The sequence below is a fragment of the Glycomyces albidus genome (assembly GCF_009451885.1).
Lineage (GTDB): Bacteria > Actinomycetota > Actinomycetes > Mycobacteriales > Micromonosporaceae > Glycomyces > Glycomyces albidus.
On the sequence record NZ_WIAO01000034.1, the window covers coordinates 1 to 51226 of the forward strand.

At 72.0% G+C, this 51226-nt stretch carries 45 protein-coding genes and 1 tRNA gene; 27 read left to right on the top strand and 19 right to left on the bottom strand.

Annotated features, from left to right (window positions below; translation table 11 throughout):
• The first annotated feature begins 3 nt into the window (after nt 1-3).
• From GFD30_RS21105 to GFD30_RS26400, 3 genes are all read left to right on the top strand, one after another.
• Nucleotides 4-90, top strand: a complete 87-nt coding sequence (locus GFD30_RS21105) for an IS3 family transposase (RefSeq protein WP_322633022.1) — start codon at nt 4-6, stop codon at nt 88-90.
• A 253-nt stretch (nt 91-343) separates the two neighbouring features.
• Entirely contained in the window at nt 344-2074 is a 1731-nt protein-coding gene (locus tag GFD30_RS21110; RefSeq protein WP_153027153.1) for a DUF6055 domain-containing protein, read from the top strand.
• Nucleotides 2075-2160: 86 nt separating this feature from the next.
• Nucleotides 2161-3381 (top strand): exonuclease domain-containing protein, encoded by a 1221-nt coding sequence (locus tag GFD30_RS26400; protein WP_194202051.1) that lies wholly within the window; start codon nt 2161-2163, stop codon nt 3379-3381.
• An 87-nt stretch (nt 3382-3468) separates the two neighbouring features.
• On the opposite strand, the gene GFD30_RS21120 is transcribed toward GFD30_RS26400, so the two are convergent.
• The 3 genes from GFD30_RS21120 to GFD30_RS21130 form a co-directional block, all read right to left on the bottom strand.
• A complete protein-coding gene (locus GFD30_RS21120) occupies nt 3469-4050 on the bottom strand; it encodes a TIGR03086 family metal-binding protein (RefSeq protein WP_153027154.1) in 582 nt (193 codons plus the stop codon).
• Between the two features lie 68 nt (nt 4051-4118).
• Nucleotides 4119-4877: a MerR family transcriptional regulator gene (locus GFD30_RS21125; protein ID WP_153027155.1), complete on the bottom strand. Its 759-nt coding sequence runs from the start codon at nt 4875-4877 to the stop codon at nt 4119-4121.
• Between the two features lie 62 nt (nt 4878-4939).
• On the bottom strand, nt 4940-5698 hold the full coding sequence (locus GFD30_RS21130) for an AraC family transcriptional regulator (protein WP_153027156.1): 759 nt from the start codon (nt 5696-5698) through the stop codon (nt 4940-4942).
• A gap of 191 nt (nt 5699-5889) precedes the next feature.
• Between GFD30_RS21130 and GFD30_RS21135 the strand changes: the two genes are divergently transcribed.
• Entirely contained in the window at nt 5890-7083 is a 1194-nt protein-coding gene (locus GFD30_RS21135; protein ID WP_153027157.1) for an MFS transporter, read from the top strand.
• Between the two features lie 77 nt (nt 7084-7160).
• A complete protein-coding gene (locus tag GFD30_RS21140) occupies nt 7161-7496 on the top strand; it encodes a hypothetical protein (protein ID WP_153027158.1) in 336 nt (111 codons plus the stop codon).
• Between the two features lie 102 nt (nt 7497-7598).
• Here the strand turns inward: GFD30_RS21140 and GFD30_RS21145 are convergent, their stop codons facing one another.
• Together GFD30_RS21145 and GFD30_RS21150 are read right to left on the bottom strand one after the other, a co-directional pair.
• Nucleotides 7599-8018 carry an SRPBCC family protein gene (locus GFD30_RS21145; RefSeq protein WP_194202052.1) on the bottom strand — a complete coding sequence of 140 codons (420 nt, stop codon included), beginning with the start codon at nt 8016-8018 and terminating at the stop codon, nt 7599-7601.
• 75 nt (nt 8019-8093) lie between these two features.
• The gene (locus GFD30_RS21150) at nt 8094-8945 is read right to left on the bottom strand and encodes an NAD(P)H-binding protein (protein ID WP_153027160.1); all 852 of its coding nucleotides are present in this window, start codon (nt 8943-8945) and stop codon (nt 8094-8096) included.
• Between the two features lie 183 nt (nt 8946-9128).
• Between GFD30_RS21150 and GFD30_RS21155 the strand changes: the two genes are divergently transcribed.
• Entirely contained in the window at nt 9129-9545 is a 417-nt protein-coding gene (locus GFD30_RS21155) for a MarR family transcriptional regulator (protein WP_153027187.1), read from the top strand.
• Here the strand turns inward: GFD30_RS21155 and GFD30_RS21160 are convergent.
• The 3 genes from GFD30_RS21160 to GFD30_RS21170 all read right to left on the bottom strand — a co-directional run bounded on the left by GFD30_RS21160 (nt 9535) and on the right by GFD30_RS21170 (nt 13689).
• Complete coding sequence (locus GFD30_RS21160; RefSeq protein ID WP_153027161.1) at nt 9535-12198, bottom strand: tetratricopeptide repeat protein; 2664 nt, start codon at nt 12196-12198, stop codon at nt 9535-9537. The genes GFD30_RS21155 and GFD30_RS21160 overlap by 11 nt on opposite strands.
• Nucleotides 12171-12512, bottom strand: a complete 342-nt coding sequence (locus GFD30_RS21165) for a CU044_2847 family protein (RefSeq protein WP_153027162.1) — start codon at nt 12510-12512, stop codon at nt 12171-12173. The genes GFD30_RS21160 and GFD30_RS21165 overlap by 28 nt, the downstream gene beginning before the upstream one ends.
• Nucleotides 12513-12633: 121 nt before the next feature.
• Nucleotides 12634-13689 (bottom strand): LacI family DNA-binding transcriptional regulator, encoded by a 1056-nt coding sequence (locus tag GFD30_RS21170; RefSeq protein ID WP_227996781.1) that lies wholly within the window; start codon nt 13687-13689, stop codon nt 12634-12636.
• A gap of 325 nt (nt 13690-14014) precedes the next feature.
• On the opposite strand from GFD30_RS21170, the gene GFD30_RS21175 reads away from it, so the two are divergent.
• From GFD30_RS21175 to GFD30_RS21190, 4 genes are all read left to right on the top strand, one after another.
• Nucleotides 14015-14833: an SGNH/GDSL hydrolase family protein gene (locus tag GFD30_RS21175; RefSeq protein WP_194202053.1), complete on the top strand. Its 819-nt coding sequence runs from the start codon at nt 14015-14017 to the stop codon at nt 14831-14833.
• A 182-nt stretch (nt 14834-15015) separates the two neighbouring features.
• Complete coding sequence (locus tag GFD30_RS21180; RefSeq protein WP_194202054.1) at nt 15016-15834, top strand: SGNH/GDSL hydrolase family protein; 819 nt, start codon at nt 15016-15018, stop codon at nt 15832-15834.
• Nucleotides 15835-15909: 75 nt separating this feature from the next.
• A complete protein-coding gene (locus GFD30_RS21185; protein ID WP_153027165.1) occupies nt 15910-16323 on the top strand; it encodes a YchJ family protein in 414 nt (137 codons plus the stop codon).
• A 446-nt stretch (nt 16324-16769) separates the two neighbouring features.
• Nucleotides 16770-17336: a TetR/AcrR family transcriptional regulator gene (locus GFD30_RS21190; protein ID WP_322633473.1), complete on the top strand. Its 567-nt coding sequence runs from the start codon at nt 16770-16772 to the stop codon at nt 17334-17336.
• A 211-nt stretch (nt 17337-17547) separates the two neighbouring features.
• On the opposite strand, the gene GFD30_RS21195 is transcribed toward GFD30_RS21190, so the two are convergent.
• On the bottom strand, nt 17548-20499 hold the full coding sequence (locus tag GFD30_RS21195; protein ID WP_153027166.1) for a DUF4132 domain-containing protein: 2952 nt from the start codon (nt 20497-20499) through the stop codon (nt 17548-17550).
• A 445-nt stretch (nt 20500-20944) separates the two neighbouring features.
• The gene (locus tag GFD30_RS21200) at nt 20945-21415 is read right to left on the bottom strand and encodes an Lrp/AsnC family transcriptional regulator (protein ID WP_153027167.1); all 471 of its coding nucleotides are present in this window, start codon (nt 21413-21415) and stop codon (nt 20945-20947) included.
• Between the two features lie 80 nt (nt 21416-21495).
• Between GFD30_RS21200 and GFD30_RS21205 the strand changes: the two genes are divergently transcribed.
• A complete protein-coding gene (locus GFD30_RS21205; RefSeq protein WP_153027168.1) occupies nt 21496-22806 on the top strand; it encodes an APC family permease in 1311 nt (436 codons plus the stop codon).
• A 254-nt stretch (nt 22807-23060) separates the two neighbouring features.
• On the opposite strand, the gene GFD30_RS27235 is transcribed toward GFD30_RS21205, so the two are convergent.
• On the bottom strand, nt 23061-24356 hold the full coding sequence (locus GFD30_RS27235) for an NADAR family protein (RefSeq protein ID WP_227996785.1): 1296 nt from the start codon (nt 24354-24356) through the stop codon (nt 23061-23063).
• 107 nt (nt 24357-24463) lie between these two features.
• Here GFD30_RS27235 and GFD30_RS21215 point away from each other — a divergent pair, with 107 nt between their 5' ends.
• Nucleotides 24464-24994 (top strand): hypothetical protein, encoded by a 531-nt coding sequence (locus tag GFD30_RS21215; RefSeq protein ID WP_194202055.1) that lies wholly within the window; start codon nt 24464-24466, stop codon nt 24992-24994.
• Between the two features lie 392 nt (nt 24995-25386).
• Nucleotides 25387-26391: a TerC/Alx family metal homeostasis membrane protein gene (locus tag GFD30_RS21220; RefSeq protein ID WP_322633474.1), complete on the top strand. Its 1005-nt coding sequence runs from the start codon at nt 25387-25389 to the stop codon at nt 26389-26391.
• A gap of 36 nt (nt 26392-26427) precedes the next feature.
• On the opposite strand, the gene GFD30_RS21225 is transcribed toward GFD30_RS21220, so the two are convergent.
• Both GFD30_RS21225 and GFD30_RS21230 read right to left on the bottom strand, forming a co-directional pair.
• On the bottom strand, nt 26428-27540 hold the full coding sequence (locus GFD30_RS21225; protein WP_153027169.1) for an MFS transporter: 1113 nt from the start codon (nt 27538-27540) through the stop codon (nt 26428-26430).
• Nucleotides 27530-28180, bottom strand: a complete 651-nt coding sequence (locus tag GFD30_RS21230; RefSeq protein WP_227996787.1) for an HAD-IA family hydrolase — start codon at nt 28178-28180, stop codon at nt 27530-27532. The genes GFD30_RS21225 and GFD30_RS21230 overlap by 11 nt, the downstream gene beginning before the upstream one ends.
• A gap of 56 nt (nt 28181-28236) precedes the next feature.
• On the opposite strand from GFD30_RS21230, the gene GFD30_RS21235 reads away from it, so the two are divergent.
• Nucleotides 28237-29427, top strand: coding sequence for an ROK family protein (locus GFD30_RS21235; RefSeq protein WP_153027170.1), 1191 nt, complete (start codon nt 28237-28239; stop codon nt 29425-29427).
• A 4-nt stretch (nt 29428-29431) separates the two neighbouring features.
• Here the strand turns inward: GFD30_RS21235 and GFD30_RS21240 are convergent, their stop codons facing one another.
• From GFD30_RS21240 to GFD30_RS21250, 3 genes are all read right to left on the bottom strand, one after another.
• Nucleotides 29432-29935, bottom strand: coding sequence for a hypothetical protein (locus GFD30_RS21240; RefSeq protein WP_153027171.1), 504 nt, complete (start codon nt 29933-29935; stop codon nt 29432-29434).
• 34 nt (nt 29936-29969) lie between these two features.
• The gene (locus tag GFD30_RS21245) at nt 29970-31220 is read right to left on the bottom strand and encodes an MFS transporter (RefSeq protein ID WP_322633475.1); all 1251 of its coding nucleotides are present in this window, start codon (nt 31218-31220) and stop codon (nt 29970-29972) included.
• Between the two features lie 172 nt (nt 31221-31392).
• Nucleotides 31393-33069, bottom strand: coding sequence for a glucuronyl esterase domain-containing protein (locus GFD30_RS21250; protein ID WP_153027172.1), 1677 nt, complete (start codon nt 33067-33069; stop codon nt 31393-31395).
• Between the two features lie 229 nt (nt 33070-33298).
• Between GFD30_RS21250 and GFD30_RS21255 the strand changes: the two genes are divergently transcribed.
• The 4 genes from GFD30_RS21255 to GFD30_RS21270 all read left to right on the top strand — a co-directional run bounded on the left by GFD30_RS21255 (nt 33299) and on the right by GFD30_RS21270 (nt 37863).
• Nucleotides 33299-34756 carry a class II fumarate hydratase gene (locus tag GFD30_RS21255; protein WP_153027173.1) on the top strand — a complete coding sequence of 486 codons (1458 nt, stop codon included), beginning with the start codon at nt 33299-33301 and terminating at the stop codon, nt 34754-34756.
• Nucleotides 34757-34813: 57 nt separating this feature from the next.
• Complete coding sequence (locus GFD30_RS21260) at nt 34814-35605, top strand: SDR family NAD(P)-dependent oxidoreductase (RefSeq protein ID WP_407649129.1); 792 nt, start codon at nt 34814-34816, stop codon at nt 35603-35605.
• A gap of 92 nt (nt 35606-35697) precedes the next feature.
• On the top strand, nt 35698-36171 hold the full coding sequence (locus tag GFD30_RS21265) for a hypothetical protein (protein ID WP_153027175.1): 474 nt from the start codon (nt 35698-35700) through the stop codon (nt 36169-36171).
• A 411-nt stretch (nt 36172-36582) separates the two neighbouring features.
• A complete protein-coding gene (locus GFD30_RS21270; protein ID WP_153027176.1) occupies nt 36583-37863 on the top strand; it encodes a cellulase-like family protein in 1281 nt (426 codons plus the stop codon).
• Between the two features lie 197 nt (nt 37864-38060).
• Here the strand turns inward: GFD30_RS21270 and GFD30_RS21275 are convergent.
• Nucleotides 38061-38134, bottom strand: a tRNA-Gly gene (locus tag GFD30_RS21275).
• A gap of 121 nt (nt 38135-38255) precedes the next feature.
• Nucleotides 38256-38924 (bottom strand): ThuA domain-containing protein, encoded by a 669-nt coding sequence (locus GFD30_RS21280; protein WP_322633476.1) that lies wholly within the window; start codon nt 38922-38924, stop codon nt 38256-38258.
• Between the two features lie 330 nt (nt 38925-39254).
• Between GFD30_RS21280 and tig the strand changes: the two genes are divergently transcribed.
• The 8 genes from tig (at nt 39255) to GFD30_RS21320 (ending at nt 47923) form a co-directional block, all read left to right on the top strand.
• Complete coding sequence (gene tig / locus GFD30_RS21285) at nt 39255-40661, top strand: trigger factor (protein ID WP_153027177.1); 1407 nt, start codon at nt 39255-39257, stop codon at nt 40659-40661.
• 190 nt (nt 40662-40851) lie between these two features.
• Complete coding sequence (locus GFD30_RS21290; RefSeq protein WP_153027178.1) at nt 40852-42126, top strand: hypothetical protein; 1275 nt, start codon at nt 40852-40854, stop codon at nt 42124-42126.
• Nucleotides 42123-43481: an ABC transporter substrate-binding protein gene (locus GFD30_RS21295; RefSeq protein ID WP_153027179.1), complete on the top strand. Its 1359-nt coding sequence runs from the start codon at nt 42123-42125 to the stop codon at nt 43479-43481. Before GFD30_RS21290 ends, GFD30_RS21295 begins: the two co-directional genes overlap by 4 nt.
• Before the next feature lie 2 nt (nt 43482-43483).
• A complete protein-coding gene (locus tag GFD30_RS21300) occupies nt 43484-44353 on the top strand; it encodes a branched-chain amino acid ABC transporter permease (RefSeq protein WP_153027180.1) in 870 nt (289 codons plus the stop codon).
• Complete coding sequence (locus GFD30_RS21305; RefSeq protein WP_153027181.1) at nt 44353-45384, top strand: branched-chain amino acid ABC transporter permease; 1032 nt, start codon at nt 44353-44355, stop codon at nt 45382-45384. Before GFD30_RS21300 ends, GFD30_RS21305 begins: the two co-directional genes overlap by 1 nt.
• On the top strand, nt 45381-46271 hold the full coding sequence (locus GFD30_RS21310) for an ABC transporter ATP-binding protein (RefSeq protein ID WP_153027182.1): 891 nt from the start codon (nt 45381-45383) through the stop codon (nt 46269-46271). Before GFD30_RS21305 ends, GFD30_RS21310 begins: the two co-directional genes overlap by 4 nt.
• Nucleotides 46258-46965 (top strand): ABC transporter ATP-binding protein, encoded by a 708-nt coding sequence (locus GFD30_RS21315; protein WP_153027183.1) that lies wholly within the window; start codon nt 46258-46260, stop codon nt 46963-46965. Before GFD30_RS21310 ends, GFD30_RS21315 begins: the two co-directional genes overlap by 14 nt.
• Before the next feature lie 145 nt (nt 46966-47110).
• Nucleotides 47111-47923, top strand: coding sequence for a CPBP family glutamic-type intramembrane protease (locus tag GFD30_RS21320; protein ID WP_153027184.1), 813 nt, complete (start codon nt 47111-47113; stop codon nt 47921-47923).
• A 54-nt stretch (nt 47924-47977) separates the two neighbouring features.
• Here GFD30_RS21320 and GFD30_RS21325 read toward each other — a convergent pair whose 3' ends face one another.
• On the bottom strand, nt 47978-48391 hold the full coding sequence (locus GFD30_RS21325) for a hypothetical protein (RefSeq protein WP_227996789.1): 414 nt from the start codon (nt 48389-48391) through the stop codon (nt 47978-47980).
• Between the two features lie 536 nt (nt 48392-48927).
• Here GFD30_RS21325 and GFD30_RS21330 point away from each other — a divergent pair.
• The gene (locus GFD30_RS21330; protein WP_153027185.1) at nt 48928-50649 is read left to right on the top strand and encodes an HNH endonuclease signature motif containing protein; all 1722 of its coding nucleotides are present in this window, start codon (nt 48928-48930) and stop codon (nt 50647-50649) included.
• The last annotated feature ends 577 nt before the right edge of the window (nt 50650-51226 follow it).

The following is a 51226-nucleotide window of genomic DNA, read 5'->3' on the forward strand; positions in this document are numbered from 1 at the left end:
TACATCCGCTGGTACAACACCGAACGCATCCACACACGGCTTGAGGGCCTGACCCCGGCTGCATACCGGGCCCAGACCCTCATGGCCTAGCCTTCAAACACCAGTCCAACAATCGGGGACCAGTTCAGATCGGACTGCGCCCCTTGCCGTGCCGGCGGTCGCGGTTCGGCTCATCGCCGGTTTGGGTTGCCTTGCGTGGATGTTTGCCATAACATCGACCTACTTAAATGTTTGGGCAGTCGTCCGTACGAGCCGCCGCGGCATGAGGTGGGAAGCGCCGCAGCGGCACGGGTCCTCGACAACCGGGGACGGCTGAGCCCCCTATCCCTTAGGAGCTCAACCCATGGAAGACAAACCCACCGTCGGTCGCGCGCGCGTGCGGCTGAGAAGAAGGGCTGCTGCGGTGTTCGCGGCGTGTGCGGCGCTGCTGGCCGCCTCGCTCGCGTTCGTGGCGGCCAACCCGGCATCGGCCGCCGCCTGCGACGCCGTGCAGTACGCCATCACCTCGCAGTGGGGGACCGGGCACAACGCAGCGGTCTCGATCAAGGCCGGATCGGACGGGATCAACGGCTGGACCGTCGAGTTCGACCTGCCGGCCGGGTCCAGCGTGCAGAACGCGTGGAACGTGGACTACACGCAGTCCGGCTCGCACTTCACCGGCGAGGACGTCGGCTGGAACGCCCAGGTCCCGCCGGGCCAGACCCGCGAGATGTTCGGGATGACCGTCACCGGGACCGGCACGATCCCCGCGAACTTCAAGGTCAACGGAGTCGCCTGCGGCGGCTCGTCCGACCCCACGGCGACGCCGACCGACGACGAGCCGACGGAGACGCCGACAGGGAACCCGCAGCAGCAGAAGCAGACCCGCACTCCCGCGTTCCTCATCGAGGCCGGCGCGGAGACCGACAACTACGTCGAGTCGGCCAACTTCACCGTCCGCTGGGGCGACGCGATCGACGCCGTCGCCTGGGGCCGGTCCCGCGGCTACGAGAACTACCCGCAATGGGTCGCGGACCACATGGAGGAGATCTACGACTTCTACGTGAACCAGGTCGGCTTCGTCAATCCGGCGAACCACGGGGTCGGGTCGAGGTACCGGATCAACCTCTACCTGTGCGGCACCTGGTCGAACGGCTTCCTGCCGCCCGCGAACTGGGCCGGCCCCGACGACATCGGGGTCGGCCACATGTGCCTGCCGTACGACAAGGTCTGGGACGACTGGGTCGAGTCGCACGAGCTCAATCACATCTTCCAGTCCTACGCCAGCGACATCAACGACGCCAACGGGAACGGCGGCGGCTGGGGCCACGGCAACCCCGTCGCCGGACCGGTGTGGGAGGCGCACGCCAACTACATGGCCCGCATGCAGCGGCCGGAGGTCGTCCTCGGATCCGGCTACTACCTCGAACGCCAGCACTTCCGCTGGCTCGCACAGGAGACCTACTACGGCGACTGGCTCATGTTCGACACCATCGCCGAACTCTACGGCGCCGAAGCCGTCGACCGCCTCTGGTTCGAGGCCAGGCAGGGCGAGCATCCGATCGACACCATCAAACGCGTCCTCCAGCTCGACCACCAGGAATTCGCCGCGCTCATCGGCGAGATGACGTCGAGGCAGGTCGTCTACGACTTCGACCAGGGCCCGGCCATGCGCTCCGACCTGTGGCGCGGCGGCGGCAGCTACCGGCCGCTCCACACCGACCCGCTCACGAGCCTCGGCTCGAACCGCTACCGGATCGGCAACGCAGACGCACCGCACCAGTACGGCCACAACATGATCCGGCTCAACCCGACCTCGTCCAGCGTCAGCGTCCAGCTCACCGGGGCCTCCGGCCTCTCGGGCGCGGACTGGCGCTTCCGCCTCGCGGCCGTCAAGGCCGACTTCTCGGTCCGCTACAGCCCGCTCATGGCACCCGGGCAGACCGCGAACTTCTCGCTCCAGAGCGGGGAGATCCACATGATGCTCGTCGTCGCCGCCACCCCGTCGGTCCACCGCAACTACACGATGTGGCAGACCGGCGTCGGCGACCCGTTCCCCTACGAACTCACGATCAACGGCGCCACACCGTCCTGATAGCACCACCTGTTCGGAGGACGCGCCGGCCGCCTCCGTCTCGCTACGGTGAACACCTCACTGCGACGAGACGGAGGCGGTGCGTCATGTACGCGGTCCTGGATGTGGAGACGACCGGCCTGTTCAACAAGGACCGGATCGTCGAGATCGCCATCGCCCACGTCGACGAGGACGGCCGCGTCCGCGAACGCTGGGAGACCCTCGTCAATCCCAAGAGAGACCTCGGACCGCAAGAGCTGCACGGGATCCGCTCCGCCGATGTCCGCAAGGCCCCGTCGTTCGAGCAGATCGCCGGCGACGTCCTCGCACTGCTCGCGGGCAAGATCCCGGTGGCTCACAACCTCGCGTTCGACGGTCGCTTCCTCGCCAACGAGTTCGCGCGTCTCGGCCACGAGCTGCCCCACCTCGCCGACTACGGAGTCTGCACCATGCAATGGGCCGGGCACTTCCTGCCCGGATCGGGCCGCAGTCTCCGCGACTGCTGCCTCGCCGCTGGCATCGCGAACGACCGGCCCCACGCGGCGATGGCGGACGTCATCGCCACCGCCGAACTGCTCGCGCTCTACCTCAACAGCATGGGTCCCGTCCCGCTCTGGTACGACCGAGGCGACCTCATCCGGAACCTGCGGTGGCCCGCGCTGCCGACCGGCCTCGCCGCACCGGTTCGCCGGGGCGCGGGGGCAGCGGCAGGCGGCGACTTCCTCGCCCGACTCGTCGACCGCGTCCCCCGCATCCCCGACCCTCCACAGGCGGACACCTATCTTGCACTCCTCGACCGGGCGCTGTTCGACCGGCACATATCGGCCACCGAAGCCGACGCGCTCGTCGAACTGGCCGCGCAGCTCGGATTCGACCGCGCGACCGCCATGGAACTCCATCGCGGCTACCTCCACGCGCTGGCGGCCGCCGCGCTCGAAGACGGCGTCGTCTCCGACGAGGAACGGCGGGACCTGGAGTGCGTCGCCGCCTTGCTGTCCCTGCCGCCGGAGGAGGTCGACGCCGCCCTGCGGCCAGGGCCCGCCCGTGCGGCCCCGGCCACCGTCCATTTCCGAATGAAGACCGGGGACCTCGTCGTTCTCACAGGTTCGTTCGCCGAATCGAAGCAGTATTGGGCGCAACGGCTCGAAACCGCTGGACTGCAGGTCGCACCGAATGTCACCAAGAAAACCGCACTGGTCGTCGCCGCCGACCCTGACTCGATGTCCGGCAAGGCGACCAAAGCGCACGAGTACGGCATCCCGGTGATCGGCGCCGAGTCCCTGGACCTGGTGCTCGCCAGGATCGCCCTCGCCGAGAGCGCCCGCTGACGGCTCGGCGTTCGGAGCCGTGCCGCGGCGGCCGACCCCGTGACGTCCACAGTGGCGTCGCTCTACCGGCGCTTCGCCGAACGTGCGCTACGGCCGCCAGGCCGGGTTGCGGCCCGTGAGGGCGATCAGGCGGTCTTGCGGGGTGGCGTCCTCGGCGGGTTCGACGGGCGGGGCGTAGATGCCTTCGCGGGCCGCCTGGTCGTCGGCGTCCTGGCCGACGAAGGCGGTCAGGACCTCGATCGTCGCGGGGGCGAGTGCGTAGGGCTGGGCGGTCGACGCGGCGAGGTCCCAGCCGTGGACGGCGACCTCGTTGAGGGCGACGAGGCCCATGATCGAGGCCGGGAAGGTCACGCCGCCCGCGGTCGCGTCGCCTTCCCACGCGGACGGTTCGGCCCAGGCGTCGGCGAGGGTCTGGAGCCGCTCGGCGAGGAGCGGGCGCCAGTCCTCCGGGGGCGTCGCGGCCGGGACCCCGGGCGGGGCGTCGTTGTGCGGACCGCGTTCGCCCCGGGCGGCGGCCGTGAACGCGAGGCACAGGCCGAGGAAGTGGTTCACGATCTGCCCGACCGTGTACCGCTCGCACGGGGTCGGGTCGGCAAGCTGCTCGTCCTTCACGCCGTCGATCAGGCCGATCACCCGGTCGGTCACGATCTTGAAGTCGACATCGGTCATGTGCACTCGCTCCTTAGGTCGGTCTCCCCGTTGAGACGACGCGGTCCGCCCGGATTCATCGCGCCGGCTCAGAGATTCGCGTCCGCGTACGCGTCCATGCCTTCCCTGAGGTACGCGGCGAGGCCCGTGGCCACGGCGTCGTACGTCGCCGTGAACGCCGGGTCGTCGGTGTAGAGGGCGCCGAGGCCCCGGTACGCCTGGGCGGTCGGAGTGGTGCCCCAGAGGCGTTCGATGAACTCGTAGTGGTCGGCCACGACCGCTTGGGCGGCAGCGGAATCGGCGGGTTCGCCGGCTTCGCGGACTTCGGCGAGGCGGCGGTGGAGCTCATCGAACTTGGTCGGGATGGCACGGCGCTCCTCCGGGGACATCGCGCGCACGGCGGCGTCACTGGCGTCGACCGCGGCGTCGCCCCAGCGGCGGCGGGCCTCGGCCTCCCATTCGGCGTGCTTGGCGGCGTCGAGCCCGTCGAACCAGGTCTCGGGTGTCATGGTCTGGTCTCCTTCGAGTTGGCGGATCGTCGCTTCAACGGTGGCGGTGAGCCGGGCGAGGCGGTCGCGCTCCTCCCGCAGCTCGGCGAGGTGCCGCTTGAGGGCCTCGGCCTCGGCGAGGCCGCCCTCCAGGATCTCGGCGATGGTGCCGAGCGGCAGGTCCAGGCGCTTGAGCAGGAGGATCCGCTGCAGGCGCAGCAGCTCGGCCTCGCGGTAGTGGCGCATCCCGCCATGACCGGTCGCGGCCGGCTGCAGCAGGCCGATCGCGTCGTAGTGGCGCAGCGTCCGCGAGGTGACCCCGGTCAGCTTCACCACTTCTGGCGTCGACCACGTGCGCATCGGTTCCCCATTCCGTCGGTAGCGTCTCGAAGGTAGTGGTTGACGCCGCGTCAACCGCAAGTTCAGGTCCGCAGCGCCGGTTCCCGGCGCAGGTACTCGCCCGGCGTGACCCCGAACGAGTCGCGGAACGCGCCGATGAACGCGCTCGGGCTCGCATAGCCGCACGCCCCCGCGATCCGCGTGACCTGATGCCCCTCCGCGAGCAGCACGAGCGCATGGTGCAGCCGGAACTGGCCGCGCCACTGCGCGAACGTCATGCCCGCCTGCTCGCGGAACAGCCGGCTCAGCGTCCGCTCCGACGCGCCCACGGCCGCACCGAGCTGCACGAGCGTGCGGCGGTCGGCCGGGTCGTCCTCCAGCAGCGCCACCACCTCGCGCAGCCGCGCATCCGGCAGCGCGGGCAGGAACCGCTGCGGAGCCTCCACTCCGCACAGCAGATCGAGCACGACCTGCTCGAGGTGGCTCCGGGTCCGCGGCTCCAGGCCCGCGTCGTCCGTCAGGCAGGTGACGGCCTCGCGCAGCAGCGGCGTGAACGCCAGGACCGAGGGACGGTCGAGGAACGGCCCGGCACCGTCGGTCGCGAACAGGACCGCCCGCATCTCGGTCGCCCCGCACGCCCGGTGCGCGTGCTCCGTCCCGGCCGGGATCCACACCCCCTGCGACGGCGGCACCACCCACACCCCCGAGGCGATGAACACCCGCAGCACGCCGCGGCGCGGGTAGATGAGCTGGTGGCCGTCGTGCCGGTGCCGTCCGATCCGCTCGAGGTGGGAGAGCGTCCGGATCGGCGAGCTCGGAATGACTTGGCCGTCGATCGACATAAGTCGGCAGAATACCGTTAGCCGGGGCCGGGGGCCATTCGGAATTCTTGGACGCCGAGGACAAGGAGACCCGCATGACCCGGACCACGCCTTCAGGTCCCATTCAGGTACCGGCGGATACCGTGGCCGGACCGCCGCCAGACCCTGGCCGGCCCGACCGACCGAACCCCGAGGAGCCGCCTTACGCACCGATGCGAGCAGAGCACTCACCCGAACCGCGGCACGGCGAACCGCCGCGATCCGGCGACACGCCCGCCTCGCCGCTGCGCCGCATGTGGCTGTGGGGCACCGCCCACGCCGTCGACGACATGTACCAGGGGCTCGTCCCCGCCTGCGTGCCCTACTTCGTCCTCGACCGCGGCTACGGCTACGTCGCCGCCACCGGGCTCACCCTCGCCGCCGCGCTCGGCGCCTCGATCCCGCAGCCGTTCTTCGGTGTCGCCGTCGACCGCCGCCGCCTCGACTGGTTCGCGCCCGCCGGGGTCGCCCTCGCGGGCGTCGGCCTCGGCCTCGCGGGGCTCGCCGGGCCGTACCCCCTGGTCCTGACCCTCATCTTCCTGTCGGGCCTCGGCGTCGCCATGTTCCACCCCGCCGCGGGCAAGGGCGCCCGGGAAGCCGCCGGCGACAGCGCCGCCGCGATGAGCTGGTTCGCCGCGGGCGGCAGCGTCGGGTTCTTCCTCGCCCCGGTCCTGGCCACACCCGCCCTCATTGCGTTCGGCGTCGGCGCCACCGCCCTGTTCATCCCGCCCGCCGTGCTCATCGCCTTCGTCATGCTGCGCAAGCACACCCGCACCTCGGCCGGCCCGCCGCAACCGAGGGAGGGCGCCGACCGCTGGGGCCCCTTCGCGGTCCTCACCGCGATCGAGGTCGTGCGATCGCTCCTGTGGGTCGGGATCATCACCTTCATCGAGCTGTACTGGATCCGCCACCTCGGCGCCGGGCACGCGGTCGCCGGGATCGCCCTGGCCGGGTTCATGCTCGGCAGCGTCATCGGCACCCTCCTGGGCGGTCGCCTCGCCGACCGCTTCGGGGCCGTCCGCACCACCCGCATCGGCGGGGTCCTCATCATTCCGCTGCTCATCCTGCTGCGGGTGGTGCCGGGGGAGTACGCGCCGCTCGTCCTGGCGCTGGCCGTCGGGATCGCGATCAACATCCCGTTCGCGGTCCTGGTGAAGCTCGCCCAGGACTACCTGCCGAGCCGTCCCGGCACCGCCGCGGGGGTCACGCTCGGCCTGGCGATGAGCGCGGGCGGCCTGTTCGCCCCGGCGTTCGGGATGATCGCCGAACGGCACGGCCCCGAAGGCGTCTTCACCGTGCTCTGCGCGGTGCCGCTGGCGGCGGTGGTGCTGGGCGTGTTCCTGAAGGCGCCCGGCCCCCGAACATGAGGAAATCACGGAAATGCTGACAGCTGCGACCTGCCGTTGTGTGATGAAATCGCCGAGCGATGCAACGATCACGAAACGTGATCGGTCGCATCGGCGTCTGGGGGTACGCCACGATGCGAGTCTGCATGAAGATCCAGATCCCGGTCGAAGCCGGGAACGATGCCATCATCAACGGGAAGATCCAGCCGGCGCTCAAGGGAATGCTCGACCGACTGCAGCCCGAGGCCGTCTACTTCTTCCCGATGGACGGGATGCGGGGCATGATGATGTTCTTCGACATGAAGGAGACATCGCAGATGCCGACGATCTCGGAGCCGCTGTTCGAGCAGCTCAATGCGAAGATCGACCTGACGCCCGCCATGAATCTGGACGACCTCATGGCAGGTCTGAAGCAGATCGACGAGAGCCGGTGACCTGACCGGGCCGATACGGCGGGGGCGGCAGGAGCCGCCCCGGGCGCCGCTCCTCGGGCGGATCGGTCGCACTCGGCTGCTTCCCGAAGCGCCCCTAGGCGTTCACTCGCGTTCGGCGAGGCCGGCGAACGTCTCGGCCTCCAGTTCGACGTAGCGGCGGGCCTTGCGGGTGAACAGCGCCTTCGCCAGCCAGGCACCGGGTCCGGTCCACTCGATCGCGAGCGAGAGCCGGGTCCCGGCGGCGGTCGCGCTCAGCTCATGCGACGCCTCGGTGCGGACGCCGGCGGCGTTCGCGACCCACGTGAAGCCGCTGCCGGGCCGCCAGTCGGTCACCTCGTACTCGGCCGCCGCGAGGCCGGGCTGGCGCACCAGGAACCGGCTGCCGACCGCCACAGGCCCCGGTGCTCCCACGCGCTCAACGGAATCCACTGTAGGCAGCATCTCGGCCCAGCGTTCGAGCTCGCCCAGGTGCGACCACACCGCGGCCGGGGTCGCGCGGACGTCGCGTTCGACGGTGATCATGCGGCACATCGTACCGATCGACGACCATCGAAGCCTCGGGTGCCGCGGACCGGTCCCGTCAGCGGCGGATCGGGCTCAGGCGAGCGCGGACCTGTTGTCCCGCAGCCACTCCGCGAAGGTGCGGGCGGGTCGGCCGAGGACCCGCTCGACGTTGTTGTTCACGGTCGCCGGGGTGTTCCCGAGGTTCGCGGCGACACCGAGGAGCGAGTCCAGGACGGCTTCGGGGAACCAGTCGGGCCGGGCGTCCAGGGCCTGTTCCCGCGTGAGCTCCTCGAGCTCGACGGGCCTGCCGAGCACTTCGGACACCTGCCGGACCGCTTCGCGCTGCGTGAGCGATTCGGGTCCGGTGATGACCAGGCTCCGGCCCCGGAACCGCTCGCGCACCAGCAGGTCGGCGGCGACTTCGGCGACGTCTCCGAGGTGGATCGGGTTGATCTGCCACTCGGGGTAGGCGAGCGATACGCGCCCGGTGCGGATCTGCTCGGCCCAGTCGCGGAACACGTTGCTGCCCAGCCAGGACGGGTAGAGCACCGTGTGCGGGAGGCCCGATTCGCGCACGGCGGCCTCGATCGCCCGGTGGTGGACGCCGATCGGGCCGGCGTGCTCGACCGGGTCGTACGAGCCGGGGGAGGAGAGCAGCACCGCGTACTCGACTCCGGCCTGCACCGCGACGTCGAGCACGCCGCTGACGTCGCCGAAGGTCGGGTAGAGGAACATCGCGCGGACGCCGTCGAGCGCGGCCTCCGCGCCGGACGGGTCGGTGAGGTCGAGCGGGACCGCTTCGACCCCTGCGGGAACCGAGAGCCCGCTGATATCGCGGCCGGAGGCGCGGACGGTGTGACCGGCTTCAGCGAGCGCGTGCACGACGCGCGAGCCGATGTTGCCGCGGGCGCCGGTCACGAGAATGGTGCCGTCGAGAATGGTCATGTCGGGTGTCGCTCCTGGTTTCGGGGCATACGGCCGCGAGGCGCGGGAGGCGTCCTCGGGTAGCATGGCGATGGAACCTATTTGCTTTGAAAGCAAAGAGTATTTGACTACAAAGGTAATCTGGAAGGCGTGCCCGTGTCAACCCAAGGCGTCGACGAATCGATCCGGGAACTGCTCCTGCTCATGCCCCGCATGGTCGGCCGCGCCAAGCGCCTGCCGGTTCCCGAGGTCGTCCGCTCGCTCGAACTGAGCCCGCGCCACCTCTCGCTCCTCGCGCTCCTGCTCTTCGACGGCCCCGCCACCGTGAACGACCTGGCCGCCCGCCTCGAGGTCGCACCCACCACCGTGAGCCTCATGGTCGGCGAACTCAGCCGCAAGGACGTCCTCGAGCGCCGCGAGGACGAGACCGACCGCCGCCGCCGCATCGTCTCCATCACCGACGCGATGCGCCCCGAGATCGAAGCCTGGCTGGCGGGCAGCGCCGCCGCCTGGCGGACCGCCCTCGCGCCCCTGACCGCGGCCGAACGCCGCACCTTCGTCGACACCCTCCTCGCCTACGAACGGGCCCTTGAAGCGAACGGCGGATCCGCTACGGATTGAGCTCCGCGGCCTCGAGCCTGGCGAAGTCGTCTTTCAGGTCCGCGAGGTTCCGGGCCACGTCATGCTCGCGGTACACGCGCTCGACCTCCTCGAACCGCTCGCGCGCGAGGGCCGTGTGCCCCAGGGCGAGCGCAACCTTTCCGAGCCCCTGCACCGCTGAAGCCGCACCGACCGCGTCGCCACCGGTCGTGAACCTCGCCTGCGCGTCCGTGAACCGCGCCTCGGCCTCGTCCAAGTCGCCCGCGGCGAGTGCGGTGTCGCCCAGTCCGAGCAGCGCAAAAGCGATGCCGTATGCGTCTCCCTCGGACTCCGACGCCTCCAGCGCCGCAGCGAACCGAGCGGCCGCGAGCGTGAACTCGCCCCGCAGGATCGCGACTCGCCCGAGCCCCCGCTCCAGGTAGACCAGACCGTGCGAGAACCCCGCCTCGCGGTACGCCGCGATGGCGGCCGTGTAGTGGCGCTCGGCCAGTTCGGCGTCCCCGCGCAGTTGCGCCACCTCGCCCAGCCCGCGCCGCGCGTTGCCGATGCCGCCGGGGTCTCCTGCGGTCTCCGAGCGCTCGAGCGCGGCCGCGTACCGCGCGGCCGCGTCGTCGAGTTGACCGCGCAGCCGCGCGACCTCGCCGAGTCCCCAGCGTGAGTGACCGGTCCGCCGGTCGTCTCCGCGTGCGATGTCGAGCCGCTCCGCATGCCGGAATCCGGCCTCCGCGTCGTCATACGCGCAGTACCGCAGACCGCGGTAGCCGAGGAAACGGCCGAGGTGCGCGTGCATCGCATCCTCGCCGCCGGTCGCCAGGAGGCGAATGGTGTCGGCCTCGGCCGTGAACCAGTCAGGGTCTTCGCCGAAGTCGCGGCCGAGCCGGTCGAGGTAGTGGTGGACGAGCGCGATCCGCGATGCGACGAGGTCGTCCTGCGCTTCCGCCAGATAGCAGCCGAAGACCCGCAGGAGGTCGTGCGACCGGTACTGGCGCAGCGCGAGCTCGGTGCTGAGCCGCTTGAGGTTCCGGTCCGCGAGGCCGGCGCGGACGAGGGCGCGCATGCGCCGTTCGGCTTCGCGGAGGCCGCAGTCCATGGCGGCCGCGAGGCTGCCGAGTGTGGCACTGGCGCCCGGGTGGGCGCCGAAGGCCCGGAACGCCTGCTGCTCTTCGGGTTCGAGGCGGTTGTACGAACCGGAGAGGCGCTCGAAGAGGTCTTGGAGGTGTCGCGGGTCGGCCTGCTGCCGGGCCTCGGACGGGTCGGGCAGATCGGCGATGACCTCTTCGATGGCGACTTCCTCACCTGCGATCTCGCGGGCGTGGGTGGCGATGAGCACGGGCATGTAGAGGTCGCGCCGGATGAGCTCGGCGACGAGTCCGGGTGGGTGGTGCGCGCCCGCCAGCCGGTGGAACATGGCGATCGCGTCGGCCTCGTCCAGGACGTCGAGGCGCAGGGTCGGTTCGTCGTCGATGCGGAGGCGGTCGCGCGTGGTCACGATCGTGAAGCAGCCGTCGCCTCTGAGGAGGAGGTCGTCGAGCTGCGCCGCGCTGTCCACGTTGTCCCAGACCATCAGGATCCGCCGGTCGGCCACGGCGGCGTGCCACCGGTCGGCGCGGGCGCGGTGGTCGAGGAGCTCAACCTCGTTGGGTGTGGCCGCACCTACGCCGACGAGGACCGTACCGAGGGCGTCGGTGCTGGTGTCGGGAACCGGGCCCCGGTAGGACGCGAAGTCGTGGAAGACGCGCCCGTCGAAGCGGTCGCGGAGGCGGTCGGCGAACGCGACTGCGAGCGCGGTCTTGCCGACGCCGCCGAACCCGCCGATCGACTGCACGACCGCGAGTCCGCCGGACTCGTCGAGGCGCGAGCGGAGTTTGTCGAGCTCGTTCCTGCGGCCGACGAAGTTCCGTCCGCTGAGCCCGGGGTTCCAGTGGTCGCGCCAGGGGCTGTCGGGGCGGCGGTCGAAGGCGGCGTCCCATTCGGTGGCGCCGTTGAAGCCGGTGACGGCGTCGACGGGGACGCCGAGCGCGGCGAGTTCGGAGAGCGGGGTGGCGAGGGCGCCGGTGGGGGCGCCGAGGCCGCGGCTGTTGTTGACGACGGCGCAGACGGCGCGGCGATCGGGGTCGATGAGCATGCCGCCTGACATGCCTTGCAGCGCATGGCCTCCCGTGAGCCACCAGAAGCCCTGGTCGTCCAGGCTCTCCCAGGTGAAGTCGACGCCGCGCAGGCGCGGCACGGACCGGTCGTTGCCGGGGTTGGGGCGGGCGGCGACGATCGCGCGCCGCCGGGCCGGGCCCGGCGGCGGGGCGGCGGCCAGGTCGAGCCGGGGGCACGGGTGGCCGTCGATGCGCCGGCCGCGGTCGTCGCGCAGTTCGATGAGCGCGAGATCGGGGCCGTCCCAGAGCCCGTCGGGGCCGGGCCGGTCGGCGGTGCGCGCGACGACCACCGCGGTGGCGGCGTTGACCTGCGGCAGTTCGGAGACGATGCGCAGGGGCCGGCCGTCATCGACGTCCTTGACGACGTGGGCGCAGGTGAGGATGAGGCCGGGCGCGGCGATGAAGCCGGAGCCGAGGAACCCGCTGCCGTCGCCGGCGCCCTGCTCGACGCGCACCGCGAAGCGGAACAGCCTCCGGTCGTCGATCCCTACGGCGGCCATCATTCGCCGCCCGGGGACGAGCTCCATTTGAGCGTGACCTTCAGGGTCGCCGCGGCGCCGCCGCTGACGAGGAGCCCGGTGAGCCTGCCGGACTTGACGTCGGCTGCCACCCCGAACTCCACTGTGGCCTCCTGCGGCTGCACCTTCGCCCACACGTCGGCGAGTTCGCCGCTGACGGCCTCGATCATGCCGCGGATGCGTTCGAAGGACTCGGGGCCGGCCTCGCCGATGGGCGTGAGCCCGCCGTCCCCGACGCCGGCTCGATCGGGGTCGTCGACGGTGTCGATGGTCTCGACGAGGAACTCGGCCTCGCCGACCTTGACCGGAACCACTTGGCGCATAAGGATCTCCGGGGGTGTGTCGGGACCTTCTACCGTAGCAATCGGACGCCACCGGCGGGGGTTCCGAGCGCCCCGGACCGTCCGGCCGGGGCGACCGCCGCCGGCTCGGGCCCGGGGCCGGTCACCGCCGCGGGGGAGCGGTCGAGTCGCGGACGACGAGCGTCGTCGCGAGCTGCACGTGGTGCGAGTCGGGGACCTTGCCCGCGGCGAGCTCGATGACCGTCCGGGCGGCGACCCGGCCCATCTGGCGCAGCGGCTGCTTGACGGTGGTGAGCGGCGGCTCCATCCACATCGCGTTGTAGGTGTCGTCGAAGCCGACGACGCTGAGGTCCCGCGGGATCTCCAGGCCGCGCCGGCGCGCGCTGCGGATGACGCCCACCGCGATGTTGTCGTTTGCGGCGAAGATCGCCGTCGGCGGGTCCGCGAGGTCGAGCATCCGGTCGGTGAGCACCGCGCCGGTCTCGGCCTCGAACTTGCCCGAACCCATGAGCGCCGGGTCGAGTTCGAGCCCGGCCGATTCGAGGGCCTCCCGGTACCCGTGCAGGCGCTCGCGCGCCGGCACCGACTGCACCGGCCCGCCCGCGAACCCGATCCTGGTGTGCCCCAAGTCGAGCAGGTGCCGCGTCGCCTGGACGCCGCCGGCCCAGTTGGTCGCGCCGAGGCTCGTCACCCGCTCGTCGAGCGGGTTGGCCGGGTCGATGACGACCAGCGGCAGGTCGGCCTGCTCGCACACGGCCATCTCCTCGGCCGTGAGCTCGGCGGTGACCACGACCAGGCCCGACGCCCCCTGCGCGGCGATCTCCTTGATCCGGTCGGCCCCGAGCGGCACCACTTGGCCGGGCCCGCCGGCCTCGAGCGAACTGGTGACCACTTCGACGTTGAGGTCCCTTGCGCCGCTGATGATCCCGTCGAGCACGTACACCGCGTACATGTTCAGGATCGTGTCGAACACGACGTGGATCGACTGGGGTCCGGGCACGTCGCGCGGCCCGGTGGTCGGGACGTAGCCGAGTTCGGCGATCGCCTCCCGGACCAGCCGCCGGGTCTCCTCGGCCACGCCGGGGCGGCCGTTGAGCACTTTGGAGGCGGTGGCCTTCGAGACGCCGGCGCGCCTGGCCACCTCGGAAAGCGTCGCGCGCGGCCGGGCCGGATCGCTCATGTGCTGCACCTCGTCCATGTCGTGTACCGGTATTCTAGCCTCGGTCCGGAAACAGTTTCCGGTGTTCCCTCCCCATCCCATTACACGTTCGCCAGATGACGTGGAGATACGATCTGATCGCTCGATCGAGGCGGTCGCGCCGCGAAAATGCCGCGGAACCGGGTCGAAACCGTTTCCGGTGCACGCACGGTACCTCGCGCGACCGGAACCGGCCGCGACACCCGGCACGTCACACACGGTTCCTATTGCGACACAAGGGACTTCACTGCTTATAATGACGCGGTCCTCCGGCGGGGCCGCCCGAACGGCGCTTCGCCGGCCCTGTCGACAGCAAGGAGACCCTGTGTCCTTCAAGGAAGGCAAGTCCGGCCGCGTGCTCGCGCGCGTGGCCGCGGTCGCGGCCGCCGCCGGCATCGGCGTCGCCGGCCTCGCCGGCCCGGCCTCGGCCGACATCACGATCCAGCAGTTCGTGGCCCTCGGCGACTCGTACGCCTCGGGCGTCGGCGCCGGCGACTACCTCGCCGACGACGGCTGCTACCGCTCCGCCAACGCGTACGGCCCCCAGGCCGCGGCCGCCCTCGGCGAGCGCCTCTGGTTCGAGGCGTGCTCGGGCGCCCGGATCGAAGACGTGGTCGCGAACCAGCTCGACCACCTCTACCGGGTCAACACCGAGCACGTCACGATCGGCGTGGGCGGCAACGACGCCGGGTTCTCGTCCGTCCTCGGCGCCTGCGCCGGGACCGACACCGCGGTGTGCGAAGCCGCGATCGCCAACGCGCGCGACATCATCACGAACTCCCTCCCGGACGAGCTCGACGACCTCTACACCATGGTCGAGAACCGGGCCTTCTCCGCCGAGATCGTCGTCGTGGGCAACCCGCGCCTGTTCAACGAGACCGCCTGCGCCGGCGCGCTGGCGATCACCCCGGCCGAGCAGGTGCTCCTGAACGACGCCGCCGACCTCCTCGCCGAGACCACCGCCGCCGTCGCGGCCGACCACGGCTTCGACTTCGCCGACCCGCGCGCGGCCTTCGAGGGCCACGGGGTCTGCTCGGCCGACCCGTGGATCCTCGGCTACACCGGCACCCTGGAGTCCTTCCACCCCAACGCCGCCGGCCAGGACGCCTACACCGAGGTCGTCCTGCCCATGCTCGACTACTAGGGCACCCTGAGCGGCGTTCGCGCGCCGCGCCGAAGGCGACGAACGGCCCGCAGGCCATCCCTGCGGGCCGTTCCCGTCCTTCCATTGGAGGCCACCGATAGTGGACGAAGGCCCATAGAATGACGGCACCGGCGGCGGGGACCCCAGCCATTCACCGCCGCGTGGCATCAAAAAGGAGACCTATGTCCGCAATCCCCCCTAAGTCCTGGCGCGGCATCCTCACGCGCGTCGCCGCGGTGGCCGCGGCCGCCGGCATCGGCGGCGCCGCGTTCGCCGGCCCGGCCTCGGCCGACTGGTGGACGCCGCGGTACGTCGCGCTCGGCGACTCCTACGTCTCCGGCGTCGGCGCCGGCGACTACGAGGACACGACCTGCTACCGCTCCGCGAACGCCTACCCGGTGCTCGCGGCCGAAGCGGTCGGCGCGCAGCTCTCGTTCGACGCCTGCTCGGGCGCCCGGGTCGAGGACGTCGTCGCCGAGCAGCTCGGCAACCTGACCTGGCGCACTCGCGAGGTCACGATCGGCGTGGGCGGCAACGACGCCGGCTTCTCGACGGTCCTCGGCGCCTGCGCCGGGACCGACACCGCGCTGTGCCAGGCCGCGATCGCGAACGCGCAGAGCATCATCACCGACTCGCTCCCGGCGGAGCTCGACGACCTCTACACCCGGGTCGAGAACCGCTCGCCGTGGGCCGACGTCACCGTCGTGGGGAACCCGCGCCTCTTCAGCGGCGCCACCTGCTCCGGCTCGCTCGCGATCACGCCGGACGAGCAGGCCCTGCTGAACGAGACCGCCGACCTCCTCGCGGACACCACCGCGAGCGTCGCCGCCGACCACGGCTTCGAGTTCGCCGACGTCCGCGACGCCTTCGTCGGACACGAGGTCTGCACCTCCGACCCGTGGATCCTCGGGTACACGGGCACCCTGGAGTCCTTCCACGCGAACGCCGCCGGCCAGGCCGCGTACGCGGAGGTCGTGACCCCGTACCTCGAGGACTGCTGAGTCCTCGGTCGACCGGCCCGCGGGGTTCCCGCGGGCCGGTCCGCTTTCCCGGGCCCGTCCTGGGAGAATCCGGGCATGCCGCGACGATCCCGAACACCCGCCCGGCCGGCCGCCTGCCCCTGCGGTTCCGGTGCGGCCTACGCCGCCTGCTGCGGCCGCTTCCACTCCGGCGCCGCGAAGGCCCCGACCGCCGAGGCCCTCATGCGCTCGCGCTACAGCGCCTTCGCCGTCGGCGACGAGGCGTACCTCCTGCGCACGTGGCATCCGGAGACCCGGCCCGAACGGCTCGACCTCGCCGCGGACGCCCGCACGTGGACCGGTCTCGAAATCCTCGAGGCGACCGGCGGGACTCCGCTCCACACGACCGGCACCGTCCGCTTCCGGGCGCACTTCACGGATGCCGACGGCCCGGGCTCGCAGACCGAGAACAGCGTGTTCGAGCGGCTGGGCGGAGACTGGCTGTATGTGGATGCGCTCGCGATCGAGTAGGTGGCGAGCCGGGCTCGGATTCGGTGTCGCCCCGGCTCTCAAGGGTGCCTGCGGTGTCCGACAGCCGGCTCGCTCTGGAGCGTCGAGTGAGTGAGGCTCGGGTTCGGTGTCGCCCCCGGCTTTCGAGCATGCCCGCGGGGTACGACAGCGAGGGTGCCCGAGGGCGAGTGGTGAATGGCGCTCGGGTTCAGTGTCGCCCCCGGCTTCGAAGATGCCCGAAGGGTGTGACAGCGGAGCTGCTTGAGGGCGGAGTGGTGAGCGGTGTTCGGGTTCGGTGTCGCCCCCGGCTTCGAAGATGCCCGAGGGGTATGACAGGCGGCGGCCCGTGCGGGCTGGAGCGCAGCCCGCTGTTCGGATCAAATCATCGAATACTTGTCGATTTGTTAACACGTGTCTAACCTCGTCGGGTGAGTTTCGACCCTCCGTCACCCGCCAAAGACCGCCGGGTGCGACGAACCCGCGCCGCCCTGCTGGGCGCCGCCATCGCGCTGGTCAGTGAGCGCGGCACCGCGAACGTGCCCGTCTCCGACATCGCGGATGCGGCCGGCGTCAGCCGCCAGCTCGTGTACCTCCACTACGGCGACCGCGACCGGCTCCTCCTCGAAGCGGCCCTCGACCTGGCCCGCCGCGAGCTGGCCGAACCGTGGCAGGCCGCCCCCGAGACGGCGGTCGGCCGCGCGAGGGCGCTCGCGATCGCCCGGCACTTCGCCGCGCACCGGGCCTTCTACTGCGCGATGTTCAACAGCGCCAGCGCATTCGCATTGAACCGGGAGGTCAGCGGTCTGCTCTCGCCACTGCGCAGCCAGGCGATGCGGCCCGGGGCGCTCCTGCCGGGGCGGCTCGGAGACGATCTGGACGCGTTCATCACCGGCGGCATCGGCGCCATCGTCTACCTGTGGGTGACCGAGGGCGAGACGCCTCTGGACGCCGAAGCGATGGCCGACCGCCTCGTGGCGGTCGGCGACCTCCTCAACACCGCTCTGGAACACCTTCCGGCGGTCTCGGCCGACTAGCGCCGATCCACCGGAACGGTGGTCATCCGATCCGTTCGCAGCTCGCCGCGTCGTCGGACCTCCGGTGGCGACACCGGTGCCGGCAGGCGCTCCCCTCCTGAGGCGAGCCGACGAAGGCGCCCGGATACCGTCCCGCCCTGCCACCCCTGAAGCGAGCCGCCGGACTCGGCACCGCCCCGGCCGACCACCGGACCGACGCCATGGACCGGTCCTAACCCTTTGCGACCTTCTCGAGGTCGGCGATGACCTCGGCGAGGGCGACCGGGTCGATCGCGTCCGCCGGGAAGTGGACCCCCTCGACGACCTGGACGGCTTCGGCGTCGAAGCGCGGCCCGCCGCCGAAACCGGGCGAGATCGCGACCGCGACGGCGCCGCCCGGGACGGGCCGCTTGAGCATGGTCGTCCAGTTCTCCACGCGCACCGCGCCCCAATGGCCGCGGGTGAGGCCGTGCAGGGGCCCGGTCGTCGCTTTGCGCCCTTCGAACCTGGTCAGCCGTCCGGCCTCCGTCTCGGCGGCGGTCGCCGTGTGGGCGGCCCGGCCGAGCTGGTCGAACGGCTGGAGCAGCTCGTAGTCGGCGAAGCACCGCACCCACGCGGGAAGCGCGTCGCCGAGGAGCACCGGATGCGAGATCCGGACCAGGGCGTCGTCGGGGAGCTCGATCGCGTCGTCGTCGACATCGGCGAAGGTGCGGTCCTCGGCGAGGCGGAACGCGACCGGCCCGGCCTGCCACACCAGCCGCCGCACCAGCTCCCACAGCAGCGGGTGGCCGGCGAGATGGCGCCGGAACTCGCCGACGGACCAGGTGCGGCCGTCGACCATCGCCTTCTCGAGGCGCTTGACCTGCTCCGCGGTGACCGACGCGGGGCCCTGCTCGGGCACGAGTCGGTCGGCGAGCTGCTCGGCGTCCAGTCCCAGGTCCGCGGCGACGAGCGCGACATGCTCGGTCGCGGCGGCCTTGACCGCCTTCGACCCGCGGAACCGGGAGAGGCGGTGGACGGCGCGCAGCGCGTCCTCGGATTCGATCGCGCCGAGCACGTCGAGGCCGTTGAGCGCCCGCTTCGAGAGGCGCTTGTCGGGCCAGGCGCGGACGCACGCTTCGAGGCGCTCGACCGTGCCGGCGTCGGCGAAGCGGGCGAGCTGGGTCAGCGCCCACGAGTCCTTCGAGGGACCGTCGTTGATCTCCCAGGCCTCGAAGACCGCCCACGAGAACGCGCCCAGGCTCACGGGGTCGCAGTGCTCCTTGACGATGTCGATGCCCGCGTAGGGGATCGCGAGCGAATCGACCGCCATCGCCGCGACGACGTGCTCCACGGCCTCCCGCGGCAGCCGACCGCCGCCGCGCAGCAGCACCGGCACGCCGAGGACCGGCTCGGCCCACTCGGGGACCTTCGGCGCCTTGCGCCCGTCGAGTTCGAGCGGGTCCGCGGCGACGACCTCGGCGACCGCCGCGCAGGCGGCCTCGCCGTACGGTGCGGCGGCCGCGATCACGGCCTCGTTCCCGAAGCGGCGCGCGACGTCGCGGAGCACCGCCTCCGCGGCCTTCCGCTGCCTGCCCGCCTTGCCGATCGCGTCGGGCGCGAGCCACAGGGCCGCGTCGAGGCCGTGGCGGTCGAGCCAGTCGCGGACACTGACGCGGGCCGGCCGCAGCCGCACGAACCAGTCCGCGGCGAGCCGCGCCGCCTCGACCCCGGCGAGCGGCGGCAGCGCACGGTGCAGCTTCGGGTACTTCGCGAGCGTCCGCACCTCCTCGGCCGGGTCGCCGGTGCCGGCCGTCCGCCGCAGGTACCCCTCGGCCGCCTCGCGCCACGCCTCCTGCTCCCCGTCCCGCCAGCGCAGCCCGGTGCCGCCGATCGGCCCCACCTCGACCACGGTCTTCTTCCGCTTGGCGCCCTTGCGTTTCCACGGCGGGTTCGCCAGGAACTCCGGCAGGTTCCCGGCCTCCGGAGGTGCGTCGGCACGGGAGGCGCCGCCGTGCCGCAGGAGCAGCCCGATCGCCTCGCGCACGGGAGCGTCCGCGACCTCGAGCGCGGCGCCGAGCAGCGGCTCGGTCGCGACCAGGTGCGCGAACCGGGCGCGCAGCGGCGGGTCCGCCTCGTCGGCGATGCGGGCGATGATCCGCAGCGTCCGGCGCGGGAAGCGCTCGGCCGCGTCCCGCGCGAGCGGGAACGTCCGCTCGATGATCATGTTGCGCAGCAGGTACTCCACGGCGCCGTCGTGCGGGAGCCCGGCGAGCACCTCGTGCATCGACGCCTTCCCCTGGTACTCGCGGCCGATCCGGGGCACGGAGGCGAGCAGGAACGGAGCGCTCGCGGCGCCGAACGCCTCGACGAGCGAGCCGATCGAGGACGAATGCCCGCTCCGGTTCGGCAGGGAGTCGATGCCGAGCGCGGCGAGCTGGTCGAGCGAGGACACCGTGGCCGCGAGCATCTCCTCCGCGGACCGGGACCACGAGTCCCGGTCGGGCCACTCGGCGCAGACCTCCTCGACCCAGTCCCGCTCGGTCGGCATCATGAAGGCCCGGACCAGGCGCTGGCGGTGGTTGCGGCCCCTGGGTTCGAACAGCTCCCGGTACCGGAGGTACTCGGCCTCGGGCATCGCCGCCAGCAGCGTGCGCACGGCGGTCGCCTCCGGGCCGTGGCCCCACTCGTCGCCTGCGGGTCGCGCCGGAGCGAACTGGACTGCGGGCGATTCTCCTCTGGTGTCGGCGATCCAGAGCGCCAGCGGCCTCCCCGACCGCTCGCCGACGATTCTGATCGCGGCCTGCTCCAAGGCCGCGCAGGCCGCGAACTCGGTCCCGTGTTCGAGGATCCAGGCGTCGAACTGCCGGTAGTGGGGGGTCACGGGCCAGAGCCGGGTGAGCGCGGCGGCGGTCTCGAAGGCGGCCGCCGCGCCGAGCGGGTCGGGCTCCCCGTCGAGGTACGCGCGGAGCGCCGCGGCGACGGCGGGATCGCTCGCCTGAGCCTCGGCCGCGGCACGGATCTCCTCGGCGCGGAGACCCTGCACGTGCCGCCAGTACCCGAGCATGTCCTCGCGCGGCACGTACGCCTTCGCGGACGGGAACCCGTGCCTCGGCGAAGGGTCGATGGCCAGCGAGCCGCGGTAGTCCAGGTACGGCCTCGCAGGGTCGGGGTCTTCGTGCGGCAGGTGCGGTGCTTCGGTCATGGGGGACATTCTGGCCACCGCATGCTCATTCCACTGTGTCCGGTCCGCCTTGCCGCGCCTGCTCCCACGGACCGGTCCGCTCGATCGTGTGTCGCCGGTCGGCGCTTCCTGCCGAGACTTCTCATGCTCTGTCGCCCTCGTGCTCCCGGCCTGTTCGCCTCCCGCTGCTCCCTCGCCTCGGGTCCCCTCGCAGGTTCAGCCGCCTCGCACTCAGCCCTGCCCGCCGCTCTGCGCTCCCTCCCCGCGGGCCTCTTGCGAGGCTTTGCCGTCCTCACGGCCCCGGGCTCCGGCCGCCGAACGGTGCCTGCTCCCGTTCCCCGGGGTGTCTGGCGCGCTTCGCCGTCATCGCCGCCCCGGACTCCGGCCGCCTTCCAACGCTCCCGTTCCCCGGGCCCTTTCGCCCGCTCAGCGCCCTTGTATTCCGGCCATGTCCGCCCGCGACCCGTCAACCGCTCTGCTCATCCGCGAGCGGCTCCAGCACCCGGTTGTGCAGCCGATCGAACACCATCGAAGTCTGGAACCGCGCCACCTCCGGCCGGGTGGCGAGGCGGTCGACCAGGAACGCGTGCAGCCGCTCGGTGTCCTCCACCGCCACGTGCAGCACGACGTCGCTCCCGCCCGACACCACGAACAGCGTCACCACCTCCGGCCACGCCCCCACGGTCTCCCGGAACGTCTCGTAGATCGACCGCTGGTGCCGCCCGAGCTGCACCGACACGAGCGCTTCCGCATTGCGGCCCAACGCCTTCAGGTCCACATCGGCGCCGTAGCCGCGGATCACGCCGCGGCGCGTCAGCGCCCGGACCCGCTCCAGGGCGGTCGAGGGCGCCACGCCCAGCCGCCTCGCCAGTTCCCGGTTCGAGAGCCGCGCATCCGACTGGAGGAGGCGCACGATCGACGCGTCGAGTTCGTCCATCCACGGATTATCGCCCCCATTCCGGCCGAACGTTCGGCAGGACCCCGATTCAGCCGATCAGGCGTCTAGCGTTGATCGACATGACCGCCCGTTCCTCCACCGGCTCCCTCGGCACCGCCCGCGGGACCGCCCTCTACCTCGGGGCCATCCTCGGCCCCGGCGTGCTCGCCCTCCCCGGCCTGGCCGCCGCCGCGGCCGGCCCGGCCGCGATCGTCGCCTGGGTCGCGCTCCTGCTCCTGTCGATCCCCGTCGCCGCCACGTTCGCCGAACTCGCCGCGCGCCGCCCCGACGCCGGCGGCGTCGCCACCTTCACCCGCGCCGCCTTCGGCGACAAGGCCGCCGCCGTCTGCGGCTGGTGGTTCTACAGCGTGATCCCCGTCGGCGCCAGCTCGGCCGCGCTCGTGGGCGCCGCCTACATCGCCGACGCGGCCGGACTCGGCCAGAACGCCGCCATCGCCATCGCCGCCGCCCTGCTCGCGACCGCGTTCGCCGCCAACCACATCGGCCTGCGCCTCTCCGGCGGCGCCCAGCTGGTCCTCATGGGACTCCTCGCGGCCCTGCTCGCCGTCGCGTGCGCAGCGGCGCTCCCGCACTTCGACCCGGCGAACCTGACGCCGTTCGCGCCCGCCGGCATCCCGGGGATCCTCTCGGCCGCCGCGGTCCTGTTCTACGCGTTCTCCGGCTGGGAGGCCGCCAGCCACCTCTCGGGCGAGTTCACCGACCCCGCACGGCAACTGCGACGGGTCACGGCCCTCGCCCTGGCGGTCGTCGCCGCGATCTACCTGGCGCTCGCGACCGCGACGGCGGGCGTCCTCGGCGCCTCCGCGGGCGCGACGGCCACGCCGCTCACGGACCTCCTCGCGTTCGGGTTCGGCCCGGCCGCGGCGCCGCTGACGGCCGTGTGCGCGGCGCTGCTCAGCCTCGGCGCGATGAACACGTTCATCGCCGGCGCGTCCCGACTGGGCGCGGCCCTCGCCCGCGACGGCGCGATGCCCGCGCCGCTCGCGAAAGGCCACGAACCGGGCCGCACCCCGCACCGAAGCCTCCTGCTGCTCGCCGCGCTCACCGGGACCGCGTTCGCCGCGTGCACCGCGCTCGGCCTCGGCCTCGACCAGCAGATGCGCGCGACCTCGGCCGTCCTCGCCGCCGTCACCGTCCTCGCGTGCGCCTCGGCCGTCCGCCTCCTGACCGGCCGGGCCCGGGGATGGGCCCTGTTCGCCACGGCCTGCACGGCCGCGATCGCGACCGCCCTGACCTGGTACCTGGTGCTGCCCTTGCTCATCGCGGGCCTCGCACTCGGCTACCTGCGCCTGAAGCGCCGCAGGATGCCACCGGTTCCCGTTGCACCCGAGCAGGAACCGGGGCTCGAACCGGCTGAGGCCCGGACCTAGGGTCCAGACTCAGGGACGCTCCGGCGCCGGCCGAGACATGGCGGCAGCCGCAAGCCGGGCGGCTCAACCGAACGGGACGACTCGTCCGCGCCCGGTGCCGCGGCGGTCTCCAATGCCCACTGCGCCTTCGCGAACGGGAACAAACGGCCGCCGGTCCGCCCTCAAAGCGGCCGACCCGACCGCACCGCGTCGGTCCGCCCTCAAACGGCCGACCCGACCGACCGGGGCCGGGTTCCGGGCTCGGGAACGAACGCTCACCGCGGACCGCGCAGGTGCCGCCGCGCCGTCATCAGCGCGAAACCGAGGAGGTTCTGGCCCCGCCACGTCCGCGGATCGGCCGCGAGCGGATCGCCGGCCGCGAGGCCGATGCCCCACACCGAGTCGTCCGGACTCGCCCCCACCAGGACCCGGTCGCCGGTCGACAGCAGGAAGTTCCGCAGCTCGCCGCGCTGGCCGAACTTCGCGATGCTGCCGCGCACCGCGATCGGGAACCGGTGCCGCTCCCAGACCGACAGATCGAAGTCCGTCACCGTCCGCCCGATCGCCCGCGCCCGCTCGGGGTCGTCGTCGGCGAGGATCGCCGCCGCGGCCAGCTCGTCCTCGAACAGCATCGCCTTCGACCACATCATGTAGTGCTCGGCCGTCGCGAAGCGCCGCCCGCCGACCCGGACCGGCGCGGGCCACCACTGGTCCAGGCAGCCCGGCGCGAGCCGCCCACCATGGGTCTTCACGTGGTCCCAGAAGAACAGGAACTCGCTCTCCGGGTCGGCCTCCGGCCCCGCCTGCGGCACCACGGGTGCCGGGGCCGCGTCCTTCTCGGGCCGCCGCTGGAACGGGCTCCACGGCTGCGGCCGCACCGGCTCCTCGGCCTCTGCGGCGGACGGCGCGGCCGGAGGCGGCGCGAACGGCAGCTCCGCCTCCGGCGGCTCGTCCGGCGTGAACCCGTCGACCAGCGCGTCCAGCTCCCCGTCGTCGTACCGCTGCTGGAGCACCCGCAGCGACTCGCACGAGTCGAGCAGGCCCCGGCTCGCGCAGCTCAGCGCGTCGGCCACGTGCAGCGACTCCACGAACGCCGCGATCGCATTGGCGCGCATCGTCTCCGCGTCCGTCGCCAGCGCCTCCGCCAACCGCTCCGCGGTCCGGAACGTGCAGTACCCGGCGAGCTGCGGGAACGGCTGCGGCGCCCCTGCGGCCATGAACCCGGCCGTGACGATCCACCGGACCGTCCCCGCGACCAGGTTCGGATTCCCGGCCACGTTCGCGGCCTCCTCCGCGGCCTTCGCGAAATGCCCGAGGTGGCCGTGGCCTTCCATCGGCTCCGCCGCGGCCGTCAGCAGTCCCTTCAGCTCGTCGGCGAGCCGGTCGATGCCGACCGCCGGCGGCTCCGCCGCGGACCGCGGCCCCGGCTCCTCGGGGCCGAGGTCGAGACCTTCGAGATCGGTCATGTAGTACAGCGTCCACGCCCGACCGGTCGGGGTCGGTTCCGGCTCGGGGAGCGGACCGCCGTCGGAGGTCGGCGGCGTCGCACCGCCGGAGTCACTCGGGGGCATCGCTTCAGCTTGTCAGTCCGAGCGCCGCGAGGCAATCGCCCGCGGGCCGCGTTCTTCCCGCACCGGCGGCGCGTCGGTACGATGAGGACGGGTCACAAGGAGCATCCATGTCATCAGCCGAGCTCAAAGCGATCGCCATGCTGCTCAGGGAGCGCAACGCCATCGACGAGCGCATCGCCGACCTCGTCGGGCGGCCCGTCGTCCACGGCCACCTCTCCGACTGGATCGCCGCCCAGATCTTCGACATCGAGCTCGAACCGGACGCCGGCAAGGCCGTCGACGGCTTCTTCCGCAGCGGCCCTCTCGCCGGCGCCACCGTCAACATCAAGCACTACACCCGCCAGCAGGGCATGCTCGACATGACCGACGACGCCGACCTCGACACCTACCTGGTCATGACCGGCCCGCGCGGCTCCGGCGGCATCCACCGCCCCTGGTCCATCGAGCACGTGTACCTCTTCGACGCCCAGGGCCTCTACGACACCCTCCGTGCCGAGATGCGCCGCATCGGCGTCGCCACCAGCGTCCGCGCCGAGTACTGGCACCAGGCCGAGATCCATCCCGTCTCCCGCAACGCCGGCTTCCCGCTCTCCGCGGAGCAGACCGCCGCGCTCGAGGAGTTCCGCGCCGGCGCCTGAACCAGGCGCTTCTGCGGCTCTCAGTCCGGCCCGAGGGCCCCTATGGTGAAGGGGCGCAATGCGACGCGGGGTGGGCCGGCCGAGCCCTTCGGTGTGCCCCGTCCGTGGCGGATGTCTGCGTCCACATGATCGCCGGCGGCGTCCCCGCGGGACCGCGAACCGGTCGTCGCCGGACCGGTCCGTCCCGCTCATCGCCCTGCCGCAAGAACGCCTCGTGTCCGCTTCTTGACCGCTCGTCCGGTTTCCAGGATGACCTGGGCTTCGATTCGTTTGGTCTGCGCCGCAATGCGCAGGGTGGTCATGGCCGGTTGCCGCGTTTGCCGTTAGGATTCGGGGCACTGCCGGGTGATGTCAGCCCGCAGTCGTGATGATGGCAATCTGACGGAGGAAGCGTGCTGGATATCAGCCCACTCACCTGGGCCGTGACGATCGGACTCATCGTCGTTCTGCTGGCGGTGGACCTGCTGTTGGCGGCCCTGCGCCCGCACCACGTCGGGTTCAAGGAGGCCACGGCCTGGTCGGTGTTCTACATCGCCATCGCGATCCTGTTCGGCGTCTGGTTCGGCCTGCAGTACGGGAACGCCGCCGGCACCGAGTACTTCGCCGGCTACATCATCGAGAAGAGCCTCTCGGTCGACAACCTGTTCGTGTTCGTCATCATCATGACGACGTTCGCGGTCCCCGACTACCACCAGCACAAGGTCCTGACCTTCGGCATCGTGCTCGCGCTCATCATGCGCGCCATCTTCATCGCGCTCGGATCCGCGCTCATCAACTCGTTCTCGTTCATGTTCCTGGTCTTCGGGCTGCTGCTGGTCTACACCGCGATCCAGCTCTTCCGGCACCGGGACGAGGATCCGGACGTCGAGTCGAACCTCATGGTCCGCGGCGCCCGCCGGTTCCTCCCGGTCAGCGCCGACTACATCGGCGGCAAGCTCCTCGCGAAGGAGGGCGGCCGCCGGGTCGTCACCCCGCTGTTCATCGTGCTCATCGCGATCGGCTCGGTCGACCTGCTGTTCGCGCTCGACTCGATCCCCGCGGTCTTCGGCGTCACCCAGGAGGCGTACATCGTCTTCACCGCGAACGCCTTCGCGCTCCTGGGCCTGCGCGCCCTGTTCTTCCTCGTGAAGGGCCTGCTCGACCGCCTCGTCTACCTCTCGACGGGCCTGTCGATCATCCTGCTGTTCATCGGCTTCAAGCTGGTCCTGCACTGGGCTCACGTCGACATCGACGAGTCCGTCCCGGAGATCTCGACCCCGCTCAGCCTCGGCGTCGTCATCGGAGTCCTGGTCGTGGTCACCATCGCGAGCCTGATCAAGACCCGCCTCAGCCCGGAGGAGAAGGCGCACGCCGGCTCGCTCTCGGCCACGAAGAAGAAGGACGACGAAGGCAGGTAGGCGCCGACGGGCCCCGGGAGACCGGGGCCCGTTCGCTCAGCGCCGCTTCGCCAGGAGCAGCAGGACCAGCAGCAGCGGGATCGGGAGCAGGAACGCCTCGCGCAGCCCGATCTCCCCGTCCAGCCAGCCCAGGACCGCGGGCGCGGACAGGATCGCCGTGCCCGAGGCGAGCGACCCGATCGACGCGGAATGCCGCGACGTCAGATCCGGGACGTTCACCAGGCTCGCCAGCATGATCGGGTACAGCGGCGCGATGCCCAGGCTCGCGACCGCGATGCCGGCGGTCACCGTGACCGGGTCCTGCCCGAGGTAGACGACGACCGTGCCGGCCGCCGTGACCGCGACGGCGGCGCCGACCGCCCAGGGCCGGTCCACGAACCGGGGCCCGATGAACCTCCCGGCGGCCATGCCGATCCCGAAGCTCGCCCCGAGCGCCGAGGCCGTCCCGAGCGCCACGCCCGTGTCGACCAGCCGGGCCACGCCCCAGACCACGAAGCAGAACTCGCACGCGACGCTGAGGACGATCCGCACCCACCCGAGCACCGCCGGACCGACCGGGACGCGGCCCCGCTCGGCGCCGTCGTCCGCCGCGCCGCGGACCGTGCGGTGCAGGACCGCCGCGAGCGCCACCGGGACCGCGGCGAGCAGCGCCCACCGGCCCGGAATCCCCGCGGTCTCCAAGGCGCCGAACGCGAGCGGCGCGAGCACCCCGGCCGCGCTCGCGACGCCGACCGCGATCGCGATCCGCTTCGCCGCGCCCGGACCGCGCAGCAGCGACGGCGTGGCGAGGGCGATCGCGGCGCACCCGAGCCCGACCAGGACCGACCCCGGCCCCGCGATCCAGAGGTTCGGCGTCACGGCCATGGCGACCGCGCCGACCGTGATCACCGCGCCGGCGGCCCGCATGACCCGGCCCGCGCCCGCGCGCAGCATGGACGGCCCGAGCACGGCCGTGAGGACGAGCCCCGCTCCGAACATCATGGTGAGCCACACGAGTTCGCCGCGCGGCCGGTCGAGTTCGACCGCGATCCCGGCGAGGTAGGGCCCGAACGAGGAGACGAGGAAGCCGAGCCCGGTCTGCGCGAACGCGACGACCCGGCCCACTTCGCGGTCGGGGGCCCGGACCGCCGCGGCCGCCTCAGTGGCCATCGCGCGTCTCGCCCGCCGGTGCCGCCGACTCGACGAGGTCCGCGAGCTCGTCCAGATCCGCAAGGGACACATCGCCTTCGAGGCCCCGGAGTGCGGCGGTCATCGCGCCGGCGGCGCGTCCGGCCGCCAGGCCCGGCTCGGAGTCCTCGACCACGAGGCAGTCGGCGGGGTCGACGCCGAGCGCTTCCGCGGCCTTGAGGTACCCCTCGGGGTCGGGTTTGCCGCGCTCGACGTCGTCGTACGTCAGCAGCAGCGGCGGCTCGATCCCGGCGGCGGCGAGGCGGGCCTTCGCGAGCCGGTCGTCGGCGCTGGTGACCACCGCCCACGGGATGCTCGCGCGCTCTAGGACCGCGAGCAGTCGCATTGCGCCCCTTGTTGGGACGACTTCGTCGAGGTCGTCGTACTGGAACTCGAGCTGCCGTGCCGCGGACGCCGCGACGCCGTCCGCGTCGAGGTCGGGCCGCAGCCTCGCGACCGTGAGCGGGGCGGGGCTGCCGTGCGCGTCCGCGAGCGCGACCGCTTCCTCGACGCCGTACTCGCGTGCCCAGGCCGCCCAGGCGCGCTCGACGGCGCCGTCGGAATCGACCAGGGTGCCGTCCATGTCGAACAGGACGGCTGCGGGGTTGCTGTAGCTTCGCATGAAGCCCTCCGGGGATCATTTAAACTCGTAGCGCGAGGATAAACGCTGGAGGTGGCATGGCGCAAGCCCGAGCATCGGCGCCGGAGCCCGCACCGGGCCGGGTCGGACGAGCCGAGGCCGCCCGCTGGAGCGGCGCGCTCGACCTGCTGCGACTCGTGCGCGCGCGTCCCGGCGTCACGCGCGCCGAAGCCGCGCGGGTCCTGCACGTCGGCAGCGGCACCGCGACCGAGATCTCCTCGCGCCTGCGCGCGCTGGACCTCTTGTCCGAGCACCCGGCGCCGCCGACCGGCCGCGGGCGGCCCACGACCACGCTGCATGCGCACCCGGACGGCCCCCTCGCGGTCGTGGTCGACGTGCGCCAGGCCGAATGGCGCGTCGCCGTCGCGGACCTCGAAGGCACCCTGAGCGAAGCGGCCACCGGCCGCCACGGCTCCAAGCGCCCCGAACCGGTGTTCGGGGCGATCCGCGAGGCCGTCGCGGCCATCGCCGACCGGCACGGCACCCGCATCCGCGCGGTCTCGGTCTCCGCCGCGGCCACGGTGCGGCGCGGCCGCATCGAGCAGTCGAGCGTCCTCGGATGGCGCGATGTGGAGGTCGCGCCGCTGCTTCCCGGTGTCCCCCAAGTCCTCGGCAACGACGCGACCCTCGCCGGGCTCGCCGAGGCCCGCCTCGCCCACCCGGGCAGGAGCGTCCTCTACCTGACGATCGAGGTCGGCATCGGCGGCGTCTACGTCGACGGCGACCGCGCGATCACCGGTGCCACGGGCGCCGGCGGCGAGTTCGGCCACGCGCCCTTCGGCGACCCCGGCGTCCCGTGCCCGTGCGGCGCGACGGGCTGCTGGGACGTCGCGGTCGACGGCCGCGCCGTCGCCCGCCACCTCGGCGAACCCGAACCCGACGACCCCCGCGCCTACCTCATCGACGCCCTGGTCGACCCCGATGCCCGTGCGGCCGTCGCGCAATGCGCGACCACGCTCGGCCGCGGCGCGGCCGGACTCGCCAACGTCCTCGACCCCGAGGTGGTCTCCTTCGGCGGGCTCGCGCCCGAGGTGCGGCGCGCGGCGCCGGACGCGTTCGCCGCCGCGTTCGAGGCGGGCCTGATGGGCTTCCGCCGCGACGACCCGCCGGCCCTGATCGCCTCGGCGCTCGGCCCCGACGCGTTCCTCCTGGGCGCGGCCGAGGCCGCGTTCGACGAGGTCCTCACCGAGCACGGCCTGGCGTCGTGGGTCGAGGCCCGCGCCGACTGAAGGCTCAGCGGCGGTCGCACCAGCGCTTCGCGCTCGGCGTGCGCAGCAGCAGGATCACGACCGCCGACAGCACGATGCAGGCGCCCGCCGCGATGCGCACGCCCGTGAACGGGTCGTCGTCGCCGAGCTTGTGGCGGCCCTCGACGTGGAGGAACAGCATCGCGATCCAGACGGCGGCCGCCGCGGCCTCGGCGGCGATCGCGGCGACCCGCGCGGTCGCCGAGCCGCGCGCGAACCCGAAGGAGGCGACCGCGCGGAGGAGCAGCCAGGCCAGGTTGAACCACAGGCACACCTGCGTGACCGCGGCGGTGTAGGGCGGCACCTCGACCCAGTGCCAGGCCGAGTCGGGGCCGCCGCCCGACCGGAGCGCCCAGAGCGTGATCGCGGCGTACAGTCCGACGAAGGCGCCGAGGCCGCCCGCGCCGGAGGCGAGCGCCATCGCGGCGATGACGACGCCGGGCGTGCGGTCCGGCCGCGCCGGTCCGGCGGCCGCAGCGGAGTCGGGCATCCCGACACCCTACGGGGCCACGGCAAACCGGTGGTCAGACCGGGGCGGGTTCGCGGGCCTTGCGGGTCCGGTCGTAGACCGGCACCCATTTGGCGAGCCAGCCGACGCCGAACCAGCTGATGAGGCCGAGCGCGACCGCGGCCGCGCCCAGCGGGAACGCGAGCGAGACGAGGCTGATGAGGCCGGGCCCGGCGACGTTCCCGAGGTCGGCGCACAGCCGCCAGCCGCCGAGGAACTGGCGGCGGGCGTCCGGCGGGGCGACGTCGGAGCCGAGGGTGAGGACGATCCCGGAGGAGATCCCGTTGCCCAGGCCCATGAAGCAGGCGACGAGGGCGATGAGGACCGCGGTGTCGGCCAGCGGCAGCAGCACGAACCCGGCGCCGAGGATCGCCATCGCCGGCAGCCCGACCCACATGCGGCCGAAGCGGTCCATGATCGCGCCGCCGGGGTAGAACAGCAGCATGTCGACGCCGGCGGAGAGGCCGACGATGATGCTCGTCGTGGTGGCGTCGAGGCCCTGGGACGCGGCCCAGAGCGGGATGATCGCCTGCCGCGCGGCGCGGGCGACCATGATGAGGAAGACCCCCGAGCCGAGGGTCGCGAGGACCTTGCGGTGGTCGCGCAGGACCCGCCACAGGCTCATGCGCGGTCCGGCGCTCGGCGCCGCTTCGGCCTCGACCGCGCGCCGGGCGCCGTCTCCCGGCAGCTCGGGCAGGAACAGGCTGAGCAGGCCGCCCGTGAGGCTCGTGCCGGCCGCGAACGCGAACGCCGCGCCCATCGAGAACTGCTCGATGAGGGCGGCGCCGACGAACGGGCCGATGAACGAGCCGATGCGGAAGGTGCCGCCGAGGGTCGACAGCGCGCGGGCGCGGAACCCGATCGCGACGGCTTCGGAGAGGTACGCGTGCCGGGCGAGCCCGAAGACGGCCGAGGCGAGCCCGATCGCGAACACGCACGCCGCGAGGACGAGCAGTGACGTCGTCTGCGAGGCGGCGATGAGCGCCGCGGCCTCGACGACGCACGCCGCCAGAAGCACCCGCTTCTCGCCGAACCGGTGCGCGAGCGACCCCGCGGGGAGGTCGCCGGCGAGCTGCCCGAAGCCGATGAGGCCGACGATGATCGCGGCCTGCGTGACCGTGGCGCCCAGGTCGAGCGCGTACAGGGCGATGAGCGGCACGACGGCGCCCATGCCGATGGAGATCAGGACGGTCGGACCGTAGATCGGCACCCAGAGGCGCCGCATGCCGATCGAGTGGGCGGCGTCGTTCAGGGCATGGTCGGACACGTTCGCGAACGTAACAAGCAGCGGCGGACCGGCCTCGCCTCGCGGACCCGGATGTGACGCATTCGAACCGGTCGGCCGGTAAGTGGCGGCCGGGCGGCGCACGACATGGGGCGACGCGGCGAAGCGCCCCGGCTCGCCGACCGACCCGGTCGGTCGGCGAGCCGGAACTGCGTCAGTCCGGCGTGCAGGTGACCGCCGGGGTCGCCGTCGGGCCTTGCGCTACGAAGCCCCAGGCCGCCGATCTCGTCTGGCCCGCGGAGACGGCGCCGTTCCAGCCGACGTCCGTCGCCGTGACCGCGGTGCCCGAGCTGTTCACGGTCGCGTTCCAGGAGCTGGCGATCGATTGCCCGCCGGTCCACGTCCAGGTGAGGCGCCAGCCGCTGATCGCGGTGCCGCCGGCCGTGACGTGGACGTTGCCCTGCCAGCCGCCGTTCCAGCTGTTCACGACCTCGATCCGGGCCGTGCAGCCCGCGCCGCCGGGCGGCGGTGAGGTCGTCTCTCCAGGAGGCGAAGTGGTCTCGGCGGGGGAGGTGGTCTCGGGCGGTGTCGTCGCGTTGCCCGTGCCGAGCGTCGGCGTGGTCCAGTTGCGCCACTGCGAGAGGTTCGCGGACTTGCTGGGGTGCATGGTGATCACGCCGGGCGGGTTGCCGCCGCCCTTGAGGAACGCGTTGATGCTCTGCTGGAGCGGCGTGCGCCAGTCGCTGCGGGTCGCGCAGTGCGTCCCGTCCGAGACGTTCGAGTGGTACGAGAGGTTCGACCCCGCCCCGAGCGCCTTGTAGACCTCCGCGCCGCCGAGGGCCGCGACGGCGCCGGACCGCGCCCCGAGCCATTCGACGTGCGGGTTGTCCATGATGAACAGGCCGCGCGGGGCGATCATGCCGACCATCTCGTGCGTGTCGACCGGGAGCCCGGCCGGGTTGCCCGTGTAGGCGCTGAACGCGTCGCCGAGCCACGGCTGCTCGCCGTAGGCGCTGCTCAACGGCTGCGAACCGCTCTCCTGGGCGATCGAGCGCATCGCGCCGACGCCGCCACTGCCGGACTCGATCGGCATCGTCAGGTCGATGCGCTGGTCGAAGGCCCCGGCCACGAAGGCGCCCTTGCCGTACCGCGAGCACCCGGTGACCCCGGTCGAGCTGTTGAGGATGCTCCCGCCGGACTGCTCGATGACGTCGATGAGGCGGCTGACGCCCCAAGCCTGCGCCATGAGGATGCCGGTGCTGCTACCTGCGCCGTAGAGGGTGTAGAACGCGCCCTGCTTGTTGTTCCGCGGCGTCCCCTCGGCCCCGACCGTGCCGGGGTCGTAGTTGACGACCGCGGCGCCCGAGGCCAGGATCGTGCTCGTGTCGGCGCCGAAGCCGCCGTAGACGATGACGGCCGGGAACGGGCCGCTGCCGCTCGGGAGCTGCACGCTCGCCGAGAAGCCGGCACTGCGGCCGTTGTCGCTCACGTTGACCGTGATCCGCGAGGAGGTCACCGTGCCCGTGACGCTGTCGGGCTGGGGCTTGTCGCCGTAGATCGTCCGCTCGGCGAGCTCCTTGATCTCGGACCGGCGGCACTCCCACTGGTCGCGGGTGGTGATCCGGGTGCCGTCGAGCCTGGTGAACGGGTCGGGCAGGAGCGAGCTCGAGGCCCAGGTGCCGGGGATCCGGACGTTGCAGTCCGCGCCGTCCCATTCGGACATCGCCTGCACCTGCGCCTCCGCGTCGAACCGGGTCGAGAGCGCGAGCGCCGAGGCGAGAGCGAGGGACGCGAGCGCGACGAGTGCGAACCGCAGCCTGCGGCGGTGCCGGGAGCGTCCCGGGGCCGTCCCGGCGGGCGGAGCGGCGCCGGGCGCGATCGATGATGCCATTGGCAGATTCCTTGTCTGGCCAGGGCAGTCCATCATCGACGGTGTGGGGCGGCGCGGGAGCCGGCGTCAACGGTGAAACCACTCAGTTCGAAAACTTTCGTGAGGGTTCCAACAGGATACATAGACCGATATCGATACGCAATGCCGTGTCGGCCCGCCCCGGGGTAGGATCGGCACCCCGTGCGGGGGCTCCCGCGCGGACGGCAGGCACACAGCGCGAGGTACACCGATGGAGTTCCCCGAAATCGACCCCGACCTCCCGATCGGCACCGGAGCGACCGGCGTCCGCATCGAGACCGACGCCATGGGGGAGATCGAGGTCCCCGCCGACCGCTACTGGGGCGCCCAGACCCAGCGCTCGCTCCTCCACTTCGCCATCGGCGACGACCGCATGCCCACCGCCCTCTACCGCGCGTACGCGATCGTCAAGAAGGCCGCCGCGCTCGTCAACGCCGAGGCCGGCCGCCTCGACCCCAACCTCGCCGCCGCGATCGTCCACGCCTGCGACGAGGCCGCCGCCGGCGACCTCGACGAGGAGTTCCCGCTCTACGTCTGGCAGTCCGGCTCCGGCACCCAGTCGAACATGAACGTCAACGAGGTCATCGCGAACCGCGCCAGCCAGCTCCTCGGCGGCGGCCTCGGCAAGGACCGCCTCGTCCACCCCAACGACCACGTCAACCTCGCGCAGTCCACGAACGACACGTTCCCGACCGCGATGCACGTCGCGACCCTCCTCGAAGTCCGCGACGGCACCCTCCCGCAGCTCCTCGCCCTCGCCGCCGCGATCGGCGACCGCGCCCGCCGCTGGGTCGACGTGGTCAAGATCGGCCGCACCCACCTCCAGGACGCCACTCCGCTCACCGTCGGCCAGGAGTGGTCCGGCTGGGAGGCGCAGCTCCGCGACGCGGGCGCCCGCCTCGAGCAGTCCCTCGAAGCCGTCTGCGAACTCGCCGCCGGCGGCACCGCCGTCGGCACCGGCATCAACGCCCCCGACGGCTTCGGCGAGGCCGTCGCCGCGAAGCTCGCCGAGCTGACCGGCCTGCCGCTGGTCACCGCCCGCAACAAGTACGCCGCCCAGGGCTCGCTCGACGGTATGGTCGCCGTCAGCGCCGGCCTCCGCGGCGCCGCCGTCGCGCTCATGAAGGTCGCCAACGACATGCGCTGGCTCTCCTCGGGCCCGCGCGCGGGCCTGCACGAGCTGCGGCTGCCCGAGAACGAGCCCGGCTCCTCGATCATGCCCGGCAAGGTGAACCCGACCCAGCAGGAGGCCGCCGTCATGGTCGCCCTCCAGGTCATCGGCGAGGACTCCGTGGTCGCCGCCGCGGGGGCGCAAGGGAACTTCGAGCTGAACACCATGCGCCCCATCGTCATCGAGAACGTGCTCCACTCCGCGCGGATCCTCGGCGACGCCTGCGGGCAGCTCCGCGTCCACAGCGTCGAGGGCATCGAGCTCGACCGCGCCGCCATCGCCGACTACGTCGACCGCTCCCTCATGCTCGTCACCGCGCTCAGCCCCCACATCGGCTACGACAAGGCCGCCGCGATCGCCCACAAGGCCGACCACGAGGGCTCGACGCTCCGCGAGGCCGCGATCGCGCTCGGCGTCGCCCCCGCCGACTTCGACCGCATCGTCGACCCCGCGGCCATGGTCGGCGACCCGCGGCGCGACCTCGGCATGGCCCCCTGACCCGCGCTCGCCGGACCGCTCCTTCGATGCCGTTCGCGGCGTAGGGTGGACGCCATGATCGCGATCGACCTCGACGGCAGGACCGCACTCGTCACCGGATCGACCCAGGGCATCGGCGAGGCGATCGCCCGCACCCTCGCGCGCGCCGGCGCCCGGGTCGGCGTCAACGGCCGCAAACCCGAGTCGGTCGACGAGACCGTCGCACGCCTCGCGGCCGAGACCGGCGGCGCGTTCTTCGCCGCCCCCGGCGACCTCGCCACCGAGGACGGCGCGGCCGCCGTCGCCGCGATCGCCCCCGACCTCGACATCCTCGTCAACAACCTCGGCATCTTCGGCGCCCGGCCCGCGCTCGAGATCACCGACGACGACTGGCGCCGGTACTGGGAGGTCAACGTCCTCTCCGCGGTGCGCCTCATCCGCACCTACCTGCCGGGCATGACCGGCCGCGGCTGGGGCCGGGTCCTCAACATCGCCAGCGACTCCGCCGTGGTGACCCCCGAGGAGATGATCCACTACGGCACCAGCAAGACCGCGCTGCTCGCGGTCTCGCGCGGCTACGCGAAGGCCGCCGCCGGCACCGGCGTCACCGTCAACTCGGTGATCGCCGGGCCGACGCACACCGGCGGCGTCGAGGACTTCGTCTACCAGCTCGTCGACCGCGACCTGCCCTGGGACGAGGCCCAGCGCGAGTTCATGCGCCTGCACCGGCCCCAGTCGCTGCTGCACCGGCTCATCGAACCCGAGGAGATCGCGAACCTCGTCGCCTACCTCAGCTCGCCGCTGGCCTCCGCCACCACCGGCGCCGCCGTCAGGGTCGACGGCGGCTACGTCGATTCGATCCTGCCCTGAGCCGCACGGGGACCGGTCCGGCCTGTCGCGCGCTATACCTGGAGGAGGGACACCGCCCGGTTCCTCCCGTTCCTCACCCTCAAAGGACGCTCATGGACGAGCCCCGCCTGGCCGACCTGCCCGGATCGACGCGGGCGGCGGTGCTCACGCTCTCCGGGCTCTGCGGGATCGGCCTGCTGTGCGTCTGCGGGCTCGTGATCGCCCTCGTCGGCCTCGCCCAACTGCGCGCCACCGGCACCGCCGTGCCCGCCGGCGCCGGACCCTCGATCTACCGTTTCGCCGCCGGAACGGCCGCGTTCGCGCTCTGCCGCGGCGCACTCGCGGCGATGATCATGCGCCGCAGCCGCATCGCCCGCAACCTCGCCGGCCTCGTGGAGGCCGCCGCGATCGCGCTCGGACTGCTGTCCTGGCACGGCGGCCCCGGCTTCGAAGGCCCGCGCCTCGGCGGCCTCACCCTCACCGCCGACCTCGCGTCCTGGTTCGGCGCCACGGCCGGCCTCGCCGTCTCCCTCGCGGTCGTACTCCTGCTGTGGACGCGCGCGTCAGAGGCGTGGTGCAGCAGGTAGACCGCACCGCCTCATTCAGACCGCTCGATCGGGGAGCCGGCCGATCCCCTGTCTGCCGCCCTGGCGGCACCGCCCACGGACGCGCCTCGCGCCGCGACCCAGTCCAAGCGGCTGCCCGATCCCGCCAGGCCGCTCCCGACGGCGCCGCGCTCGTGCTCGTGGAACGCACGGTTCCGGAGCGGCCGTCGATTCGTCCATACGGGCCATTGAATCGGCCATGGACCCCGACCTCAAAGCGCGACTAGGTTCGGTCCATGCCCGCAGACGAGCCGAGGATCGTCCTCCCCGAGCCGCCCGCCGCACTCACCGGCCGGCCCGTGCGGCCTGCGGGCTGCTCACCCCGCACGGCCTCGAATCCATGACACTCATCCGAGTCGGCACCGCCCGGCCCGCCATCGAGGAGGACCCGCGATGACCGCGATCCCGACCCACCTGCCCGACCGACTCGCGATGACGCTCTGGGACTTCTCCTGGTACGTGCGCACCGGCCCCGGCGAACCCTTCGAAGACCTCGACGCCGCCTTCGCCAAGGCCGTCGACCTCGGCTACAACGCCGTGCGCATCTGCGCGATGCCGTTCCTGCTCTTCAGGTCCGGCATCGACACGACCGAGCTGCGACTCGAACCGCTCGACGGCGTCCGGGGCTCCGACGGCTACGGCTCCCGCGTCCGCTGGTACGACGTCCGCGAGCCCGTCGTGATCGACGCGAAGGCCCACCTGCTCGACTTCTTCCGCGCCGCCGACCGGCACGGCGTCTCGGTGATCGCCTCCTCATGGGAGTACCAGCAGAGCCCCGCGTTCGCCGGCGACCCGGCCTGGTACGAGGCCCTCCACGCCGTCGACCCCGACGACCGCCTCACCGTCCTCGGCGAAGCCCAGGCCGACCTGGTCGACTTCCTCGCCGAGCACGGCCTGGCCCACGTGATCGCCTGCGTCGAACCGCACAACGAAGTCCAGATCGGACACCTCACGGCCGGGCTGCCCGGGGTCGAGGACGCGGTGGTCGAACTCCAGGCCCGCCTCGAAGCCGGGATCGCGGCCTTCCAGGCCCGCCACCCCGAGGTCCTGTGCGCCCCGAACTACGGCGGCGTCCCGGTCGGCTCGCTGCGCGGCATCCCGCGGAACGCGACCGCGCTGGCGTTCCACCCGTACGTCTACGGGGTCCTGGACGACCTCATCGAGGAGTTCGGCCTGCGCCGTCCGCCGGCCCGGTTCCCGCAGGAGCGCGCCGACGCCGAGCTGCTGCGCCCGGGCGCGCCGCGGATCGCCGAGTGGTCGCTGCCGCCCGAGAAGTCCTGGAAGCTGCAGGCGTCGATCATGCAGGCGGCCGAGATCTACGTCCACGACTGGTGCGACCCCGAGCGGTTCGACCGATGGCTGTACGACCGCTACGGCGCCCACCGGACCGCGATGGCGAACCGCCTCCGCGACTGGATCGACGTCGCCGCCGACCACGCGAAGCGCCTCGGCGTCCCCGTCTACTTCGGGGAGGGCTGGGTCGGGTACACGCCGCGCGACGGCCGCTTCGAAGAGGGCCCCGTCGGCGCCGGGATCTGCCGGGACGCGGTCGCGCACTCGGTGCGGGTCGGCGCGTGGGGGACCATCGTCTGCTCGAACGCCGCACCCCAGCATCCGATGTGGACCGACGAGGCGATCCAGCGCGAGTGCAACGGCGCGTTCCTCAAGGGCTAGCGCCGCAACGGCGACACGCCCCGGGCCCGATCGGGCCCGGGGCGATCCGCGTCGACCGCGCCGGGCGCGAAGTCCACGGACCGTCGACGACGCTGCTCGCCTTCACTGCGGTAGGTGCGACAGGGCCGGTTGAAACCGATCCGCCGGATACAGCAGAAATGCCCGCTTCGCGAGCGGGCACCTGACTGGGGAAGCACTGGAGCGGGTGACGGGAATCGAACCCGCGCAATCAGTTTGGAAGACTGAGACTCTACCATTGAGCTACACCCGCGCGTCCGCCTGAGCGGAACGCAGGCAAGTGTAGCGCATGTCCGGCGTCCGGCGCAGCGAAGCCCCGGCGCCCCCGTTCGGCCGGGAACCGGGACGCCGCGCGCGAAATCCTGTGACTCCCGCTACCGCTTGGGCAGGACGCTTCGCAGTCCGCCCGCGAGGTGGGCGAGGAAGTCCGGGTGCTCGTAAGCGGCGGCGTCGTGGCCGAGGGCGGTGTAGAAGCACTCGCCGGCCTCGAGACGGCGGTGCCACGCGATCGGGTGCGGGGCGCCCATGGCGAGGTCGCCCGCCTCGTACGTCGTCTCGTCCGCTTCCAGGAGCACCTCGACGTTCTTCGGTCGCTCGTCGAAGCTGTACCACTCGTCGGTCCAGGCCCAGCGCTTCGGCAGGTGCGCGGTCGACGGGTGCTCGGCGGCGACCACGTCGATCTCGCCGGGCGTGCACCCGGGCGGGTGGCCGATGAAGCGCGCGCCCACGAGCTCCTTGAAGAACGGCCAGGACCGCTCCGCAGTCGAGGCGCCGTGGACGCCGCACCAGCCGCCGCCCCCGGTCACGTAGTCCGCGAGCGCGGCCCGCTCCAGTTCGCCGAGGACGTCCCCGGAGGTGGAGAGCCACACGACGGCGGCGAAGCGGGCGAGTTCGACCGGGTCGTGGACGGCCGAGTCCTCGGTGTGCTCGACCTCGGCGCCCAGGTCGGCGGCGATCCGCCGCACGGCCTCGACGCCGGCCGGGATGGAGTCGTGCCTGAAACCGGTGGTCTTCGTGAAGACGAGCAGCGCCTCAGCGGCCACGGCGCCCGCCCCGGGTCGGGGAGCGGCGCCGCGCGGCGGCGCCGGAGGGCGGTGCGGCGGTTGCGGGGGTGGCCATGGCAGCTCCTCGGGGAGAACGATTGCACCGGGTAGTCTAGGGGATCTCGGCTTCCGGCGCCCGGGGCGGCCGCGTCCCAGCTCAACAGTGAGGTGCGGCGATATCGACCACACCCGGCGGGGCCGCGACCCCCAGACGACCTAGACTCGGTCGGAGCGGGGGTTCGCGCTGCGCTGCCGGCGGCCCACCGGACCGGATCAGGCATCCGGCCGACGCGAAAGCAACTGAGCGAAATCTGATCTAGGAGTACGTCTGTGAAGAGCACTGTCGAGACCCTGAGCCCGACCAGGGTGCGGCTGTCGGTCGAGGTGCCGTTCGAAGAGCTGGCGCCGTACATCAACGAGGCGTACAAGTCCGTCGGGCAGCAGATCCGCGTCCCCGGCTTCCGTCCCGGCAAGGCGCCCCGCCAGGTGATCGACCAGCGCATCGGCAAGGAGTCCGTCTACGCCCAGGCGATGGACCCGGCCGTGCAGGCGAACCTGAACAAGGCCGTCACCGAGAACGAGGTGAACGCGCTGGGCCGCCCCGAGCTGACCGAGGTCAAGCCGATCGAGGACGGCAAGCCGTTCGAGTTCGTCGTCGAGACCGACGTGACCCCCGAGTTCGAGCTGCCCGACTTCGCGTCCCTCAAGGTGACGGTGGAGACCGGCGACGTCACCGAAGAGGACGTGGACGCGGACATCGAGTCCCAGCGCCTGCGCTTCTCGTCCCTGAAGACCGTCGAGCGCCCGGCCGCCGAAGGCGACTTCGTGCAGATCGACCTGCGCGCCACCCAGAACGGTGAAGAGGTCGAGGGCGGCTCCGTCACCGGCATGAGCCACGAGGTCGGCTCGGGCAACCTGCTCGACGGCCTGGACGAGGCCCTCGTCGGCATGGCCGCCGGCGACGAGAAGACCATCCAGTCGACCCTCGCGGGCGAGCAGGAGGGCGAGACCGCCGACGTCGAGGTCAAGGTCACCCAGGTCAAGGAGCGCGAGCTTCCCGACCTCGACGACGACTTCGCCGAGATGGCCAGCCCGTACGACACGCTCGAGGAGCTGCGGAGCGCCACCCGCGAGCGCCTGGAGAACGCCGGCAGGACCGGTAAGGCGAACGAGGCCCGCGCGAAGACCCTCGAGGCGCTCATCGAGGCCGTCGACCTGCCGCTGCCGGAGAAGACCGTCGGCGACGAGGTCGACCACACCCGCGGCCACCTCCTGGAGCAGGTCCAGCAGGTCGCGGGCGGTTTCGAGGAGTACCTCTCGATGGTCGGCAAGACCGCCGAGGAGTTCGACGCCGAGCTGCGCGCCGACGTCGAGTCGAACCTGCGCCAGTCGATCATCCTGGGCCGGATCGCCCGCGAGCGCGAGCTCGAGGTCTCCGGCGAGCTCATGACCGCCGAGGTCGTGCGCCAGGCCCAGCAGCGCGGGGTCCCGCAGGACCAGTTCCAGAAGTTCGTGGACGAGCTGCGCACCAACGGCGGACTCCAGCAGATCGCCGCCTCGCTGCGCCAGCAGCTCGCCCTCGAAGAGGTCGTCAAGGAGGCGTCGGTCGTCGACGCCAACGGCAACGAGCTGACCGAGGAGGACCTGTTCCCGGGCCGCGCCAAGGCCGCCGAGAACGAGGCCGCGTCGGCCGATGCCGACGAGGCCGAGTCGTCCGAGGACAAGACCGAGGAGTAATCCTCCAACGGTTTCGTTTGGGGCCCACCGCGTTTCGCGGTGGGCCCTGCGTTTTCCCCCGATTGGGAGCGCTTCGACCCGGTGCGCCCCGAATTTGTTGCTACTCCCGGGTAGAGACGAGCGTCACTTTCACCTAAGGTGTGTATCTAACCTCATCGATGCAACGACGCAACGTCCTGGGAGTGCCCCCATGATTCCCGCCCGGTTCCGTTCGGCCGCAGCAGCATCCGCGGCCGCATCCGGTCCAGCCGTCCCCGGCGCCGCCCTGCCCGGCGCGGCCCTCCTCGCGGCCGCCCTCCTCGCGTGGCCCGCCCCGGCCGCCGCCCAGGACGACCCCGCAGGCGAAGCGCTGCAATACGACTACGGCGCCGACGCCGCCTCCTGGTACTGGAGCCGCCAGATCGACGAGACCCTCGAACTCGGCGCCCTCGCCCAGCAGGTCGAACTGCCCAACCCGCAGGCGGCGACCACACTGCCCGTGGCCGTCGAACTCGGGGAGACCACCAAGGTCTCCGCCCTCTCCTTCAACCTCGCCGAGCGCGGCGTCCCCGAAGGCTCCGAGATCACGAAGTTCGAACTGACCGTCGCCGAAGGGAACGACGCGGGCGACTCGCCCACGTTCAACCCCCTCGGCAGGCTCGTGCAGGCCTGCCCGATCGCCGAGGCGTGGTCCGGCGGCGAAGCCGAGATGTGGGACGTGCAGCCGCCCGTCGGCGACGGCTGCGTCACCGGCGAACGCGCCGAACCCGACCCCGACGCGGTCGCCGAGGCCGAAGCGCTCCTCGCCGCGGCCCAGGAAGCCGCCGAGAACGGCGGCGAGAACCCCGAGGTCGTCGAGGTCCCGCTCCCCACCTGGACCTTCGACCTCACCGCGATCGCGAAGGACTGGGGCCAGGACCCGTTCGCCAACTACGGCGTCATGTTCATGCCCGTCATGGACGACGCCACCCCGATCGACACCTGGCAGGTCAACCTCAAGCTCCCGCTGCGCGACGACACCCAGACCCCCGTCGACGAGTACGAGGCCACCGCCTACCGCCTCGGCGCGGCCTTCTCCTTCATCCCCGGCACCCCCGAAGACGACGGCGCGGCCGACCCCGGGACCGGCGACTCCGGCACGACCGGCGGCGCCTCGGGCGGTGGCGGCGGCTCCGGAGGAGGCGGCGGCGGTGAAGGCGCCGAGGCGTCCCCGACCGCCGCGGCCCCGACCTCCGCCGAGGAGATGGAACCCGCCGCGTACGAACCGTTCGAACCGTCCGCGCCCTGGTACGTGTGGACGCTCATCCCCGCCGCCCTCGTCGGCGCCTACCTCCTCCACACCGCCATGGGCGCCTCCGGCGCCGCCGCCGGCGGCAACGGCGCGATCGACCGCATCCGCGCCCACAACCTCGACCGCCGCGGCTGGGCCCTGCCCCTCCCGGCCGGCCTGTGGCAGCGCCTGACCGGGCGGGGTGACCGCGCATGACCCGCAAGCGCACCGCGCTCGCCCTCATGGCGGCCGCGCTCCTCGCGGTGAGCGCGTGCGGCCAGTTCGAAGGCGTCCACGAGGACTTCGTCGAGGCCGGAGGCGAGAACCCGGGCCTCGGCGGCGCATCCGAAGGCACCGGCGCCGACGGGACCGACGGCACCGACGCGTCCACCGAAGGCGCAGGCGGCGGCGACGGCGGCTCCGACGGGGACGGCGGCGGAGGCGGCAACGACAACGGGAACGCCGGGAACGGCGACACCACCGGGGTCACCGACTCCACCATCACCATCGGCATCCACGCGCCCCTGACCGGCGCGGCCCCGCTGCGCCAGGACTCGTTCGAGACCGGCAAGGACCTCTACTGGCAGTACGGGAACGGCGGCGGGCCGGTCGAGATCTTCGGCCGCACCGTCGAGACCGTGTTCGCCGACGACCAGTACCGGCCCTCCACGGCCCGCCAGGTCTGCCAGACCATGGCCGAGGAGCAGCAGGCGTTCGCGCTCATCGGCGCCGGCGGCACCGACCAGATCCAGGCGTGCGCCCAGTACGCGGCCAGTGAGGACGTCCCGTACCTGTCCACCGGCGTCACCGAGACCGGCATGGGCTCGCTCGACACCTACTTCGCGGCGTCCATGACGTACCGGCAGCAGACGCCGATGCTCGCCGACTACATCAAGAGCGAGCTCGGCGTCACCGACCCTTCGCGCGTCGCCGCGGTCGTCACGAACACACCGAACTTCGACGACGCCGTCGAGGGCTTCACCGACGCGTTCGGCGACGTCGACGTCTTCCGGCCCGACAAGAACGAACGCGGCTCCTCGGCCGCCGGGAACCTGTGCACCGGCACCGTCGGGAACTACGACGCGGTCTTCGTCCTCACCAGCCCCACCTTCTACCTGGAGATGGCCGCCGCCTCCGGCTGCCGCCCCCAGTTCGTCGGCGTCGGCGTCAGCATGGGCCTCGACCAGGTCGCCTCCACCGGGTGCAGCGCCGCCTCGTCCACCGAGGGCGCGCGGTTCTTCAACCCGACCCCGGCGTTCGCCGACGCGGGCGAGTACGACCCGGCGTTCCTCGCCGCGGTCGACGCGGCCGGCATCGAGGCCGACGACGTCACCTGGATGATGTGGGGACAGTCCAAAGTGCTCCACCAGATGCTCGAGAAGGCCGGAGAGGACCTCGACCGGGGCGCGTTCCTCGACGCCGTCGCCGGATCGAACTTCTCCACCGGCGTGTTCCCCGACCTGAACTACAAGGACGGGCCCTTCGGCGCGACGCAGGTCAGCGTGCTGCGGAACGTGTGCAGCGGCGGCGGCCACTACGAGACCGACCACGCGTTCGTGAGCGGGTTCTAGGCATGGGCGCCTTCATCGCACTGGGGGTCTTCCAAGGCGCGGTCTACGGACTGCTCGCCGTCGGCATCGTCCTCGTCTACAAGGCCAAGCGCGTCTTCAACTTCGCGCAGGGGGAGTTCGGCGGGGTCGCCGCGTTCACCGCCTTCTCCCTCGTCGTCTCCCTCGGCCTCCCGTACTGGGTCGGCGTCGCCGGGGGCCTCGCCGCCGCGGTCGCCATGGGCCTCACCGTGGAACGCGTGATCGTGCGGCCGCTCGAATCCGAGTCCCGCACGATCATGCTGGTCGCCCTCGTCGGCGTCGCGCTCTTCACCATCGCGATCATCGTCCTCCTCGGCCAGCCCATCCCGCGGGTCATGCCGCCCCTGGTCCAAGGCACCGGCCTGAACCTCCTCGGCGCGGGGATCCTGCCCCAGCAGCTCATCCTGCTCGCCGTCCTCGCGGTGCTCGCCGCCGCGATGGCCTGGTTCTTCAAGACCGACCTCGGCCTCGCCGTCCTCGCGTCCTCCCAGGACACCCGCGCCGCCCAAGTGGTCGGCATCAGCCCCGTCGCGATCTCGCGGCTCGTGTGGGGCATGGCCGCGCTCCTCGGCGGCATCGCCGGACTCCTGTACGCGCCGGTCGGGATCTTCACACCCGGGTTCATGACCCTCACCATGCTCGTGCCCGCCTTCGCCGCCGCCGTCCTCGGCGGCATGACCAGCCTCCCCGGCGCGTTCGTCGGCGGCATCGCCATCGGCGTCGTCCAGAACCTCGGCATCTACCTCCTCGGACAGCAGCTCAAAGTGCCCGGCGCCGCCGAACTCGGCGTCTTCGCGCTCCTCATGCTCGTCCTCCTCATCCGCCCGCAGGGCCTCCTGGGGAAGGAAGCCTGATGGCAACGGCCACCATGACCTTCGCGCGCGTCAAAGTCCAGCGCCGCTTCGGCCTCGCCCTCCGCGTCACCCTCGTGATCGCCCTCCTCGCGGTCGCGGCCCTCCCGCTCGTCTACGGCGGCGACGTGTGGGCCCAGCGCATCAGCCGCGCCGCGATCTACGCGATCATCGGCCTCTCGATCAACACGCTCACCGGCCACGCCGGCCAGATCTCCCTGGGCCACCAGGCGTTCGTCGGCATCGGCGCGTTCGCCGCCGCGTTCACGGCCTCCCGCCTCGGCGCGCCCCTCGGCTTCGGCCTCGCCGCCGGCGCCGTCGCCGGCATGGCCACGGCCGCGGTCGTCGGCATGGTCGCCCTGCGCGTCACCGGCCTCTACCTCGCGCTCGTGACCCTCGCGTTCGGCCTCACCGCCGAGACCACGATCTTCAACTGGCGCGAGTTCACCGGCGGCGGCGCGGGCGCGTTCGCACCCCGGCCCGACATCCTCTCCGGCGACCGGGCGTTCGCGCTCCTGTGCCTCGGCGTGCTCGCCCTCGTCCTCTACGCCGACTGGCGGCTCGTCTCCACCAAGGCCGGCCGCGCGCTCGCGGCGGTCCGCAACGACGAGCGCATCGCCGCCACCCTCGGCATCGACACGACCGGGTACAAGCTCGCCGCGTTCAGCCTCTCCGGCCTCGCCGCGGGCCTCGCGGGCGGCCTGTTCGCCCACTGGAACCAGGTCGTCCAGGCCATGGACTTCGAATTCCAGGTGGCGCTCGTGTGGGTCCTCATGACCGTCGTCGGCGGCCTGCGCTCGCGCCTCGGCGTGGTCCTCGCCTCGGCGTTCTTCGCCCTGCTGCCCCTGACGCTCCCGAACTTCCTCTCGGGCCTGCCCTGGCAGCCGCCGTTCCTCAACGAGGCCGTCTACCACGTCCTGCCGCCGTTCATCGTCGTCGTGATGCTCCTGCTCGTCCTCCGCTTCTTCCCCGGCGGCCTCGGACAGCTCCTCAGACCCGCCACGCGCTGGCTCACCAAGGGAGGCAGGCGATGAGCCGCCGACAACTGCTCAAAGTGGAAGGACTGAGCCTCCGCTTCGGCGGCCTCCAGGTCCTCGACGACCTCTCGCTCACCGTCCGCGAAGGCCGGATCGTCGGCCTCATCGGGCCCAACGGCGCCGGCAAAACGTCGTGCTTCAACTGCCTCACCGGGATCTACCGGCCCCAAGGCGGCCGGGTCTTCTTCGACGGCAAGGACGTCTCGCACCTGCCCACCCACCGCCGCGCCCGCCGCGGCATCGCCCGCACCTGGCAGAACCTCGGCGTCATCGACGCCCTCACCGTCACCGAGAACGTCATGCTCGCCCAGCACCAGCGCGCCGGCTACTCCGCGCTCGCCGGGATGCTCGGCCTCGCCGGGACCTGGCACCGCGAGCGCGAACTGCGCCGCGACGCCGCCGAGATCATCGAGTACTTCGGCCTCGAGGACGTCGCCGACGAGCGCGCCGGCGAACTCCCGTACGGGGTCAGGAAGACCTGCGACATGGCGATGGCCCTCGCCACGGACCCGAAGATGCTCATGCTCGACGAGCCCGCCTCGGGCCTGAGCCCCGAGGAGGCCCTGGCCCTCGGCACGACGCTGCGCGAACTGCGCGATCGCCTGCGGCTCACCATCCTCATGATCGAGCACCACGTGCCGCTGGTCGCCGACGTCTGCGACTACGTGTACGTCCTCAACTTCGGGCGGCTGCTCACCGAGGGCGAACCCGAGGCGATCCAGCGGCATCCGGAGGTCATCGCCGCCTACCTCGGCGGGGCGGCCGAACCGGGGGCCGGATCCGACGGCGGCACCGTCCCGGTCGCGGCTGCGGACGGCCCGCCCGACTGGCCGCTCGTCCCCGAAGGGCCGCACTCGGACGGGAGGCCCGATGGCACTGCTTGAGGTCGAGAACCTGCGGGCCGGCTACGGCTCGGTCCCGGTGCTCCACGGCGTGAACCTCGCCGTCGACGAAGGCGCCAACGCGGTCCTGCTGGGCCTCAACGGCGCCGGGAAGAGCACCACCCTGATGACCCTCGCGGGTCTCCTGCCGGTCACCGGCGGCGAGATCCGCTACGACGGCCGGGTCCTGAAGGGCTCCCCGGGCGCCCGCGTCAGGCAGGGCATCGTGCTCGTTCCCGAAGGCCGCCATGTCTTCCCGGCGCTCACGGTGAAGCAGAACCTCCGGCTCGGCGCCTGGACGATCCGCCGCGACTCCCGCCGCGTCCGGCAGCTCCTCCTCGAGGTCTATGCGATCTTCCCGCGCCTCGAAGAGCGCGCCGACCAGCTCGCGGGGACCCTCTCGGGCGGCGAGCAGCAGATGCTCGCCATCGGTCGCGGCATGATGTCCTCGCCGCGGCTCCTGCTCATCGACGAGGCCTCACTGGGCTTGTCTCCCAAGCTCACCGAGCAGGTGTTCGCCGCCGTGAAGCTCATCAACGAGCGCGGCACCACCGTCCTCATGGTCGAGCAGAACGCCGGCGTTCTCGCCCAGGCCGACACCGCGTTCGTCATGCAGCAGGGCCGCATCACCGTCTCCGGCTCCGGCGCCGACACCCTCAACGACGACGCCGTCAGGGCCGCCTACTTCGGCACCTGACGCCGCCGCGGCCGGTCGCGAAGGCCGCGGACGGGGGCGTCCGCGGCGCGGCCACGGCCGGCCCGGTCGAGTGCGGCTCAACGCTGCGCGGGCCTGTCAGCCGCGTGTCAGGGCCGTGTCAGCGCCGCCCCCGAATATTCTGGGCATGAACAACACGCAGAACTCCGCGGCCGCCGCGACCACCGCCCCGCCGAACGGCTTCGTCGGGAAGCTCCTGGCCGACCGCCACTCCGTCCCGCTGTCCATCGCCCTTCACCTCGTCCCCGGCGCGCTCATCGTCGCCGCCTACGCCTTCATCGGCGCGCCGATCACCCGCGCGATCGAGGCACCGATCTTCGCGGCCTGGGCCATCGGGCTCGCGGTGGTGCTCTTCCCGCTCTGGTTCGGCCTGTTCTGGCTCGGCAAGCAGCGGACCGGCCGCTACACGATGGGCGGCGGCGTGGTCCGCTACCGCGACAAGCCGTTCTCGCGCGGCAAGATCACCTTGATCGGGATCGGCCTCCTGCTGTACATGACCGTCGTCTCGCTCTCGCTCACCCCGCTCGACGCCTTCATGTACGACCACTTCTTCACCTGGGTCACGTTCGAGGGCTCCGGCGGCTCCGGCACCACCTACCTCGACTCGTACGACAAGGACGTCGTGCTCACCACGCTGCTCATCTGCGGCCCCTTCACCGGTTTCATGCTCCCGCTCATCGAGGAGTACTACTTCCGCGGCTTCCTCCTGCCCCGCCTCCCGCAGCTCGGCCGCTGGGCGCCGCTGTTCAACACGACCCTGTTCTCGATCTACCACTTCTGGGCGATCTGGACGGTCCCGTCGAAGATCCTCTTCCTGCTGCCGGGCGTCTGGTTCGTCTGGGGCAAGCACGACATCCGCGCCTCCATCTGGATGCACCCCGGCTCGGCCCTCCTGATGACCGTCGTCGGCGCCACCCTCTACGCCCTCGGCGTCATGTAGGAGGCGAACACGACGAAGGCGCCCTCCGATGCGGAGGGCGCCTTCGTCGTGTCGTCAGCGGTCGAGCCAGCGGCGCAGGGCCTCGAGGGAGTTGTCGGGGCTCGTGTTGAAGCTCAGGCGGATGTCGGGGCGCAGGTCGATGAGGACGTTCACGATCCGCTCGAACAGGACGGTGTTCTCCGGGAACAGCCGGATGCCGCCGCCGATGAGCGCGAGTCCGAACGAGTGCTCGGCGAACCGGGCCCGGATCTCGGCCTCGGCCTCGTCGGGGTCCTTGCCTATGCCCGCCCAGACGGCGTCGAGTCCCTCGGCCTCGAACGCGGCCCGGGTGGCTTCGAGCTGTTCGGCGAGCTTCTCGACCGTCAGCCCCGGCGGCAGCTCATCCGGGGTGAACACCTCCGGGCTGATCCCGATGAAGAGCATGCGCCGGTCCGTCGGCGGCTTCACTTGAGAGTTCTTGTGCGACAACGGTCTCACTCCTTCAGCGGCCGCGGTCGCCGCCCGGTGCGGCGAAGTCGAGCGGCTGCTTGGTCCAACGGCCGCCCGGCGCCGGCTATTCCGCAGGCGGTCCCGCGCCGAATAGGTGTGGGTCTACAGGCGGCGGCGCCGGGGTGGGCGGGTGAGTGGTTGGTTGGGTGGGTCGTGGGCCGGGACGGGGTGCCCGGCGGGCGGCCGGGCGTTCCGGTGTTCGGTTTCATGTTCGGTTTCATGTTCGGATTCCCAGTGCAGTGGGTTCGCTCTTCCCTGCTTCTCGGGCGGGTTTCCACGCCGTCTCGGTGCGGGCATCGAGGCGGCGACGGAGAGGTGGCGGGCGGGTCAGGGTCTCGGTCGGGGTGCCCGGTCGGATTGGCTTGCGGTCCAGGCGGTTCGGGGCACAGCATGAGGAGCTCTCGCGCTAATTCACTCTTCTGGGTGTTGTCACCTCCAGTCACAAAGAGTCACTATTGAATCACCGAACAAGGCGGCGAAAATCGACAAGACATTCGAGAATCGAGGTGAATCCGATGGCGACCGCAGCACTCGCAGGAACCGACAAGCACTCCCGTGCGCGAGCCATCCGAACCGCACTCGATGACGCGGCCTCCCTCATCAACGCTCAGCACGCGACCGTGCTCGCTTCGGTGATCACGGCGAAGGAAGGGAACCTCCACCGAGAGGTCGAGGGCTTCTCGGCCCTGCGGGACTGGCTGGTCTCGAAGTTCGACTTCCACACTGCGGTCGCTGCCGACATCGCCGCCATCGCCCGGCTGTCGGCGAAGTTCCGGATGCTGACCGAAGCGGCCGTCACCGGGCGGGCCCGGATCGACCAAGTGGCTTATGCGGTGCGGCAGTTGGACAAGACGCCCGCGATGCGCGTCTTCTCCCGGATCCCCTTCCGGGTTCCGGTGCCTTCCCCGTTCGACCCCGCGGTCCAATGCGGCACTCCGGAGTCGCTGATCACCGAGTACGCCGCCCATGCCCCGTTCAAGGAGCTCCAGAGGCACCTGTGGGAGCTGGAGTCGCAGCTGGCCGGGGAGGCCGAGGTGCTGGACGGCATGGGTGAGGAGTCCTTGCAGTGGCTGGAGGTCAGCCCCCGGGGCGACGGCATGTGGATCCTCTCCGGGGAGCTGTCCGACGCCACCGGGCGCCTGCTCGACAAGTACCTCAAGACCGCCTGCCCGCCGCCCCGCCAGGAAGAGCAGGACGCGGACGGCACTCTTCCCGCACTGCCAAACCGACACGCGGAGGCGCTTCACCAGCTCCTCGCGGGCTACGGCACCAGCCCCGAAGCCGCGAAGCGCCACGGCCACACCGCCACCCTCGATCTCATGGTGGACATCGAGACGTTGCAGGGCAAGGACACCGGCCGAGTGCCACTCCTGGAAGGCAAGCCGATCTCGGTCGCCAGAGCGCGCCTCCTCGCCTGCGAAGCCGGGATCATCCCCTCGGTGTTCGACTACGACACCGGCGAAGCAGTGGAACTCGGCCGGTCCGCCCGCCTCCCGAACGCGTCCCTGCGAAGGAAACTCGAACTCGAACAGCCGGAAGGCTGCGCTTGGCACGGGTGCGGTCGACCGGTCGCCTGGACCGAGGCCCACCACATCCGCCACTGGGCGGACGGGGGCGACACGAACGCCGACAACCTGATCCTGCTGTGCCGCTTCCACCACGGCCGCATTCACACCACCGGCTGGGTGGTGGAGAAGACCGGCCCGGGCCAGGCGCTCATCACCCATCACGAAGGCCACGGGGTCGACTCCGGGTGCGGCTGCTCCGACTGGCGCACCGATGCGGATCTGGAAGCCGACTTCAGGGGCGACATCGCCGATGTCTTCCCCACCGGCCTCTTCCCCGAGGAGCGCGGCCCCAAGACGAAGAGCGCCCTGACCGAGCGCGCTGAGGCTGCCGAGCAGGCCCGATGCGTCGCCGCCATCAAAGCCGCGAAAGCCAAGGCTCGCGAGCGGTTCACGAAGAACCGGCCGCCCGCCGCGCCGGTGACGCCGAGCAGTGCGGGCACCCCTGCCCGGCCTGAAACCCGACCGGCATGGCGGGAAGAACCGAGGACGAGCCGGCCGGAATCGAAGCAGGCACCGGTCCTCCCCGGCGCACCACCATTCTTACGACGCCCGCTCCGGTGGCGGCCGGGGCGGGAGAAGGAAGCGCCGACCGGGGGCCATCATCAAGGGCCGCAGACGCTTTCGAGCCCGAGACCCTGCCTGGGTCCGGGCCATTCGCCATGCTGGTGACGCCCGCTGCGGTGGCGGCCGGGGCAGGGAGGGAAGCGCTGGCAGGAGCCACTGCCATTAAGAGCGGAGGTGCCCTTCTCCATGCTGATCCAATCGCGAACGCCACTGACCGAGTGGAAGGGCCGCCCCGTCCTGCGGATCAGGGGGAGTCGGTGTCCGAGTCCGGTCGCCCGCCCGCCGCGTTTTCGGGGCGCCCGGATACCGCTGTCGTATCGGGCCTCTCCGCTCTCCACCTCTCGAGCGAACGAGCAGGCCAGAAAAAGCGGCCGTTCTGGTCGAACGGACAGGCCAACGGACTGGGCAGGCGACCGCACCGCTCCGCCCTCTCGACCTCCCAGCCGCATTAGTCTTCCTTCGCCGCTTCGCCGCTTCGCCGCTTCGCCGCTTCGCCGCTTCGCCGCTTCGCCGCTTCGCCGCTTCGCCGCTTCGCCGCTTCGCCGCTTCGCCGATTAGGCCGTGTTTACGAACTGAGGAAGCCTCCTGTTGAATCTGTTGTGCTGCAACGATTTCAATAGGAGGCTTCTGTGTCGAGCCTATCAGGGCGCGGGGATCTGACCGATAAGCAGTGGGAACGCCT

Bases quoted from the DNA above. Each gene is read 5' to 3' on its own strand.
- GFD30_RS27235 (WP_227996785.1), bottom strand. From the start codon at position 24,356: ATGCCCCCGAGTGACTCCGGCGGTGCGACGCCGCCGACCTCCGACGGC.
- GFD30_RS21225 (WP_153027169.1), bottom strand. From the start codon at position 27,540: ATGGCCACTGAGGCGGCCGCGGCGGTCCGGGCCCCCGACCGCGAAGTG.
- GFD30_RS21150 (WP_153027160.1), bottom strand. From the start codon at position 8,945: ATGACCATTCTCGACGGCACCATTCTCGTGACCGGCGCCCGCGGCAAC.
- GFD30_RS21315 (WP_153027183.1), top strand. From the start codon at position 46,258: ATGGCACTGCTTGAGGTCGAGAACCTGCGGGCCGGCTACGGCTCGGTC.
- GFD30_RS21300 (WP_153027180.1), top strand. From the start codon at position 43,484: ATGGGCGCCTTCATCGCACTGGGGGTCTTCCAAGGCGCGGTCTACGGA.
- GFD30_RS21155 (WP_153027187.1), top strand. From the start codon at position 9,129: ATGCCCCGCATGGTCGGCCGCGCCAAGCGCCTGCCGGTTCCCGAGGTC.
- GFD30_RS21200 (WP_153027167.1), bottom strand. From the start codon at position 21,415: ATGGACGAACTCGACGCGTCGATCGTGCGCCTCCTCCAGTCGGATGCG.
- GFD30_RS21250 (WP_153027172.1), bottom strand. From the start codon at position 33,069: ATGGCATCATCGATCGCGCCCGGCGCCGCTCCGCCCGCCGGGACGGCC.
- GFD30_RS21230 (WP_227996787.1), bottom strand. From the start codon at position 28,180: ATGCGAAGCTACAGCAACCCCGCAGCCGTCCTGTTCGACATGGACGGC.
- GFD30_RS21330 (WP_153027185.1), top strand. From the start codon at position 48,928: ATGGCGACCGCAGCACTCGCAGGAACCGACAAGCACTCCCGTGCGCGA.
- GFD30_RS21305 (WP_153027181.1), top strand. From the start codon at position 44,353: ATGGCAACGGCCACCATGACCTTCGCGCGCGTCAAAGTCCAGCGCCGC.
- GFD30_RS21240 (WP_153027171.1), bottom strand. From the start codon at position 29,935: ATGCCCGACTCCGCTGCGGCCGCCGGACCGGCGCGGCCGGACCGCACG.
- GFD30_RS21310 (WP_153027182.1), top strand. From the start codon at position 45,381: ATGAGCCGCCGACAACTGCTCAAAGTGGAAGGACTGAGCCTCCGCTTC.
- GFD30_RS21160 (WP_153027161.1), bottom strand. From the start codon at position 12,198: ATGGAGCTCGTCCCCGGGCGGCGAATGATGGCCGCCGTAGGGATCGAC.
- GFD30_RS21290 (WP_153027178.1), top strand. From the start codon at position 40,852: ATGATTCCCGCCCGGTTCCGTTCGGCCGCAGCAGCATCCGCGGCCGCA.
- GFD30_RS21265 (WP_153027175.1), top strand. From the start codon at position 35,698: ATGGACGAGCCCCGCCTGGCCGACCTGCCCGGATCGACGCGGGCGGCG.
- GFD30_RS21120 (WP_153027154.1), bottom strand. From the start codon at position 4,050: ATGACCGATGTCGACTTCAAGATCGTGACCGACCGGGTGATCGGCCTG.
- GFD30_RS21270 (WP_153027176.1), top strand. From the start codon at position 36,583: ATGACCGCGATCCCGACCCACCTGCCCGACCGACTCGCGATGACGCTC.
- GFD30_RS21180 (WP_194202054.1), top strand. From the start codon at position 15,016: ATGTCCGCAATCCCCCCTAAGTCCTGGCGCGGCATCCTCACGCGCGTC.
- GFD30_RS21110 (WP_153027153.1), top strand. From the start codon at position 344: ATGGAAGACAAACCCACCGTCGGTCGCGCGCGCGTGCGGCTGAGAAGA.
- GFD30_RS21185 (WP_153027165.1), top strand. From the start codon at position 15,910: ATGCCGCGACGATCCCGAACACCCGCCCGGCCGGCCGCCTGCCCCTGC.
- GFD30_RS21165 (WP_153027162.1), bottom strand. From the start codon at position 12,512: ATGCGCCAAGTGGTTCCGGTCAAGGTCGGCGAGGCCGAGTTCCTCGTC.
- GFD30_RS21130 (WP_153027156.1), bottom strand. From the start codon at position 5,698: ATGTCGATCGACGGCCAAGTCATTCCGAGCTCGCCGATCCGGACGCTC.
- GFD30_RS21255 (WP_153027173.1), top strand. From the start codon at position 33,299: ATGGAGTTCCCCGAAATCGACCCCGACCTCCCGATCGGCACCGGAGCG.
- GFD30_RS21135 (WP_153027157.1), top strand. From the start codon at position 5,890: ATGCGAGCAGAGCACTCACCCGAACCGCGGCACGGCGAACCGCCGCGA.
- GFD30_RS21215 (WP_194202055.1), top strand. From the start codon at position 24,464: ATGTCATCAGCCGAGCTCAAAGCGATCGCCATGCTGCTCAGGGAGCGC.
- GFD30_RS21145 (WP_194202052.1), bottom strand. From the start codon at position 8,018: ATGATCACCGTCGAACGCGACGTCCGCGCGACCCCGGCCGCGGTGTGG.
- GFD30_RS21320 (WP_153027184.1), top strand. From the start codon at position 47,111: ATGAACAACACGCAGAACTCCGCGGCCGCCGCGACCACCGCCCCGCCG.
- GFD30_RS21195 (WP_153027166.1), bottom strand. From the start codon at position 20,499: ATGACCGAAGCACCGCACCTGCCGCACGAAGACCCCGACCCTGCGAGG.
- GFD30_RS26400 (WP_194202051.1), top strand. From the start codon at position 2,161: ATGTACGCGGTCCTGGATGTGGAGACGACCGGCCTGTTCAACAAGGAC.
- GFD30_RS21205 (WP_153027168.1), top strand. From the start codon at position 21,496: ATGACCGCCCGTTCCTCCACCGGCTCCCTCGGCACCGCCCGCGGGACC.
- GFD30_RS21295 (WP_153027179.1), top strand. From the start codon at position 42,123: ATGACCCGCAAGCGCACCGCGCTCGCCCTCATGGCGGCCGCGCTCCTC.
- GFD30_RS21125 (WP_153027155.1), bottom strand. From the start codon at position 4,877: ATGCGCACGTGGTCGACGCCAGAAGTGGTGAAGCTGACCGGGGTCACC.
- GFD30_RS21235 (WP_153027170.1), top strand. From the start codon at position 28,237: ATGGCGCAAGCCCGAGCATCGGCGCCGGAGCCCGCACCGGGCCGGGTC.
- GFD30_RS21170 (WP_227996781.1), bottom strand. From the start codon at position 13,689: ATGGACGAGGTGCAGCACATGAGCGATCCGGCCCGGCCGCGCGCGACG.